A 54,908-nucleotide genomic window follows, 5' to 3' on the forward strand; every position below is an offset into this window, starting at 1 on the left:
CTGCCGCACCCCGAGCGGGGACTCACCGGCCGGATAACTGCCCGCGGGCGCCGGGCGCAGGTGCCGCTGACCGAGGTTGGCGTGCTCCGGGCCCGGGTCGGCGTCGCCCCACGGATAGCGCATGGAGCGGTCACCGGCCGGATCGTGCCGGGCGGCCTTCTCCCACTCGGCCTCGGTGGGCAGCCGCCGCCCGGCCCAGCGGGCCCACGCGTCGGCCTCGTACCAGCACACGTGCACCACCGGCTCGTCGGGCGGCACCACCTCGGTGACGCCGAAGCGCCGCCGCAGCCACTGCCCGCCGTCCCGGCGCCAGAACAGCGGGGCGGTGACGGAGTGCCGGCGGATGTGGTCCCAGCCCTCCGGGGCCCACCAGCGCGGGTCGTCGTAGCCCCCGTCCTCGATGAACGCCTGGTACGCGGCGTTCGTCACCGGAGTGGTGTCGATGAAGAACGGGGCCACCTCGCGACGGTGCGCGGGCCGTTCGTTGTCCAGCGCCCACGGCTCGGCCGAGGTGCCCATCGTGAACGGGCCGCCGGGCACCAGGACCTCCGCCGGTCCGGTGAACAGCGGCACGGGGGCCGGGTCCGGGGCGGTCAGGACCTGCGGGCCCCTGCGGAGCTGGTGGGTGATCAGCATGGTCTCGTCGTGCTGCTGCTCGTGCTGGGCGATCATCCCGAAGGCGAAGCCCGCCTCGGTCAGCCGCGTCCCGTGGAACGCGGCGCGCTCCAGCACGTCCAGGGCCCGGCCGCGCACGTCCGCCACGTACCGGCGGGCCTCGTCCGGCGGCAGCAGCGGCAGCGAGGGGCGTTCGGCGCGCGGATGCTCGAAGGCGTCGTACAGGCTGTCGATCTCGGGCCGTATCGCCTCCTGCCCGCCGACGGCGCGCAGCAGCCACTGCTCCTCCTGGTTGCCGATGTGCGCGAGGTCCCACACCAGCGGGGACATCAGCGGCGACACCTGGGCGGTCAGGTCGGGGCCCTCCACGCAGCCGGTCAGCAGCGTGGTGCGCTCACGCGCCGTGACGAGCGTGGTCAGGGCCCGCTCGCGGAACGCCTCGGGGTCCACGCGGGGGGCGGCGGGCCCGGCGGTGCGGCCGGCGGTCGGGCGGCCGGCGGTGTCCGTGACGGAGTCGGTCATGGGCGGGTCTCCCTCCCGTGCGGGCCGCGGCCCGCGCCGTCGTACGTGTCCAGCAGGTCGTCGGCGGGGCAGCGGCCCCGGGCGACGTAGCGGTCCAGGAACGCCGCGACGGCGTCCGTCACCTCGGTGGTGGCGCCGAGCCGGGGCAGCGCGGCGAGCGCCGCCGCGAAGCACACGCCGGCCGTGTCGCGCAGCTCCGGATCGGTGAGGGCGTCGCGGGCCGCGTCCCGGTACAGCGGGTTGTGCGGGGCGGGCAGGCCCGCGGTGCGCTCCGCGAGGGGCTTCACGGCCCGGTAGGCGGTCTCGGAGGCCTCCTGGTCGTCGAACAGCGCCGCCGTCACGGCGAGCGGCACGATCCAGCCGTCGTCCCCCGGCTGGGCGTCGATCATGCGCAGCTCCAGGTGCCCGCGCGGCCGGACCGGCGGGAACAGGGTGGTGAGGTGGTAGTCGAGGTCCTCCCTGGTCGGCGGCCTCGGCGACCGGGTCCTGGTCCACTCCCGGAAGGTCATGCCCGCCGGCACGTCCCAGCGGTCGCCGTCCCGGCGCACGCACATCACCGGGGCGTCCAGCACATGACGGGCCCAGGCGCGGCGCGGGTCGGCGTCCAGCGGGGGACCGCCCGCCCGGCCGGCGCCGATCTGCGTCCACCGCAGCTGCCGCGTGGACCGCCAGCCGGTGGGCCGGCCGCCGGACAGCGGGGAGTTGGCGAACGCGGCCACCAGCACCGCGCCCAGCTGGTGGGCGAGCCACCAGCGGCGTACGTGGCCGAGCGGGCCGGGCTCCTCGTGCCCGGCGTCCAGGCACACCTGCACGGAGGCGGAGGCGCACATCATGAAGCGGCCCGCGGGGCCGGTGCGGTCGAGACAGGCCTCCATGGCGTCGTAGCGCGGCCGGCGCAGGAACCGGCGGGGAGGGCGCCAGGGGTCGTGGCCCAGGCCGGCGAGGACGAGACCGTCCTTTCGCAGGACCGCCCGGACGGCGTCCAGATCGGCACGGACGGCGTCGACGCACTCCATCAGGGAGGCGGCGGGCAGCGAGCTCAGTTCCAGCTGGCCGCCGGGTTCGACGGTGAGCGGCGAGTTCAGGGGCACGGTCTGCAGTGCGGCGTAGACCGCGTCGAGCCTTTCGTCCGTCACGGGGAGCCACGGCGCGCGCGGCTCGTGGATCAGCCACTCCACCTCGACGCCGAGGCGCGCGGGCGGACCGGTCTTGAAGCAGATGCCGCGGACCAGCGCCTCGACCTCGGCTTCGGTGATGGTGGTGGGCGGCCGCGTACAGCCGCCTGTCGCATCGGACATGTAGGGATCCTCCTGAGATTCCACCATGTCGCCGACCCTCTTCACGGTGGGCCGGGTCGGCACACCCGTCCTACCCAAGACCCTCGCGCCGCTCCGCACAAGGGTGCATACCGGGATGTCTCCTCTCGGCGTCCTCCACGTTCCGACCGTTTCCGGGGGCTTCTCCCGTCGTTTCCCGGGCCGGGAAACACCGTTGCGCCGCATCACCAGCATCACCCAGGATTCCCGCATGAGCACGACGGGGGAGGCCGCGCGGCGCGCGGTCACGGCGTCCACGGGGGTGGCGCCATGAGCGCGCGCCTGCGGGGCATCGCGCAGCAGACCGAGCAGATCGTCATGGCGGGGGCCTATCGCACGCCCGGCGGGCGAGAGGTGCGGATCGCGGCGGCGGTCGAGGCGGCCCGCGAGGGCACCCGGACGCACGGTCCGGGGCCGGTCGGGGTACCGCCGTCCGCCCCGGTGACCACGGTCCTCGAGGTCACGGGCGAGAGCAGCCTGGAGGCCGCCCGCCGACTCGGCGACGGGGCCGCCGTGCTGAACTTCGCCTCCGCCCGCAACCCCGGCGGCGGGTACCTGAACGGCGCCCAGGCCCAGGAGGAGGCCCTGTGCCGGGCCTCCGCCCTCCACACCTGCCTGCTGCGGGCCCGCGCGTTCTACGACCACCACCGCTCCCACCGCGACCCGTTCTACACGGACCGCGTCGTCCACTCACCCGCCGTACCGGTCTTCCGCGACGACCGCGGGCGGCTGCTGGAGTCGCCGTACACGGCCGGCTTCCTCACCGCCGCCGCACCGAACGCGGGCGTGGTGCTGCGCACCGCGCCCGAACGCGCCGGCGAGCTGGGCGCCGCGCTGGCCGTGCGCGCCGAACGGGTGCTGGAGACGGCCGCGGCCCACGGGTACCGTCGGCTGGTGCTCGGCGCCTGGGGCTGCGGCGTGTTCCGCAACGATCCGGCCCGGGTCGCGGGTGCCTTCCGCACACTGCTCGGACCCGGCGGACGGTTCGCCGCGACGTTCGAACGGGTGACGTTCGGCATCCTGGACCGCACCCCGGGCGGCACGGTCCGCGCGGCGTTCGAGCGGACCTTCCCGGAGGCAGTCGCAGGCGTGCGTCAGCTCCGGCCGTAGCGCTCCCGCAGCCGCCGCCGCACGGGATCGAACCGCATCCGGTCCAGCGCGCGCCTTGCGCCGCACCCCGGCCTCGCGCAGCCGCAGCACCCGGCCCACGTCCCGCGGGCCCACCCGAGTGGGCGCGGAGGGGCCGTGGCGGCCGGGCGAGGGCGCGTCGCCGTCATCGCCGTCGCGGGCAGGGGCGTCCACGGCCGTACCGCACGGGACGCCGCCGTGCGCCCGGTCGGCACGGGCCCCGGCCGGATGGCAGGCTGATCCCCGGCACTCCCGTCCGACCACGAGAACAGGAAGCCGACGTCATGACCGACCAGCTCACCGTGAGCGTCCTGGGCACCGGCATCATGGGCGCCGCGATGGCACGCAACCTCGCCCGCGCCGGCCTCTCCGTCCGCGCCTGGAACCGCAGCCGGGACAAGGCCGAGCCGCTGGCCGCCGACGGCGTGCGCGTCGCCGGCGACCCGGAGGAGGCGGTGCGGGACGCCGACGTCGTCCTCACCGTGCTCCACGACGGCCCGGCCGCCCTGGACGTCATGCGCCGCGCCGCCCCCGGCCTGCGCGCCGGCGCCGCGTGGGTGCAGTCGACCACCGTCGGCCTCGACGCGGTCGGTGAGCTCGCCGCCTTCGCCCGCGAGCACGGCCTGGTCTTCTTCGACGCCCCCGTGCTCGGCACCCGGCAGCCCGCCGAGGCCGGCCGGTTGCTCGTCCTGGCCGCCGGCCCGGCCGGCGCGCGCGACGTGGTGGCGCCGGTCCTCGACGCGGTCGGCTCCCGCACGGTGTGGACCGGCGAGGACGGCGCGGCCGGCAGCGCGACCCGGCTCAAGCTCGTGGCCAACAGCTGGGTCCTCGCCGCCACCAACGCGGTCGGCGAGGTCCTGGCGCTGTCCGGGGCGCTGGGCGTGGACCCCGACGCCTTCTTCGACGCCATCGCCGGCGGCCCCCTCGACATGGGCTACCTGCGCGCCAAGGCCGGCCTGATCCGCGACGGCGCACTCATCCCGCCCCAGTTCGCCGTCACCACCGCCGCGAAGGACGCCCGCCTGATCGTCGAGGCGGGCGAGCGCAGCGGCGTACGCCTGGACCTCGCCGCCGCGAGCGCGGAGCGCCTGGAGCGCGCCGCGGCCCAGGGACACGGCGGCGAGGACATGGCCGCCGCCTACTACGCCAGCTTCGACGAGAACCCGTCCGGCTGAGCGCGTCCGGGGTACCGGACGAGCGGAAGGAACGGAACGCCGCCGAAGCAGCCTCCGGACGATCACGACACGAAGGAGTCCCCATGTCCAAGCCCCCGCTGCCGCCCGAGGCCGTCGCCCTGCTGCGCCGCCCCAACCCGTGCGTGATGGCCACCCTCCGCTCGGACGGCGGCCCCGTCTCCACGCCCACCTGGTACCTGTGGGAGGACGACGGCCGCGTCCTGATCAGCCTCGACGAGGGCCGCGTACGCCTCCAGCACCTGCGCCGCGATCCGCGCGTGACCCTCACCGTCCTGGACGGCGACGACTGGTACACGCACGTCACCCTCATCGGCCGCGTCACCGGGATGCGCGACGACGAGGGGCTGGCCGACATCGACCGGCTCTCCACGCACTACACCGGCGATTCCTACCCGGACCGGGTCCGGGCCCGGGTGAGCGCGTGGATCGAGGTCGAGCGCTGGCACGGCTGGGGCGCGATGAAGGACAGCGACCAGGCGTCGACCTGAGGCCCGGCCCGGCCGGTTCCGCGCCGGCCGGGCTCAGCCCGCGAGGACCGGCCGCGCCGCCCGCGCCGCAGGGGCCGCAGGGGCCGCGGCCGGCCCGTCGGACGGGTGCCGCCACAGGCCCCGCGCGGCCAGCCTCGGCAGGACGCCCTCGCCGAACCAGTACGCCTCCTCCAGGTGCGGGTAGCCGGAGAGCACGAACTCCTCGATGCCCAGCGACGCGTACTCCTCGATCCGTTCGGCGACCTCCTCGTGGCCGCCGACCAGGGCGGTGCCCGCGCCGCCGCGCACCAGGCCGATGCCGGCCCACAGGTTGGGGTGGATCTCCAGGCCGTCGCGGGCGCCGCCGTGCAGGGCGAGCATGCGCCGCTGCCCCTCCGACTCGCTGCGGGCCAGCCCCTCCTGCACGGCCCGTACCGTGTCCGGGTCGAAGCCGGACAGCAGCCGTTCCGCCTCCTCCCAGGCCTGCGCCGGGGCGTCGCGGGTGATGACGTGCAGCCGGATGCCGAAGCGCGGGGAGCGGCCCTCCCTCGCGGCGAGTTCCCGGACCCGGGCGATCTTCTCGGCGACCTGTGCGGGCGGCTCGCCCCAGGTGAGGTAGACGTCGGCGTGCCGCGCGGCGACCTCGATCGCGGCGGGCGAGGAGCCGCCGAAGTAGACCTCGGGCACCGGATCGGGCACGCGGGCCAGCCTCGCGTCCTCCACCCGGAGGTGCTCGCCGTGCAGATCGACGCTTCTGCCGTCCCACAACTTCCGCACGACGTGCAGGAACTCGCCGGTACGGCGATAGCGGGCGTCCTTGTCGAGGAAGTCGCCGTAGGCCCGCTGTTCCCGGCTCTCGCCGCCGGTGACCACGTTCAGCAGCAGCCGTCCGCCGGTCTGCCGCTGGAAGGTGGAGGCCATCTGCGCGGCCAGGGTCGGCGACAGGAGCCCGGGCCGGAACGCCACCAGGAACTTCAGGCGCTCGGTGTGCCGGCTGACCATGGCGGTGGTCAGCCAGGCGTCCTCGCACCAGGCGCCGGCGGGGGTGAGCGCGCCGGTGAAGCCGAGGTCCTCGGCGGCACGGGCGATCTGGCCCAGGTACGCCACCGTCGGCGGCCGGTCCCGGCCGGACGTCGTGACCGGTGTGCCGTGGCCGCCGCCGACGACGTCGCGGCTGTCGCCGTTGGTGGGCAGGAACCAGTGGAAGGTCAGGGACATGCCGTCTCCGATCGGGTGAGGTCTCCGGGGGCCGGATCAGCTCGCCGCGGCGAGCAGCGGGGCGTGCCCGAGGGCGGCCGAGAACTGGTCGACGACCTGGGCGAGCGCCTCGGCGGCGGCCGGGGCGACCGACACGGAGCCGTCGTCGTGCCGGGTGATGTCCCGGTCGAGGGTGAACCAGCCCTGGACGACGTGCCGCGCGCCCATCGAGGTGAGGACCGGGCGCAGGGCGTAGTCGATGGCCAGCACATGGGCGGCGCTGCCACCCGTCGCGAGCGGGAGCACGGCCTTGCCGGCGAGCGCGTACTGCGGGAGCAGGTCCAGCAGTGCCTTCAGCACGCCGGAGTACGCGGCCTTGTAGACCGGGGTGCCGACGACCACGCCGTCCGCAGCGGCGAACAGCTCGGTGGCCTCGACGACGGCCGGGTGCGTGAAGTCGGCGCCCAGCAACGCCTCGGCGGGGACGGTGCGGACGTCGAGCGGGACCACCCGGTGGCCCTGGGCGACGAGCCGCTCGTCCAGGTGGCGCAGCAGGCGGTTGGTGCGGGAGGAGGCGGAGGGGCTGCCGGAGACGGACAGGACGGTGGCCATGGGGACCTCTTTCGGGAACACCCGGGCGCCTTCGCGTGCCGGGGCACACGGGGGCCGGGCAGGGGACACGAGGGCCGTCGCGCGGGGGCCGGAGCCCGGGGGAAGCCGGCCCACCGGACTCCCGCTTCGGGCGCGTCGGCGTACGGGGGTGAGGGACCGCTCACGCGGGGAGGCGGGGCTCGCCGCGGGGCTCGCGGCGCTGCGAGGGGACGGCGGCCGCGGTGGAAGCGTCAGACCGGGCGGCGACAGCAGGCGCTGGAGACGCGCGCCAGGTCGACGTGGCGTCGCCGCGTGAGATCCGGTCGCGTCTGCTCCATGACGGCGATCGTGGCAGCGGGCCCGTGCGGCCGTCAAGGAACGGCGGGCCGTCCCCGTGCGTCTTCCGCGGGATTTCACACGGGCGTGACAGACACCGGCACTGTACGGCAAATACGCTCTTTTCCGGGGTACTTGGGGCTCCATGACGTTGCCCAAGCCGCTCAAGAACGCGCTCGTCGTCGTCCTCGCCTATGTCTGCATCGCGTTGCTCCTGAGATACCGGCGCGACGGAATGGATTGGGGCCCCGCCCTGCTGATCGCCCTGCTCGCCACCCCGCTCGCCCTGCTGCTGTCCGCCGGACGGGACCGGCTCATGAACTCGGCCCGGCGGGCGGGTGAGCGGGCACGGGAGCGCCGGCGGGGACACGCCTCCGAGTAGCGCGGAGCCTGTCCCGGGCGCGTGGCGTGCCGGGGAGCCGACGGGGCCGCGCGCAAGTCGGTGCGGTCCAGAGGCGGGCTTTCGGGCCACATTCCCTCCGACGGTTTTCGGCCCGTGAGGCCCGGGTCGCGGACGTCCCTTCCGTCCCTCCCCTCCCCGCCCGCTCCGTTCGCGGAGCGGAGCGCCTGGTTGCGGGCGGTCGCCCGGCCCGCCCGCACCGCGGGCCCGTCGCCGGCCCCCTGTGCCGGCGACGATATCCGGCCTGCTCGCCCGTCACGGCCGTGGCGTCGGACACCGCGCAGAACGGCGGATTGACGTCGCTTTCCGGCGGTCCGCCCGTACCCGGTGCTTCTCTGACGGAACCCCGGGGCAGACGGCTGGGGACATTGGGGGACGAGCCCGGTGGTCCGCGACGACGGCCGGGAGACCTTGGGGGTCGTACATGGTCCGTGTTCTCGTGGTGCACGACGCGTTGCTGCTGCGTTCGGCACTGGAGCAACTGCTGCTGTCCGCCGACGGACTCGAGGTCCTGTCCATGCCCTCCCGGGGAGAGGGGCCCGACGAGGACGACTTACCGGTGGACGTGTGCGTTGTGGACGGGGACTGTCTGGAGGGGACGGAGGACCTCTGCCGCGCCCCCTACTGGGACCGGAGCGGGGCCCGGCTGGTCGTCCTCGCGGCGCCGGAACGGCCGGGAGTGCTGCGCAGGGCGTTCGACGCGGGAGCGCTCGGCTTCGTCGCCAAGGACGCCCCGTCGCACCGGCTGATCGACGCCGTGCACACCGTCGCCAAGGGCGAACGGTTCCTCGACGAGAGACTCACCGTCCCCCTGCTCAAGGCGTCCCAGACGCCCCTGACGGTCCGTGAGCTCCACGTGGTGGCACAGGCGGCGCAGGGCTCCTCCATAGCCGAGATAGCCGGTGTCCTCCACCTGTCGCGGGGAACGGTCCGCAACTACATGGCCAGCGCGATACGCAAGGTCGGCGCGCGCAACCGGGTGGACGCCATACGCATAGTCCAGAGCGCCGGCTGGATGTGAGGGGGCGGGGCACGGGGACGCCGGGGTCACCCCCGGCTCTCGTCCCAGTGCCCCACCAGATCGCGGTAGAGCGGTGAACGGACGAGGAGTTCACGGTGCGTTCCGCACGTCGCACCGGTCCCGTCCAGTACGAGGATCCGGTCGGCCCGCAACGCCGAGGACATGCGGTGGGCCACCACGACCAGCGCGCCCGGACGCCGGGCGAGGGCCTCCTCGGCCCGTGCCTCGGCGGCCGGGTCGAGGTGGCAGGTCGCCTCGTCGAGCAGGAGCAGGCGCGCCGTGGACAGGTGCGCCCGCACCAGCACCAGCAGTTGACGCTCGCCCTGCGAGAGGTCGCCCGGGTCGAGCGGCGCGTCCAGTCCGCCCAGGCGCTCGACGAGCGCGTCGGCACCGAGCTCGCGCACGGCGGCCCGGACGCGGGCCGCGGGGGCGTCCGGCCGCAGATAGGTGAGGTTCTCCCGCACCGACGCGGTGAAGACGTACGCCTGCTGGGGCAACAGCACCCGCAGGGCGGAGAGTTCGGCCGGGGCGCGGCCGGTGACCGCGTGGCCGGCCACCTCGACCGCACCACCGCTCGGCGCCAGCGTCCCGGCCACCAGGCGGGTGAGGGTCGACTTGCCGATGCCGCTGGGGCCGACGACGGCCAGGTGCTCGCAGTCCTCGACCCGCAGGTCGAGCGCGTCGAGGACCGGCTCCGCCCGCGCGCCGTAGGACAGCGTCACCGACCGCAGCTCCACGGCGGGCGCCGGTGCCCCCGTCCGCCGGCCCGCGTCCGCGGCGTCCGCGGCCGGCGACGTGCCGGTCAGGGGCGGACGCGGCCCCGTGCCGGTGAAGCGGTCCAGGACCACGAGCAGCCGCGTCCCCGCGGCGCCGATCGCCGACATGAGGGTGTGCAGGGCGGGCAGCAGGGCCTGGGCGAGGTAGGTGAAGGCGCCCAGCAGCGCACCGGTGGTGACCCCCTTGCCGCGCAGCCACGGCACGGTCACCAGCAGGAGCAGGACCGGCAGCTGGCCCGCGACACCGAGGGCCAGCGTGCGCACCGCGGCCCAGCGGGCGAGGACGCGCGCGGTGGCGGCGGCGTCCGCGACGAGCCGTTCACCGTCGCGCTCCACCTCCTCCTGGGTGCCGCAGGCGGTGATGTCGCGCAGCGCCCCCCGGGTCCGCGCCGCGTGATCGCCCAGCGCCTCGTCGGCGGCGAGGGCCCGCCGCTGCGCCGCCGCCATGGGCCGCAGCGTGACCAGGAACAGGGCGAGGCCCCCGGCGAGGGGCGGCACGACCACCACGAGCAGCGCCGGGTCCAGCGAGAACAGACCGAGCAGCGCGCCCGCGGCGGTGAAGACGAACGAGCGCAGGGTCAGCACGAGCCCGGCGAAGCTGTCCCGCACGATCTCGACCTGGTTGGTGAGCCGCGAGACGGCGGCACGGTCCCGGCCGCCGGGGCGGGCCTGCGCGTCCGCCATGGACCGCACGACCGCCCGCCGCACCAGACGGTCCCGCAACGGCTCCGTCAGACCGGCCAGTTGGGCGAAGACACCCCTGACCACGGGCGCCCCGAGCACCACGGCGACGGCGGCGACCGCGAGCCAGCCGAGCCCCGCGGCCGTGTCACCGGCCAGGAAGCCCCGGTCGACGGCCTGGGCGACGCCGTAACCGACCAGGAAGGTCTGCGCCGACTCGGCCACCGACCACGCCCCGAGCCGTGCGAGGACGCCCTTGCGCCCGGCCAGGAAACGCCGGGCGTGCGGCCGGACCCGGCGCAGCGGACCGGGCTCCCGGCCGGACCGCGCCGCAGGGCCGCCGCCGACGGCGGTCACGGCCGCGCCTCGCCGTGCAGGGAGACGGCCCGGACGCCCGCGGGCCCGGTGTCCGCCTCGTCGGCGCCGGGGCCGGAGCCGGTGGCGAACACCGCCCGGTAGGCGGCGCGTTCCCACAGCCGCCGATGGGGGCCGACCTCCCGTACCCGCCCGTCCTCCAGCCAGATCACCAGGTCCGCCCGCGCCGCGACCGACGGGCGGTGCGCCACGACCAGGCGGGTGGTGCCCTCGAGCGCGTGGCGCACCGCCCGGTCCACGGCGTGCTCGGTGGCGGTGTCGAGACTGGACGTCGCGTCGTCCATCACGAGCAGCCGGCCCGCGTGGGCGAACGCCCGGGCCAGACCCAGACGCTGGTACTCCCCGCCGGACAGCGGGACGTCGGCGAGCGGGGTGTCGTACGTCCGCGGCAGACGGCGTACGAAGGCGTCGGCGCCCGCGAGGCGGACCGCCTCCCGCACCCGGCGCTCCGTCACGGGAGGCGTTCCGGCCGCGACCGCCTCGGCCACGGTGCCGTCACCGAGCACCGGGCGCGCGAAGGCGAAACCGACCTCGGCGCGCAGGCTCGCACGGGTCAGGGAGTCCAGCGGGGCGCCGTCCAGCAGGACCTCCCCCTCGTCGGGATCGATCAGCCGGCCCGCCACGGCGGCCAGGACGGACTTGCCGGCACCGCTGCGGCCCACGACCGCGGCCGTCGCCCCGCCGGGCACCACCACGTCGTCCGCCCGCAGCACCTCCGTCCCCTCCCGCAGGACGCGCACACCGCGCAACGCGAGGACGCCCGGGCCGCCCGGGGGCAGGGTCCGGTCGCCGTGGCGCAGGGCGGGCAGCCGCTCCAGGGCCGTGGTGCGCTCCCGCGCCGTCCGGCCCCGGACCAGCGCGCCGAGCAGCGTGGCCGCGCTGCCGAACCCGGCGGCCAGCTGCGCGTAGCGGCACACCGCCAGCAGCTCGCCGACGCTCAGGGCGCCCGCGCCGAGCCGGAGCCCGCCGACGGCCGTGGCCGCCACCGTCAGCAGCGGGACGAGGACACCGCCGGTGGCCAGCGCCCGCCCGTGCAGGACCCACATGCGCTCGCCCAGCGCGCCGAGCTCCGTCAACGGCCGGAGCACCCGCTCGCGTTCACGGTCCGCCGTCCCGGCGGCGGCGATGGTCTCCGCGCCCTCCAGGGCTTCCAGCAGGCGGCCCGCGATGTCCGACTGCACGCGCTGGTAGGCACGCACCGACGCCCCCGTGTCGCGCGCGAAGGCCCGCAGCACCAGTGCCAGGGCGGGCAGTCCGGCCAGGACGCACCCGGCGACCCACACGTCGACGAAGGCCAGCGCGACGAGCGCGCCGGCCGGGGTGATCAGCGAGGCGGCCAGCGCGGCCCGGGCCGCCGGGGCGCCGCCCGCGTCGGAGGCGTTGAGCGTCAGCCGCGTCCCGACGTCCCCCGCGGAGTACGGACGTGTCGCGTCCGGTACCGCGCGCAACAGGCCGGCGAGGGCCCGGGAGCGGATCGACGCGGTCCAGGCGGCGGTGCACCGGCCGGTGAGCAGCGCGGTCAGGCCGTCGAGGAGAACCTCGCCGGCGAGCAGGGCCACGCTCACCGCGAGCCAGGGCCCGGCGCCGCCGTCGTACAGCAGCAGGTCCAGTGCCCGGCCGAGGACCAGGGGCTGCGCGACCGCGGCGGCGGCCGCGGCCACCGAGCACACCAGCACCAGCAGTTCGGGCACACGGCCGGGATCCGCGCCGGGCGAGCCGGACACGCGCTTGTGCCGTCGCCGGACCGGGGTCGTGTCCACCAGCCGCCCCTCCTCGTGGTCGGCGCCGCACGCGGCGGCGTGACACGGCACCGGCGCCCCGGCGGTGAGGCCGGGACGCCGGTACCGAACCGCGCGGCCCGCCGCGGTCACCGCGGCGGGCCGCCTCGGACGTCAGTTACAGGTCGTGACGGAGAGGCTGCTGTCACCGCAGAGCAGGAGGCTGGCGCGGCTGCCGGTCTCGACGTCCCCCATGGCCTCTTCCTTCGGGGTCTCCATCGACTGCAGGTCGAACAGGTTCATGTTGCTCATCCCTTCGTACGGACAACGGGTTGGTCACGGCCCCTCGTGGGACCGGCTCGTGGGCCGCGGCTCGGGCCGCGGCGGGGGGAGGAACGGCAGACCGGCGGGCCGGTCGCCGCGTACGGACGCGAGGGCCAGCAGACAGCCGGCCGTCCCCGTGGACAGGTCCATCGACAGGCGCATCATCTGCTCGCCGGGGAAGGCGAGCCGTCCGCGGTAGGACATGGCGTGCCAGGCCAGCGCGTCGATCTGGCGCCGGACGGCCTCCGGCCCGGTGCCCGGGCCGGGCGCCGTCGTCCGGCCGAGGTACAGCACCATGCCGGCGACGCCCCGGTAGAGCCCGGGCTGGGCGTAGAACATGGCCTGCGCCGCGCGCACGATCTCGCTCCGCGCCCGCTCGAACTCCTCGTCGGCGCGGTGCGCCAGGTAGTCGTCGAGCACCATGCCGATGCCCACGCTGCCGGCTCCCAGGTACGGCATGGTGCGCCAGCCCTCGTCCACCTGGAGGGCGCCGCCCGCGCCGCGGACGCAGCACGCGAGGTCCCGGCGCAGCGCGTCGCCGGCGAGGTCCAGCAGGGCGGTGTCCCCGGTGCGTTCGTACAGGCGCAGGAACAGCAGCGCGCCGCCCGTCGCGCCGTGCAGCAGGCCGGCGCGGGGCCGGCGGCCGGGCCCCCGCCCCGGCGGACCGGCCGGTGCGCCCCGGGCGCTCAGCTCGGCACACCGCAGGGCGGCGGCGCGCAGGGCGGTGTCCCCGGTGGAGGCGGCCAGGGCGTCCAGCGCCAGACCGATGCCGGCCGTGCCGCCGTGCAGGTCCGGCGAGAGCCCGTCGAGGGGGTGTTCGAGGAGGATCCCGGTCAGGTCGAGCGCCCGGGCCCGGTGCCCGAGGCGGTCCAGCGTCCAGGCGGTCCCCGCGATCCCGTCGTGGAAGCCCAGCGGCATGCCCGACGGCGGCTCCTTCGTCCGCTCCAGCAGCCACTGCTCCCCGTCCTCGTCGCGTCCCGCACCGCTCTCGGCGAGGGCGTAGAGCACGCCGGCCGCTCCGTACCCGAACGTCAGGCCCCCGCCCGCCGTGGCGAACTGGGCGACGTCGCCCGGGAACAGACGGTCGTCACGGGACGGGGTCGCCGAGGCGCGGATGGCCGCCGCCATCGAGTCCCGGCTGCGGGGCCAGTCACCCGGCTCGACCGGGATGAAACCGCTCCCGCCCCGGCGCGCCGCCGGCGGACGGGCCGGCTCACCGGTGATCTCGGCGACCGCCGCGTCCAGGAACTCCCGCGGAACCGGGAACTGCCGCGCCACCACCTCGGCGAGGTGCTCCGCCTTGCCCCGGTCCAGCGCCAGCAGGCTGGTCAGGGGCAGGAACAGGGCCAGCCGCAGACAGGCCAGTGCGTACCGGTCCACGGCCGGTCCCCGCCGGCCGGGCGGTGCCACGAACCCGGGGTGGGCGACGGTCTGCCGGCCCGGCTCGTCGACGTGGTGGGCGGCCTCGAAGTCCAGCAGGGCCACCCGCCCGTCGTCACGGATCATGATGTTGAACAGGTGCAGGTCGTTGAAGACCACGCCCCGCTCGTGCACCTGGGCGACGGCCCGCTCGACCTGGGCGTGGACGTCGAGCGCCCACGCGGTGTACTCGGCGAGCCGTCCCTCGTCGGGGTCGGCCTCGATGAGCGGGTGGCGCCGGGCGAAGAAGGTGTTGAGCGGCTTGCCGTCGAGGTGCTCGAGGACCAGGAAGTGGTGCTCCCCGACGGTGAACGCGTCCCGCACCTCGGGGGTGCAGTCCAGCCCGGACAGTCTCTCCAGGGCCCGGCGCTCGCGCTCCAGCCGGGCCACCGCGTCCGCCCCGTCGGCGGCCAGGCCCGCGTGCGGGCGGGCCTCCTTGAGGACCACCGTCTCACCGGTGCGGGTGTCCCGCGCCCGGTAGACGCCGCCGCCGTTGGAGAAGTGGAGCGCCGCCTCGACGGCGTAGGGGATGCCGGTCAGCGTCACCGTCGCCCGCGCTTCGAGGTGGGGCTTGAGGAACTCCGGCACGCTCACCCAGTCGGGCACCCGGAACACCGGGCCGCGCGGGTCCGGGACGAGCACCCCGTCGGGGTCCGCGATCGCCGGCCGCAGCTCGCCGTCCTCGTCGTAGCAGTTGCGGCGGGTGAAGCTGCCGTAGCGCACGTGCACCGGGCCGTCGCCGAGTCTGAGGTCGCTCAGGATGTGCGGTCCCGGCTCGCCGGCCAAGAGGTCGGCCAGCTCGCCCGCGAGGCGCTCGAACCGTTCCTCGTCCGCCGGGTACACGGTGATGAACTTGCCGCTGCCCGCCCGGTCGGCGTACTTGGCGTTGCGCTGGTGGAGCAGGTAACGGCTCGGCACGAACTTGAAGGCGACACCCTGGTCCAGGCAGAGCCGCCGTACGCGCTCCAGGACGGACTCGGCGTTGTCCAGGCAGGCGGAGACGTGGATCTTCCAGCCCTGCGCGGGCAGTTCGGCGTCCAGCGGCCGCAGGGCCAGCCAGTCGCCGCTCTCGCCGCGCTGCCACCCGGCCGGGACGGGCTCGGTGGCCGCCGCGTACCGGGTGCCGGCCGCCGCGGTGCCGGGCGCCGTGCGGTGCGGCGCGTCGTAGAACTGCGGGTCTGCGTCGCAGTACACGGCGTAGCCCTTGTTCACGCCTTCTCCCTTCACCGGTCGGTGCCGAGGAAGACGCTGTCACGTGCCGCCGTGCCCGGGACAGTCACCGCTGTCACCTCTCGGACGTGAGGAACGCACGGGTAACTTCGGGTGCGGCGGCGTTCCGGACGCCGGCGTCAGTCCTCGCGCCCGCTCACCGCCACCGTGACACCGAGGCCGATCATGGCCAGGCCGCCGGCCCCGCCGACCGCGGACAGCCGGCGCGGGGAGCGCGCGAACCAGTCGCGCGCCGTGGCCGCGAGCAGTCCCCAGGCGCTGTCGCAGACCACCGCGATGACGTTGAACACCAGGCCGAGCAGCAGCATCTGCCCCGCGGCACCGCCCTGGTCGCGGTCGACGAACTGCGGCAGCACCGCGGCGAAGAAGACGAGGGTCTTCGGGTTGGTCACACCGACCGCGAACCCCTCCCAGAACGTGCGCCGGTCTCCGCGCGGCTCCGCGGCGCCGCCGAACGCCGCCCGCAGGCCACGGCGTTCGCGCCACGCCTTCACCCCGAGGTGCACGAGGTAGGCGGCGCCCGCCAGCTTGAGCACGGTGAAGACCAGGAGCGAGCGTTCCACCACCGACCCGACCCCCAGGGCGACGGCGACGACCAGCACGTACGCGCCGAGGGTGTTCCCCACGACCGTGGTGAGCGCGGCCCGGCGCCCCCGCGCGAGCGCCCGGCCGATCACGAACAGCACGCTGGGGCCCGGCACCACCACGAGCAGCAGCGACAGGGCCGCGAAGGCGAGCAGACGGTCGGAGGACACCATGGCGCCATGCAAGCACGGAGCGGGCCCGGCGCTCCACGGCATTTCGCGGCCGCCCGGCCCGCCGGCAGGGCCGGCACGATCGGCACGGCCCGTCCGCTCGCCCAGGATCCTCCGCGCGGCATCGCGTGCCGGTCACCGGCCGGGTGCGGCACGGAGGCACCGGCCGGGTGCGGCACGGAGGCGCCGCGGAGGTTCCCGTGGAGGCATCGACCCGTGTCGGTCGAGTCCGACCACACCCTCGTCCTCTCCCGCGACCGGGAGGGGGCCGTCGTCTCCCCGCCGGGACGTTCCCGCCCGTGACGACCGCCGACGGCGTCACCCCGGACCTCGCCACCGTCGGCACCGACATCCCGGTGCGGCACCTACGCGTTCCCCGTCTCCGAGGACGGGATCGACGCGGCCCTCGCCCGGCTCGTCGGGGGCGGTGCCCCCCTCCGGGCCGGCCCGCACGGACGGCACCCGCGCCGCACCGACCGCGACGACGGGGGACGCGGCATGTGCCTCACCGGCCCGTCCTCACCGCTGAACGGCGTCACGGAGGACGCCCCGGGAGCACGCCGATCGCCGGTGCCGGCCGCCCCGCGCGGTGCCGCTAGCGGGCCAGCAGGTCCCGCAGGGCCCCGGCGACCTCCCCGGGCGCCTCCTCCGCCATGAAGTGGCCGCAGCCGACCGTGACGTGCCGCAGATCGGGGGCCCAGGCCCGCCACAGCGCGGTCGCGTCGTAGCCGAGGGCCGTGCCCCAGTCCTGCTGGAGCACGGTCACCGGCATCCGCAGCCGGTTGCCGCGCTCGCGGTCGGCCCGGTCGTGGTCGACGTCGACGCCCGCCGAGGCCCGGTAGTCGGCCACGATGGACGGCACCGCCTCGCGCGACGCCTTCAGGTAGGCGGCGCGGACGTCGGCGGGCAGGGCGCCCGGGTCCCGGGTCCACACGTCGAGGAAGTGGCCGAAGAACGCGTCCGGCGCGGCGCCGATGAGCTGTTCCGGCAGACCGGGCGGCTGCGCCATCAGATACAGGTGGAAGCCCACGGCCGCCGTCGTCCCGCGCAGGACGTCCCACATGTCCAGGGTCGGCAGCACGTCCAGCGCGGCCAGGTGCGTCACCGTCCCCGGGTGGTCGAGCCCGGCTCGGACCGCGACCAGGGCGCCCCGGTCGTGTCCGGCCAGCGCGAACCTGTCGTGCCCGAGCGCCCGGGCCAGGGCGACGACGTCGGCCGCCATGGTCCGCTTGGCGTACGCGGTGCCGTCCGCGTCGGCGGGCTTGTCGCTGTCGCCGTAACCGCGCAGGTCGGGGCAGATGACCGTGTGCTCGGCGGCGAGGTCGGCGGCGACGTGCCGCCACATCAGGTGGGTCTGCGGGAAACCGTGCAGCAGCACGAGCGGGCTGCCGGAGCCGCCGACGGCGACGTTCAGCGCGACGCCGTCGGCGACGGGGACCCGGTCGTAGGTGAAGCCGGGGATGGTCGGTGCCATGACTGGTCGGTGCCTTTCGGTGTTCTTCGACGCGTCCGGACCCGGACGCCCTCTCAGGCTGCCGGGCGCGGATCAGCAACCGATCAGCGCGCGTACCGTGGAGATCACGGACCACGGGCGCGACGGCGCGGAGCAGGGCGGACGGAACATGGAAGCGGTCACCTTCGGGGTGCTCGGCCCTGTCACGGCCGGACGGGACTCGGGCGCGCTCGACCTGCGCGGGCCCCGGCACCGGGCCCTGCTGGCCCGGCTGCTCCTGTCCCGGCGGCGCGTGGTCCCCGTCGCGCGCCTGGTCGAGGACCTGTGGGACGTGCCGCCCGCCCGGGCCGTGGGAACGGTGCGCACCTTCGTCGGCGATCTGCGCCGGGTCCTGGAACCCGAACGTCCACGCCGCGCGCCGGCCCGGCTGCTGGTCACCGAGGGCCCCGGCTACGCGCTGCGCCCGGCACCGGACGCGGTGGACGCCTGGCGTTTCGAGGAGGCCGTCGCCCTCGCCGGCCGGCTGCCGGCCGACCGGGCGCCGGCCCGGCTCGACGCGGCCCTGGGGGAGTGGCGGGGTCCCGCCTACGCCGAGTTCGGCGGCGAGGGCTGGGCCCGGGGCGAACGCGCCCGGCTGACCGAGCTCAGGCTCCACGCGGTCGAGCGGCGGGCGGAGCTGCTCGTCGGCCTGGGCCGGGCCGCCGAGGCGGTCCCCGACCTGGACGCACACCTGGCCGAGCACCCCTGGCGCGAGGAGGCCTGGCGGCTGCTCGCCCTGGCCCTGTACCGGGCGGGCCGCCAGGCGGACGCCCTCGCGGTGCTGCGCCGGGCCCGCGCCCTGCTCGCCGGGGAACTGGGCATCGACCCGGGGCCCCGACTGCGCCGGCTGGAGGCCGGCATCCTCACCCAGGACCCGTCCCTCGATCCGCCCGCCGAACCCGCGGACGCGGCGGCCCGCCTGTGGTCCCGCACGACCGAGGCGTACGACCGCGTGGTCGCCGCCGGGGCCCGCTCCCGCCTGGAGTCGGCCGTCGGCCTGCTGCGCGACCTCGCGGTCACCGGCGGCGGTGGTCTGGAGGCGGCCCGGGAGCACCGCGCGGCGGCGGTCGTCGCGGCCGAGGAGACCGGCGACGCGGAACTCGCGGCCCGGGTGATCGGCGCCTACGACGTCCCCGCGGTCTGGACCCGCAGCGACGACCCCGAGGCGGCCCGGCGGATCGTCACGGCGGCCGAACACACCCTCGCCGCCCTGCCGGACGACGCCGGGGCCGACCCGGCCCGCTGCAGGCTGCTCGCCACCGTCGCCCTGGAGTCCCGGGGCGTCCGCTCCCCGCGCGGACCCCAGGCCGCCGCCGAGGCCGAGCGGATCGCCCGTCGCCTGGACGACCCCGGACTGCTGGCGTTCGCCCTCAACGGCACCTTCATGCAGTCCTGCACCACCGCAGGGCTCGCCCCGCGCCGCGACGCGATCGGCGCCGAACTCGTCGCTCTCGCCCGCCGGCACGGGCTGGACAGCCACGAGGTGCTCGGCCACCTCGTCCGCGTCCAGGCGCGGTCCGCCCTGGCCGACTTCGCCGCAGCCGACGAGCACGCCGACGCCGTGGACCGCCTGGCCGAACGGTACGAACGGCCCCTGGTGGCGGTGTTCACCACCTGGTACCGGGCCCTGCGGCAGGCCGCCACCGGCAGCCCGTACGACCGGGCCGAGGCCGGCTACCGGGCCGCCGCCGCACGCCTCGACGGCGCGGGGATGCCCGGCCTGGAGAGCGGACTGCTGCCCCTGGCGCTGCTCGGCCTGCGTCTGGCCCACGGGCGGCCCGCCGAGGTGGACCGGCGGGAGGACTGGGGCCCGTACCGCCCGTGGGCCGAACCGTTCGCCCTGCTGCGCGAGGGCCGCGAGACCGAGGCCCGGTCGGCGCTGCGCGCCCTCCCCGAACCGCCGCCCGACCTCCTCCACGAGGCCCTGTGCTGTGCCGAGGCCGCCCTCGCCCTCGCCCTCGGCGACCGGACGGCGCTGCGACGGGCGTACCGCCGGCTGCTCCCCGCGGCCGGTGAACTCGCGGGCGCGGGCAGCGGGCTGCTCACCTTCGGGCCCGTCGACGACTGGCTCGCCGCGATCCGCAGCGCACTCGGTCCGGCCGGCACCCCGCCGGACGCTCCCGCGGCACCGCGCGAGTGACGCCGCGCGCGCCCGCACTCGTCGGCGGCGGACCGTGTCACCCGCCGGAGGAGGCCCGGCGTGGCAGGGGGCGCCCGGCGGCGGTTGCCCCCTGCCGCGCCGGGTACCCGACGGTGCGTGAGGCGACGACAGGCGCGGGGCGGCCCGTCGGCGAGCAGTGCGAGGTGCCGTCGCCGACCGGGGACGTCGTCGGCGCCGGACCCGTCCCGCGCGCAGTGCCGGGCCCGTCCGACGGTTCCACCCGCGGTGGTCACCCGCTCTCCGGCAGGGTCCGGCCGGCACCGGAGGCCGCCGTCCGCGTCGGCCCGGCCGGGACGCACCGGCCGGACATCGGCCCGGCCCCGACCGCCCCGGGCCGAGCCGGCCGCCGGAAGACGGTTTACCGGCCCCCGCGCGGGCTACGCGACCCGCACGGGGCCCGTACCGACGCCCAGGGAGGCGCGACCATGACCCAGCGTGTCCGAGACGTGATGTCACCCGCCGCGGTGGCCGTCGAGCCCATGACGACGGTGACGCGGGCGGCGCGGCTGATGCGCGAGGAGAACGTCGGCGACGTCCTGGTGACCTACGACTGCGACCTGTTCGGTCTGCTCACCGACCGCGACATCGTGGTCCGCGGCGTCGCCGCCGGCCGTGACCCCGACGACACCACGGTCGGCTCGGTGTGCACGCCCCCGCCCGTCGTGACGGTCGTGCCGGGGGACTCCACCGAGTACGCGGTCGGCCTGATGCGGCGCCACGCCGTCCGGCGGCTCCCCGTCGTCGAGCACGGCGGCGTCCCCGTGGGCGTGGTCAGCCTCGGCGACCTCGCCGCCACCGAGGACCCGCACTCCGCCCTGGCGGACATCAGCACGTCGGCCCCCGGCCACTGACCGGGGAACGGAGGAAGCGACATGACCCCCCCGGCACGAACCCCCGCGGCAGACACCCGGGAGGACCGCCGTGCCCCCACCCGCACCGCGCGGCTGCGCAGCCGCATCCCCGAACCCGACGAGGAACCCGATCTCCTCGGCCAGTACCTGGCCCAGATCGGCGCCACCCCCCTGCTGACCGCCGAGGACGAGGTACGGCTCGCCCAGCGCATGCAGGCCGGGATCCGGGCCGCCGAGGAGCTGACGGCGGCCGACACCGGCGAACCCGCCCCGGAGCCCGGGCGGCGCCGCGCGCTCGAGGAGACCGTCCACGACGGCCAGGCGGCCAAGGACCACATGGTCCGCGCCAACCTGCGGCTCGTCGTGTCGATGGCCAAGCGCCACGCCCACCGGGGCCTGCCCCTGCTGGACGTCATCCAGGAGGGCAACCTCGGCCTGATCCGCGCGGTCGAGAAGTTCGACCACACCAAGGGCTTCAAGTTCTCCACGTACGCCACCTGGTGGATCCGCCAGGCCATCGAACGGGGTCTGGCGACCCACGCGCGCACCGTGCGGCTGCCGGTGCACGTCGTGGAGCAGCTGCAGAAGCTCGCCAGGGTGGAGCGCAAGCTCCGCGGCAGCCTCGACCGCGAGCCGACCGCGGAGGAGGTGGCCGCCGAGAGCGGCGTCGACACGGAGAAGGTCGTCTGGCTGCGCCGCGTCGGACGCGACGCCGTCAGCCTGGACACGCCGGTGGACGAGGCGGGGGAGACCGTCGTCGGCGACCTCATCCCCGACACCGAGGTGCTCAGGGCCCCGGAGGTCGCCGAGTTCCGGGCCCTGGCGGAGGAACTGCGGGAGGCCGTCGGCACCCTGGCCCCCCGCGAGGCCCTCATCCTCAGCCTGCGCTACGGGCTGCACGACGGCCGGCCCCGCACCCTGAAGGAGGTCGCCGAGCACGTGGGCCTGACCCGCGAGCGCGTCCGCCAGCTGGAGAAGGCCTCCCTCACCCACCTCCGCGCCCCCGAGAACCGGGACCGCCTGCTGGACTGGGCGAGCTGAGCCCCGGGCGGTCCGGCCCTCAGCCGCCGTCCCCCGGCACCCGCAGCCGCGCCCCCTGCCGCAGCAGCTCCCGCTGCACCAGCCGGTAGGGCAGCCCGCGCGGTCCGCGCCCGTGCCGGACGGTCAGCGCCGCGCTCACGCCGGCCGCCTGGCCGGTCGCCATGGCGATGGGCATGACCCGGTACGACGAGTGCGCCACGTGCGTCCCGGAGATGCAGCGCCCGGCCACCAGCAGCCGCTCGGTGTCCCGGGGGACCAGGCAGCGCAGCGGGATGTCGTAGAAGCTGCCCCGCGGCACCCGCTTCAGGACGGTTCCGGAGCCGCGCGGATTGTGGATGTCGACCGGATAGGCGCCGTGCGCGACGACGTCCCGGAAGGTGCGCGCCGCCAGGATGTCGTGACCGGTCAGCTGGTAGTCGCCGAGGACGCGCCGGCTCTCCCGCACGCCGATGTGGGTGCCGCTCTGCACCACGTACGACTCCTCGAACCCGGGCACGCGGGTGCGCAGGAAGCGGTCGATCTGCGCGAGCTGGCGCCGCGCGGTGTACTCGGCGCGGGTGAGGTCCCACACGTTGGTGCCCAGGACCCGGTTGACGCGGGTGCTGTTGACGGCGACCTCGCGCGGGTGCGGGGTCGCGAAGAACAGGATGTCCTCGCGCGCCAGCCTCAGTTCCCCCGCCGCCCTGGCCTCCTCGATCAGGTCCCACAGACCGTGCACGCCGCGCCACTGGTCGGGGTGCGCGCGCACGTAGTCGGCGAAGTCGGGCCGCGCGAAGTCGGCGACGCGGAACATCAGCGTCATCGGCTGCACCAGCCCGTCCTCGGGCCGGCCGATCTCGTACGGCGCCCCGCAGGCGGTCGCGACGTCGCCGTCCCCGGTGGCGTCCACGACCACCCCGGCGTCGATCACCACCGGCCCCGACTTGGTCTCGAACACCACGCGCCAGCCGGAACCGCCGTCCAGCGGCAGCGCGCCGGAGGCGAAGGAGTGGAACAGCATCCGCACCCCCGACTCGTCCATCATCTCCAGCAGGGCCAGCTTGAACAGCTCCGGGTCGAAGGGGACCGTGTACCCGGTCTTCGGGGACGGCGCGAGACAGCCGCCGCGTCCCATGAGCCGGTCGAGCAGCTGCCACAGCACACCGGCGACCACCGGCTCGCCCTCCCCGTGGTCGGTGGGCAGCAGCCGTGAGGTGTCCCCGGACTCGGTGAACGCGGCCTGCTCGTGCTCGTTGTGGAACGACATCAGCGGCATCACCAGCGCCACGGTCGCGTTCCCGCCGAGGAACCCGTACCGCTCGACCAGCACCACGTCGGCCCCCGCGTCGGCCGCGCCGACCGCCGCGGCGAACCCGGCGGGACCGCCGCCCACCACCAGGACGTCGCACCGGCCCCCGTGCCGTGCGGGCCGCGGGGGCAGGGTGACGGTGCGGGGCTCGCGGGGCTCTTCCAGGACCGGCATCGCTCCCCCCCCGGGTCAGGCGTGCAGCGGGCGCGGTTCGGACACGCGCGGGCCGGCCCCCGCCGCCCCCGCCGCCGGGCGGGCGTCGATCCCGTCGAGCAGCGAGCCGCAGCGCACACAGGTCTCCCGGGCCGCCGCGGACAGCTCCCGCACACGGTCCCGCAGGTCCTCGCGGCGCTGCGGATACTCGTCCCACAGCCGGTCCACCTCCGCCAGCAGCAGCCCCGCCTGCTCGCGCGCCACCCCCACCAGGGCCGGTGCGCCGAGCCGGCGCGCGAAGTCGAAGACCTTGCCGGAGTAGGGCAGCGGCAGCACCGGCACCCCGGTGAGCGCCGCGAAGATCACGAAGTGCAGCCGCATGCCCACGGCCAGGTCCAGATGGCGCATGAAGCCGAGGATCTGCCCCGGGCTGTAGTCGCCGTGCAGGATCCGGCCCTTGTCCGGCGCGGTCATGTGGGACAGCACGGCGTGCGCGTGCCGTACGTCGTGCCGCTCCATCGGCAGGAACACCACGCGCGCGTCCAGCCGGCGCACCAGGAAGTCCGCCACGTCGGCGAGCAGCGCGTGGTAGTCGCCCTCGTCGAGCTTCTCGGCGGCCCGGCCCGGTTCCCGCACCGACATCCCCACCAGCCGGGCGCCCGTGGGGATGCCCTCCTCGCGCATCATCGCCTCGGTGAACGGCTCCGGACACAGCAGCAGCGCCGGGTCCGCGGTGACGGTGACCTCGCGCTCCAGGCCGACCTCCTCCAGGACCAGCCGGGACTCCTCGTCCCGCACCACGACGTCGTCCATGTCCCCCAGCACGGTGCGCACCGCCTCCCGGTCCTCGGCGTCCGTCAGCGGCCCCGCGCCCACGGCGTAGGCGAAGGTGGGCACGCCCCGGGTCTGCGCGGCGCGCACGAGCCGCAGGTAGCGGCGGGCCTCGCCGTTGTAGAGGATGCCGCCGCCGCCGAGCACCAGCAGGTCCAGACCGGGCAGCACGTCCAGGACGTGATTGCGGCTGACGCCCTCCCAGGGCACCACCTCGTCGGCGTCCCGGTGGTGGCCGCGGGTGTGCTCGGGGTCCCGGCTGAGCACCACGAGGTGCGCGTCGGGCCGCTGGGCGCGCAGACAGGCCAGTACGCAGGTCAGGATCGCCTCGTCGCCGGTGTTGAACCCCCCGTACGAGCCGAGCACGCCGATGCGCGGGCCCGGTCGGGCGGAGTGCGGATGGGAGGGGGCAGTGGTCATCCGAGGGCTCCCGTCAGGTCGGAGTCGGCCGGCCGCCGGCCCTGGCGTGCGGGCGGTCGTCACCCGCGTGCCGTGCCGAGTTGCCTGCCACATGTCCTGGAAACACCCCTTTGGTCCCTTCCTGCCCGAAACGGTCCCGGTGGGCGTGCCGGTCCCTCAGACCACGGCGTCCGCGCGCAGCGCCGCGATGTCGGCGGGGGAGCGGCCGAGCTCCGCGAGGATCGCGTCGGTGTGCTCGCCGACCGCGGGCACGGGGTCCATGCGCGCGGGCAGTCCCGCGAGGTCGGCCGGCGGCAGCAGTGCCCGTACCGTGGCGCCGCCGGGCACCGGCACCCGGCGCCAGCGGTCGCGGGCCGCCAGGACCGGGTGGTCGAGGAACGCGGCGATGTCGTTGACCCCGGCGCAGGCGATGCCGACGTCCCGCAGGTCCTTCAGGACGGCGTCGCTGTCCGAGCGGGCGATCCGGGCGGCGACGACGGCGTCCAGTTCCTCCCGGTGGGCGACGCGGTCGGAGCCGGTGGCGAACCGGGGGTCGTCCGTCAGCTCGGGCCGCCCGAGGAAGCCGGCGCACAGGGCGGCCCACTCGCGCTCGTTCTGCACGGAGAACAGCACCTCCTTGCCGTCGGCGGCCCGGTAGGCGCCGTACGGCGCGATGGTGGCGTGCCGGGTGCCCAGGCGCGGGGGCTGGCCGCCGCCGTGCTCGGTGTAGTAGGCGGGCTGGCCCATCCACTCCGCCAGGGCCTCGAACAGGGAGACCTCCACCGGGTGCGCCCGGCCGGTGGTGGCGCGGGTGTACAGGGCGGTGAGGATGCCGCTGTACGCGTACATCCCGGCGGCGATGTCGGCGACGGAGATGCCGACGCGCGCGGTCTCCTCGGCGGTCCCGGTGAGCGAGACGAGCCCGGTCTGGCACTGGACCAGCAGGTCGTAGGCCTTGCGGTCGGCCCACGGGCCGCTGGTGCCGTAGCCGGAGACGGTGCACGGGATCAGCCGCGGGAAGCGCTCCGCGAGGGCCGCGGCGTCCAGGCCCAGGCGGCCGGCGGCGCCGGGTGCGAGGTTCTGCACGAAGACGTCGGCGTCGCCGAGGAGAAGGTGCAGGATCTCGCGGCCCCTCGGGTCCTTGAGGTCGAGGGTGAGCGACTCCTTGGACCGGTTGAGCCACACGAAGTAGCTGGAGTGGCCGTGCACGGTCGTGTCGTAGCGGCGGGCGAAGTCGCCGTCGCCCGGCCGTTCCACCTTGATCACCCGGGCGCCGAGGTCGGCGAGCTGCCGGGTGGCGTAGGGAGCCGCCACGGCCTGTTCGAGGCTGACCACCGTGACCCCGGTCAGGGGAAGCCGCTGCACGCTCATGTCTCCTGCCGCCGGACCGGGCGCCCGCGGGCAGTGCGCCCGGCGGGCCTTGTGCGCTGATTTCTACGGCCCCCGTCCGGCGTGTGTCAACGGTGACCGGCACCGGCACGGGCGTCCTCACCTGTGCCTTCGCCGGCCGGCCCGCGGACCTCCGTCAGCGGCCCGCCGGACCCGAGGGCGCGGGCGAGGGCCCGCCGCGGGAGACGACGCGCATGCCGCGGTCGTCGACGACCCGGGCCTGCAGGGAACCGCAGGCGCACCGGGTCCACACCGTGCCGCCCGCCGCGGTGGTGTGCGTGGACACCACCTGGAAGGGCTCGGCACCGTCCGGCCACCCGCAGTGCGGGCAGAGGGCGCCGGTCGTGCCGGTCAGGGCGGCTCCTTCGGGCATCGGTGGTGCGCGGGGGAGGGCTGGTGCGCGGGTGCTGATCGACCGCGGCGCCACGGACAGGGTGCGGCCACGGGGCCGTTCGCGTCCAGGCCGGCTCCGCGGGCCCCGCCGTGAAGCGTGATCTTCACGATCGATCCGCGCAGGCCGCACGTCCTGAGGGCGGTCGCCCACCACGGCACGGCCACCGCGGCGGCCCGCGCCCTGCGCTTCCCCCCGCCCGCCGCGGGCCGGCGGATCCGGCAGCCCGTCCGCGACCCGGACGTCGTCCTGCCGGAGCCGTGGGACAGGGGCGTACGGCTCACCCCGTCCGCCGAGAGCCCGCTCGCGCACGCCGACGCCGTCCGGGTCCGCTGGGACGGGGCGGGACTCGGTCTGCGCGCGGGGGAAGAGGCTCCCGCCGGGCCGTTGCGGGTCACGGGGTCCCCCCCGGTGGCCGTGCCGGTGCTGCCGGCGACGACGGCCGCGCGGCTGCGGGAGCGGCATCCGCGGCTGTCCCCACGGACCCGGGAGACCGGTGCGACGGAGGGCTTCGGCCTGCTTTCGAGGGGAAGGGCGGTCCGGCGGTGGGGGAGGCCACGCCGTACGGCCCGCCGCCGGCCGACGCCCGCCTCGGCCGGCGGCCGCGCTGGACGACCCGTTCGGCCACCGCGCGTCCAGGCGTCGGCGCGGTGGCCCGACGCACGACAGGACCGGAGCTCGGCGAGCTCCGGTCCTGTGAGCGGTCGCGGGGCCGGTCAGGCGGCGGCGCCGTCCGCGTGGCCGTGCAGGCGGGCGACGACCTCGGTCAGCTGCGCGGCGACCTCGGCGTCGTCGGCCGGGTGGGTCTCCGCGAAGCGGGTGACGGAGCCCGGGATGGACAGCTTGATGTCCTCGATCACCTTGCCGCCGGCGATGCCCACGGCCTTGCGGGTGTCGTCCTGGGCCCACACGCCGCCGTACTGGCCGAAGGCGGTGCCGACCACGGCGACGGGCTTGCCGTTGAAGGCGCCGGCGCCGAAGGGGCGGGACAGCCAGTCGATGGCGTTCTTCAGCACGGCCGGAATGGTGCCGTTGTACTCGGGCGAGAAGAACAGGAAGGCGTCGGCGGCCTGGGCGGCCTCCCGCAGCTTGACCGCGGAGGCCGGGACGCCGCCCTCGACGTCGACGTCCTCGTTGTAGAACGGGATCTCGGCCAGACCCTCGAAGATCTCCACCTCGGCGCCCTCGGGGGCGAACCTGACGGCCGCCTCGGCGAGCTGGCGGTTGTGCGAACCGGCGCGAAGGCTGCCGACGAGGGCGAGGATGCGGACAGACATGAGTACTCCCACTGCTGGTGTGACGTGAACGGTCGGTGCCCGAAACACCGCCGGAGCTATCCGGACCGAGGTCCGTTTAATGTCTAACATCCTAAGCGGACCGCGGTCCAGTTTTGTTCCCGATGCTTTACGCTGTTTTCATGTCCGCCGTCCTGCCGCCCTTCCCCAAGCCCGAGGAGACCGACGGTCCGCCCGAGTTGCTCCAGCTCGGTACGAGAGCCGGCGAGGACGGACCCTGCCTGCGCGCCGACGCCGCCCGCAACCGGGCCCGGCTGCTGGAGGCCGCCGCGCGGCTGGTGGCCGAGCACGGCGCGGCGGGCCTCACCATGGAGGCGGTGGCCGCGGCGGCCTCGGTGGGCAAGGGCACGGTCTTCCGGCGCTTCGGTGACCGCACGGGCCTGCTGATGGCACTGCTCGACCACTCCGAGAAGAAGTTCCAGGCCGCCCTCCTCGGCGGACCGCCGCCCCTGGGGCCCGGTGCGCCGGCCGTGGAGCGGCTGCGGGCCTTCGGCTGCGCGATGCTGCACCGCAGCGGCGACGAACTGGCCCTGCAACTGGCCGCCGAGCCGAGCGCGGAACGCCGCTACACCGCCGCCCCGCGCCGCTTCCTGCGCGGCCACGTGGCCCTGCTGCTGCGCCAGGCCGCCCCGGACGCGGACAGCGAACTGCTCTCCCACACGCTGATGGCCTACCTCGACGCGGCCCTGATCCACCACCTCACCGAACAGTGCGGGGTGCCCCTGGCACGGCTGGAGGCGGGCTGGCTGGACCTGGTGGCACGGGTGACCCGCAGCGGGCCGACGGGCTGAACTCCCGCGTCCGGCCGGGCGCGACGTCGTCCGGTCCGCACGACGATCCCCCGCCCACGGGCGGCACCCGGCGCTCTGCCAAGATGCCGTACGTCATGGTGCAGATACCGAAAACGCCCGCCCCCGCGTCCCCGGCACCGTACTCCGTCCCCACGAGTGCCGATGTGGCCCGCCTGGCCGGCGTCTCGCGCGCGACCGTCTCCTACGTCCTGAACGACACCGGTGCCGTCCGGATCAGCGAAGCCACCCGCCGCCGCGTCCGCGAGGCCGCCCGGGAACTCGGCTACGTCCCCCACGCGGCGGCCCGTTCCCTGCGCGCCGGACACAGCCGCATGGTCCTGATGCCCGCCCCGGCCTTCCCCGTCGGCCCGCTCTACAGCCGGTTCCTCGCCGGACTCCAGCGGGCGCTCGGCCGCCTCGACTACACCGTCGTGCAGTACGGCACCGCGGGCCCGTACGACGACGACGCGGCCCGCGCCTGGGCCGAACTGCGCCCGGTCGCCGTCCTGGTGCCCGGCTCGGGCCTCGGCCCGCGCGGTGTGGAACTGCTCAGGCGCTCCGGCGTCCGCGCCGTCGTCACCCTCGCGCCCGAGGCCGTCGAGGGCGCGCACGCCCTGCTCATGGACCACGAGGCCGTCGGCCACTGCGCCGGACGCCACCTCCACGACCGCGGACGCCGCCGGATCGGCGTCGTCGTCCCCGCGGAAGACGGTCTCGAGGTCTTCTCGGCACCCCGCCTGCGCGGGGCGCGCCGCGCCGTCGAGGGCACCGGCGCCACCGTGACCGGACTCCCGCTCGCCTACGACGAGCGGGACGCCGCCCGGCTGGCCGCCCGTTGGCCCTCCCTCGGTCTCGACGCGGTGTTCGCGTACAACGACGAGTACGCGATGCTGCTGATGCGGGCCCTGCAGGACGCGGGCCTGGACATTCCCCGGGACGTGGCCGTGATCGGCGCCGACGACCTCGTGCTCGGCCGACTGCTGAGGCCCCGGCTCAGCACCGTCCACCTCGAACTGCCCTCCGGCCGCGACCTGGCCGCGCTGGTCGACCGAGCGGTCCACGACCCCGGCGCCGCGCCCGAGCTGCACACCGTGCTCGGCGCGAGGGCGGTGCACCGCGAATCGAGCTGAGCCGTCCGGCCGCTACCGGCCGCCCTGCCCGGTCTGGCCGTCCTGCCCGCCCTGCTGCCGGGCCTGCTGCTCGGCGACCGCCTTGCGGACCTCGTCCATGTCCAGGTTGCGGGCCTGTCCGATGACGTCCGTCAGCGCGGCCTCCGGCAGCGCGCCCGGCTGCGCGTACACGGCCACCTGGTCCCGGACGATCATCAGCGTCGGGATCGACTGGATCTGGAAGGCCTGCGCGAGCTCCGGCTGGGCCTCGGTGTCCACCTTGCCGAACACCAGGTCGGGGTTCTCCTGCGCGGCCTTCTCGTAGACCGGGGCGAACTGACGGCACGGCCCGCACCAGGACGCCCAGAAGTCGATCAGGACGAACTCGTTGTCCGTGACCGTCTGGTCGAAGTTCTCCTTGGTGAGCTCCACGGTGCTGCTCATGACGTGATCCCTCTTCCTGGTGTCGGCGACGAGCCGTCCGCACAAACACGGCCGAGGGGACGGCTATTCCGCGCACTTACCCATGTGGCCACGCCGCACACCACCCACCACACTGGCCCCATGACGGAATCGGAATCCAACGCGTACGACGTCGTGGTGATCGGCGCGGGCCCCGTGGGGGAGAACGTCGCCGACCGCACCCGGGCGGCGGGACTGTCCACCGCGATCGTGGAGAGCGAACTGGTCGGCGGCGAGTGCTCCTACTGGGCGTGCATGCCCAGCAAGGCCCTGCTGCGCCCGGTCATCGCCCGAGCGGACGCCCGCCGCACCCCGGGACTGAGCAGGGCGGCGCAGGGCCCGCTCGACGCCGCCGCGGTCCTCGCCCACCGCGACGACTACACCTCGCACTGGAAGGACGACGGCCAGGTCCGGTGGGTCGAGAGTATCGGCGCGGACCTGTACCGCGGACAGGGGCGCCTCGCCGGACCGCGCACGGTGGAGGTGACCGGCCCCGACGGCACCCGCCGCGTCCTGACCGCCCGCCACGCCGTCGCCGTCTGCACCGGCTCCCGGGCCGCCCTGCCGGACCTGCCGGGCCTCGACGACGTACGTCCCTGGACCAGCCGCGAGGCCACCAGCGCGAAGAGCGTGCCGGGACGGCTGATCGTGGTCGGCGGCGGAGTCGTCGCCGTCGAGATGGCCACGGCCTGGCAGGCCCTCGGCGCCCGGGTCACCCTCCTCGTCCGCGGCAAGGGCCTGCTCGCCCGCATGGAGCCGTTCGCCGGCGAACTGGTCGCCGAGGCGCTCACCGAGGCCGGCGCCGACATCCGCACCGGCACCTCCGTCGAGTCCGTCACCCGCGAGAACGGCACCGTCGTCGCCGTCACCGGCACCGGCGACCGCATCGAGGCCGACGAGATCCTCTTCGCCACCGGCCGCGCCCCGCGCACCGACGACATCGGACTGGAGACCGTCGGCCTCCGGCCCGGCTCCTGGCTCCCGGTCGACGACAGCCTCCGCGTCGACGGCCACGACTGGCTGTACGCCGTCGGCGACGTCAACCACCGCGCGCTCCTCACCCACCAGGGCAAGTACCAGGCCCGGATCGCGGGCGCCGCCATCGCCGCGCGCGCCTCCGGCGAGCCCGAGGAGTCCGCCCTGGAGTCCGGCCCGTGGGGCGCGCACGCCGCGACCGCCGACCACGACGCCGTACCCCAGGTGGTCTTCACCGACCCGGAGGCCGCCGCCGTCGGCCTCTCCCTGGCCGAGGCCGAAGAGGCCGGCCACCGCGTCCGCGCCGTCGACGTCGACCTGTCGACCGTGGCCGGCGCGGGACTGTACCGCGACGGCTACGAGGGCCGCGCCCGCATGGTCGTCGACCTGGAGGACGAGATCGTCCGCGGCGTCACCTTCGTCGGCCCGGGCGTCGGCGAGCTGATCCACTCCGCGACGATCGCCGTCGCCGGGCAGGTGCCCGTCAGCCGGCTGTGGCACGCCGTGCCGTCCTACCCGACGATCAGCGAGGTGTGGCTGCGGCTGCTGGAGGCGTACCGGGACAACTGACCGGTCCGGCCGCGTCGTGCCGGGGCGAGCGGGACACGTCCGCCCCGAACGCGCCCGCGACCGGCGGCGGGCGTGCCGTCAGGGGAGGTCGAACCCCAGGGCCGCCGCGGCCCGTTCCGGCGTCGGCTGGGCCCACAGCCTCGCCACCGCCTCCCCGGACGCCAGGGACCGCGGCTCGGCCCGGTCCAGGTACAGGGTGCCGTCGAGGTGGTCCGTCTCGTGCTGCACGATCCGGGCCGGCCAGCCGGTGAACACCTCGTCCACCGCACGCCCGTGCTCGTCCCGCGCGATCAGCCGCACCGCGGCGTGCCGGGCCACCACCGCCTGCCAGCCCGGCACGCTCAGACAGCCCTCGTAGAACGCGGCCCGGCCCGTGCCGACGGGCTCGTAGCGCGGATCGACCAGCACCCGGAAGGGCTGCGGCACCCGCCCGCGGGCCGTGCGCACCTCGTCCGGCACCGGCGCCGGATCCTCGATCACCGCGATCCTCAGCCCCACCCCGACCTGCGGCGCCGCCAGACCGACCCCCGGCGCCGCGTGCATGGTGAGGCGCAGCGCCTCCACGAACCGCGTCAGCAGCGCGGGCTCCAGTTGTCCGTCGAAGGGCTCGGCGACCCGCCGCAGCACCGGGTCACCGGCCGAGACGATCGGCAACGGGCCGCCGGCGGCGAGCAGTTCCTCGACCCGCTCGGCGAGAGGCGTGTGCTCGCTCGGGGCTCCCATCGCGCCAGCATGACACGGGGCGCGGCGACGGCGCACCGTCATGCTCCGGGCGCACGACGGTGCCCGGTCCCGCGGGGACCGGGCACCGTGGGCGTCACCGGCGGGGAGTCCCGCTCAGACCCCCTCGGCGAAGTCGCCCGCGAAGGCGGAGGCGATCCGCAGGTGCGAGTCGGCCTCCTCCTGCCGCCCCTGCCGTTCGAGGGTGCGGCCCAGCATCAGCCGGGCGTAGTGCTCCACCGGATCGCGCTCGACGATGACCCGCAGCTCGGCCTCCGCGCGCCGCAGCTGGGCGGAGTGGTAGTAGGCACGCGCCAGCAGCAGCCGCGGTCCGGTCTGCTCGGGCACCTCCTCGACCAGCGTGCCCAGGACGCGCGCGGCTGCGGCGTAGTCCTTGGCGTCGAAGAACATCCGCGCGCGCTCCCAGCGCTCCGCCGGCGTTCCGTGGTCGTAGTACGTCGTGTCCACTCGTGACCTCCTTCTGCGCCCGCTGCAACCGCACTCGTTGGTTGAATATTCCACCACCCTTTCCGCAGGTGCGCGGGTGCGGACGCGGGCCGGGACCCGCCGGTCCACGTGCCTGTCCGGCGGGGTGAAAAGGGGCGGCGGAGGATTGCCGCGGTGGGCCGTGCGGGGACTAGGTTGGGCGCCATGAGCAACCTTGACCGCGAGGCGGTTCCCTCCGTGTGCGGCGGCCGCGGCTTCGTGGTGGCGGAGCCCGTGCGAGAACTCCTCAGCCCCCGTCGGGTCAAGCTCGGCGAGTCCACCGAGGTCCGCAGGCTGCTGCCCAACCTGGGGCGGCGCATGGTCGGAGCCTGGTGCTTCGTCGATCACTACGGCCCCGACGACATCGCCGGCGAACCCGGCATGCAGGTGCCGCCGCATCCGCACATGGGCCTGCAGACGGTCAGCTGGCTCCACGAGGGCGAGGTCCTGCACCGCGACTCCACCGGCAGCCTCCAGACCATCCGCCCGCGCCAGCTGGGCCTGATGACGTCCGGCCGCGCCATCAGCCACTCCGAGGAGAGCCCGCGCTCGCACGCCCGCCACCTGCACGGCGCACAGCTGTGGGTGGCCCTCCCGGACGCCCACCGCCACACCGACCCGCACTTCGAGTTCCACGGCGACCTGCCGCACGTCACGGCCCCCGGCCTGACCGCCACCCTGCTCCTCGGCGAACTCGACGGCGCGGCCTCGCCGGGAACGACGTACACCCCCCTCGTCGGCGCCGACCTGACCCTCGCCCGGGGCGCGGACGTACGCCTGCCGCTGGAGCCGGACTTCGAGTACGCGGTCCTGGCCATGTCCGGAGAGGCCCACGTCGACGGCGTGCCCCTGGTGCCGGGCTCGATGCTCTACCTCGGCTGCGGCCGCCGCGAACTGCCCCTGCGGGCCGAGTCGGACGCGGGCCTGATGCTCCTGGGCGGCGAGCCGTTCGAGGAGGAGCTGATCATGTTCTGGAACTGGATCGGGCGGACGCAGGAGGAGATCGAACAGGCCCGCCGGGACTGGACGGAAGGGACGCGGTTCGGCGAGGTGAAGGGGTACGACGGGGCCCCGCTGCCCGCCCCGGAGCTGCCGGCGACGCCACTGAAACCGCGGGGAAGGTCCCGCTGATCCGCGGAAACGGCTGACGGGCCGGTGACGTCCACGTCAGCGCGGACCCGACGGGCGGCGTCCTCGCGGTACGCGTTCGATGCCGCGTGCCGCCTCCCCCGCCCGGGTTGTGATCGTCTGGCGCCCAGCGGTCCCGGCCGGTCCGTTCCGCGGGCACGGGCCGGTCGTGCCGTGCGGTGGCGTACCGTTCGCGACGCGCTGGGCGCGGCGCCGTTCCGAGGAGAGGGCGGCGATCACGCGGGCTCACCACCTCGGCGGCCGTCCCCTCGTCGGAAGGTGACGTTCGCGTTCCTCTGTGGCCTCGCCCCGCGGGGGCCGCGCGGTCGCTCTTCCGTAGGGTCAACGGACGGACTCGGGCCCGCCCCGGCCCGCCGACTCGCCTGTGAGCTGTGGCTCGACGTCCACGACGCCCTCCACGGCACGCACGAGCCGCACCGCGACCGATATGAGCGAGGTGTCGTGGATGTGACCGCGGAGGGTGACGACTCCCTCGTGGACATCGACGTGGACGGCGTGGCTGAAGGCGGGGAAGAGGCAGGACACCACGGTGCGGCGGACCTCCTCCTCGATCTCCTCGTCCGATCGGAGGAACACCTTCAGCAGGTCGGCGCGGCTGACCACGCCCTGGAGCATGCCGACGTCGTCGACCACGGGCAGCCGCTTGACGTGCCGGACGGCCATGGTCCTGGCCGCCTGCGCCAGGGTGGCGTCGGGGTGGACCGTGATCGCGGGGGTGCTCATGAGCTCTTCCGCCGTCACCGCCCCGGCCTTGGCGACGTCCGACAGCCGCCGGCGCTGCTCGAGGAGGCCTGGGTCGCTGTCGCGGAACTCTTCCTTGGGCAGCAGGTCGGCCTCGGAGACGACGCCGACGACACGCCCTCCTCCTTCCAGGACCGGCACCGCACCGACCTTCCACCGCTCCATGGTCTGCACGATCTCCTTGAAGAGCGCGTCGCGCCCGACGGCCACGACCGTCCGGGTCATCACATCGCTGACTATGTGCGGTGTCTCGGGCACCGGGTTCTCCTCGTCTCGCCTCGTCAGGGCACCTCACCGGCGCCGGGGCCTCCGGGCCGGCGGCCTGGGCCCCCGGCGCCGGTGACGGGAAGGGGCAGGCCCAGCAGTTCTCCGGCTCCGACGGCCTCGACGACCGCTGCGGGGCGGCCGGGCGTGCGTGGGACGAGGGCGACGGTGCCCGGGTGGATGATCCAGGAGCGGTCGGCTTTTCCGCCCTTCTCGAACATGAGCTCGTCGATCGTGAACGACGCCTCACGGGCGAGAGGCACGAGCCGTTCGCGGTGGTCCTCGGTCAGGGCGCCGCAGACGCCCCTTGTGGCAATCGCGATCGCCTTCCCTCCACCAGGGCCCGGAAGCGGGAGCGGGCCCAGGCCGACGGGGCGGCCGCGGCGGTGATGCGGGGAACCGAACCTTCTCCGTCCACCGGCCGTACGACTCCACGATCGTCGCAAAACGGCGCGGTGCAACTCGACCGGACGGGCAGGCGGGACCTGGTGCCCCCGCGACCGCCCTCCCACCCCGCGACGAGCGCGGTCCCTTCCCCGCGCGAGGCGGTGCGCCCAGCGCAGCGGCACCCGGCTCACGCCCCACTTCCGCAAGGTGACCTCCGCCGCCCGAGGCGAAGCACGCCCTCGCGGCGCACACCCGCGCATGACGGTCGCCGCGCGGTTCTCCCGGTCACCCTCCTCCCGGACCCGGACGGCGCCGTGCTGGTGCGGACGCCGGCGGCCTCGGAGCCGGTGCACGGACCGCCTACGCGACCGCGTCGAGGCCCGGTGCGGAACCGTCCGCCCCCACGACCGTGAAGCCGCTCGTCGCCTCTCCTCGGCCGGCGGGCGCCCACCGCCGGGAGCCGGCTGCCGGACCGTGCCCCGTGTCCGCGGTGCCGGCCCGGCTCAGCCGGCCGCCCGCCCCCACCGGGAGTCGATCTCCTGCCACGCGTTCTCCCAGGCGGCCCGGCGCCGCCGGTCGAGTACCGCCCGGGCGCCGTAGTACCCGGCGGTCGCCGCCGCGACGACGGTGAAGGACGAGGCGGTGCCCGTGAGGACGGCGTCCACCCCGGCCTGAGCCGCAGTGGGCGGCGCAGCCGCCAGGCGCTCCTGCCGGTCCGTCCACAGCGTCACCCGCGAGCCGGCTTTCAGCCCCGGGCCGACCGAGGCCCTGCCCGAGTGCCGGGTCCCGTCGGGCGCCGTCCAGCGCACAGGGGTGTCGGTACGGTCCATCACCGTCCCGTCGGTCACAGCACTGCCTCTGGAGTCCCTCACGAGCGTGGCCGTGATCGCATGACGCTCGGCGCGCCGCTGTGCCGCGTCGCGCGCGCCGGCCTGCGCTCCGAGCACTCCGGCCACGGGACCCGCCACCGCGACCACCAGCCACGTGATCAGCAGGATCCACGCCTCGAGCACGTCCTCACGACGGCGCAACGGATTGCGGCGCCAACGCCACAGAGACCGCCGGGTGGCTCCGGTTCCACGCATCGTGCTCACCTCCGGCAGCGGCCCCGTCTCCAGTCTGACGCCGGGCCTCGCCGGGGTGCAGGGGCCGGTTCGGCACGGCCACGGGGACCGTCAGCCGTCTGGTGGGCGCGGCACCGGCGCGTGACCCTGGAGGAAGGGACCCGTCGACGGAGAGGTCACGGTCATGTACGCACACCTGGGCGACCGGCTGATCGTCGAGACGCCGGCCAACGGTGTCAACCGGCGGGACGGGGAGATCGTCGGTCTCCGTCACGACGACGGAACGCCGCCGTACGACGTCCGCTGGTCCGACACGGGTGAGGTCACGCTCGTGTTCCCGGGCCCGGACGCGCGCGTGCAGCACGGTGGTGGAGAGCGGTCCGCACCTGATGCGGGAGCGCGGCCGGACCCGTCTCGTGGTGAACCGGTGGAACCTGCCGTCCGCACCGGGCAGGTCGGCGACGTCGGGCGGCGCCTTGCCGCCGCTCGCCGACGGAAGGGGCTCAGCCGGGAGGAGGTGGCCCGCCGTGCCCATATGGCGCCGCAGTACCTCGCCTACCTGGAGACGCACACGGCCGACCCGGGCTCCGGTTCACTGGTGCGGCTGGCCGACGCCCTGGGGACGACGTACGTCGAACTCCAGGGCGGCGGCGCGGACCAGCCGTCCGGTCAGGGGCGGGCGCTTCGCGACCCGGTCCTGCGGGACCTCGACGCGGAGGAGTGCCGCGCCCTGCTGTCGACGCACGGAGTGGGACGCCTCGCGCTGACCACGCAGAACGGGCCCGCGGTGCTCCCCGTCAACTACGAGGTGACGGACGGGACGATCGCCTTCCGCACGGCTCCCGGCTCGACCGCCGCCGAGGCCGCGGGCAACGAGGTGGCCTTCGAGGTCGACCGCATCGACGACGCCATGAGCCAGGGCTGGAGCGTCCTGATCGTGGGCCGGGGACGGGCCGTGACGGATCCGGAGACGGTGCGCAGGCTGGACGCGGCGGCACACACCGAGCCCTGGGCCGGGGGAGGGCGCTCGATGTGGCTGGTCGTGGACACGGAACGCCTGACCGGGCGGCGCATCGTCCCGGCCGACGGCGCATGAGCGCTCACGGCAGCGCTTCCCCTCCACGAGGGACGGCGCCCGGCGGACGGAGGCCGAGGGGGGAGACGAGGCGAGACCGCAAACACGCTGTGGCCGCGCGATCGACGTCACCCGGCACGGCGGGATCGGGGCCGGCGGGCCGACGTCTCGGCGACGTGCCGCTGCCCGAGGCCACCCTGGCGGCCACAGCGGTACGGGACGGGGAGCCCACCGTCCTTCACCCCGGACTTCCTCTGCGGCCCGGGGACGAACTCCTGCTCGTTTCGCACGACGCCGACGAGCAGGAGATCCACGCGGCCTTCCCGCGGCAGGGATCAGTGAACCGGGTCCCTCTCCTGCCGGACGACGACGACGGGACAGGCCGCGTGCTGGGCGCAGCGCTGGCTCACCGACCCCAGCATCGCCCTGGCGAAGGCTCCTCGCCCCCGGCGCCCCACGACGAGGACGTCGGCCCCCTCCGAAGCGCGGATCAACGCCTCCGAGGGGTCACCCTCGACGAGCACCTCCTAGAACCCCGGCGGCCGCTCGTCCGGGAAGACGGCGCCCAGTTCCTCCGCGAAACGCTCGCGCGCCTGCTGCAGGTCGAAGTCCGGGTCGACGGCCGGTCCGCTGAAGCCCGTGGCGGACGGGGTGTCCCAGACGTGGATCGCCTCCACCACGCCGCCGACGGTCCGCGCGTAACGGTCCGCCCAGCGCAGCGCCGCATGGGAGGACGGGGACCCGTCCACCCCCACGACCACCCGTGGTACCGCCTCGGAGGGTTGCATGGTCACCTCACAGGAGTGTTGTCCGCTGGGTCCACGCTGCCCGGTACCGTGCCGCCGCGCCAGCCGACGGACAGTCCGGCCAGGTCCGCGGGTGCGGCGTCGAAATCGTTCAGGCAGCCGGGGGCCGGTTCCGCGCCGGTGCTCACCAGGAAGTCCTGTTCGGGGGCAGGGCCCGTACGAAGAGGCTGCATGACGCCCACCTCGCCCGTATCGGCGTGCGGCCGGGCCGGTTCCCGGCGTCGCCCGTCCCCGGGGCCGGTGGGAAGGGCCGGCCGGCTGCCGCCACCGGGACCCCCGGCCCATGCCGTCGGCGCCGACGGGCGGCCGTCCGGCCCTCCCGCGAACAGCGCGCCCGGCGAACAATGGGGGTGGCGGGAGTCCTTGGCGAGGACAGGACCCGTGACGACCACGACCGCGACGGTCCGACGGGGCCGGAGCATGCGGACCAGCCCCTCGCCCGGTGAGCCGGGTCGCAAGGAGGACTCCATGTTCCAGATTCGACTCGACGAGGAGACGGTGACCACGTTGGTGGCCGAAGCCACCACCGCCCCGTCCATGCACAACGCGCAGCCGTGGCGCTTCCGTCACGTGGCCGGGGAGCGCCTCCTGCAGCTGCGCGCCGACCCGGACCGGTCCATGCCCCGGTCCGATCCCGGGAACCGGGCGCTGCACATCGGCTGCGGGGCGGCCCTCTTCAACCTGCGCGTCTCCGCCGTGCACGCGTCCTTGGCGCTACGGATCCGATTGCTTCCCGACCCGCGGGACCCCTTGCTCCTCGCGGCCGTGCGGCTGGCCGATCCGACGGAGACTCCGCAGGAGAAGGACCTGTGGCGGCTGCATCCGGCGATCCCGCAGCGACGCACGAGCCGTCACCCGTTCTCCGAGAGGGACGTCCCCGAGGGCGTCCGGGCCGCTTTGCAGGAGGCCGCGGCACGGGAGGAGGCGGTCCTGCTCTTCCCCGGCCGCTGGCACGTCGAGACCTTGCTCGGCCTGGTCCGCGACGCCGAGAGCCGCGACCTGCTGCACCCGGAGGTCAACGAGGACGTGGTGCGCTGGACGAGGCTCGGCGGTGCGGCGGACACGGCCGCCGACGGTGTCCCCGAGTACGCCTTCGGCCCGCGCAAGAGGGACGGCAAGGCTCCCGTGCGCGACTTCTCCGGACGCAGGCCGGTGGCGGACCGGGGAAGCACGGCCTTCGAGCGCACTCCGCACCTGGCCCTGCTCAGCACCCGGGGTGACGGTCCCACCGACTGGCTGAGGGCCGGCCAGGCACTGGAGCGCGTCCTGCTGGAGGGCACTCTGGCCGGTCTGTCCACGTCCTTGACCTCGCACCCCCTGGAGGACCGAGAGCTGCGCCTGCTGGCCCGCGACCCGGCGTCGGGGGTCGGCCACGTACAGATGGTGCTCCGTCTGGGGTACGGGCCGAAGGGCCCGGCCACGCCCCGACGGCCCGTACGGGATGTGCTGAGGATCATCTGACGGGGGCTCTCCCGTCCGGGCCGCCGGTATCTGTGCGGGTGGGATCACGGAGCTCGCGATGCCGGACGGACACCGGCTGCCGTCTGCCGAGGCCGGCGTCTTCCTGATCACCTCCCGCGCAGGGGCGGGTCCTTCCTGCCATCGGCGGCGCCCGCATGCGCCACGAAGGCGTATGAGGTACTCCTCGGCGGAGAACGCACGACGTCGGCACAGCGGAGGCTGTCTGTGATGCCATCAGTCGTCACGGCGGGCCTCGACGGTCCGCCCGAGTGTCTCGCCGTGGTGCCCCGTGACTGAGCCGGGGCGCCACGAGGATCCGGGAGCGGCGAAGCGCGCGGACGTCCGCGAGACGCACACCGCGGTGCTCTTCTTCGCGGGGGACCGCGTGTACAAGCGCAAGAAGCCGGTGGCTCCGGGGTTCTTGGACCACACCACGTCGACGTCGCGCCGTGCCGCGTGCGAGCGCGAGATCGAGCTCAACCGGCGGTTCGCGCCGGACGTGTACCTGGGCCTGGGTGAGCTCTGTGCTCCGTGCTCCGTGCTCCGGGCGAGGAAGAGGCCGGAGATGACGGGGCTCTCCGCGGCCCGGGCCGCGGCCGCCGACTACGGCGAGGGCTTGTACACGCCCGAGTGGACGGCCAGAACCTACGCCGAGCTGCTCGACCGGGCAGCGGCTCTCCTGGCCAAGGGCGAGTCCGTGGTTCTGGACGCCACGTGGATCGACTCGGCCCAGCGCGAAGCGGCTCGGCGTACGGCCGAACGCACCAGCGCCGATCTCGTGGCCCTGCACTGCCGTGTGCCCGGGGACGTGGCAGCGGCCCGTCTGAGGACCCGTGCCCCGGGCGCGTCCGACGCCGACGCCGACGCCGACGTCGCCGACGCCAAGGCGGCCAGGGAGGAGCCGTGGCCGGAGGCGGTCGCGGTCGACACCAGCGGTCCCCTGGGGTCCGCGGTGGCACGGGCCCTGGCAGCTGTCCGGCCGTGGGGCGCGGATCAGGCGAAGGTGTTCCGGCGTCCCTGCACGGAGCCGGACTGAGACCCGTCTTCACGTCCGCCGGCAGCCCTTCCCGCGGCACGACGACGCCCGGCCGGCCCTGTCGGAGGGCGAACAGCCGGACGACCTTCGCTCCCGCCTCTACGGCCTCGGCACCGTGCTGCGCCCGCACTTCGCCCAGGAGGAAGAGAACCACTTCTCCCCGGCTCCGTGACGTGGGAACCACCGCGCCGGGGACGGTCCGTCCTGCGGCGGTGCGGCCGCCGCCCTACGCTCGGAGAGCGTGGGTTCAGCCACTGCGGTAACGGTCGTGGGAGACGCGGAATGGAGTGGTTCGTCTCGCTGGTGGGCGCCGGGCTCGTCATGGTCACGCTGCGGGACCTGTTCCACACGATCTGGCATCCGACCCGCCACGGCGGTCTGAGCCGTCTGGTGATGACGGCGTTGTGGCGGCTGGCCCGGCGCTTCCGTGCCCGAAGGCGTGTGGTCGGGCTGGTCGGACCACTCGCCATGGTGACGACCGTCTGCATGTGGGCCGGCACGGTCGTCCTCGGCTGGGCGGTCGTCTACTGGCCGCACATGCCCGGGGCGTTCGCCTTCGCGTCCGGTTCCCGGGCCGCGCAGGAGCCTGCCCTGCTCGACTCCGTGTATCTGTCACTCGTCATGGTCGCGCCCCTGGGACTGGGGGACATCGCGCCTGACGCGGGCTGGCTCCGACTGGTCTCCCCGCTGGAGGCCCTGATCGGCTTCGCCCTCCTGACGGCCACCGTCTCGTGGGTGCTCGAGATCTACCCGGCGCTGACCCGCAGGAGGGTGCTCGCGATCCGCCTGGCCCTGCTGCGGGACTCCGGCACGACGACGCGCCAGATCGACGGCACGGCGGGGGCGCTGCTCCTGCATGACCTGGCCGCCGAGGTCGTACGCGTCCGGATCGACTTCACCCAGTACGCGGAGGCGTACTACTTCCACGACGGCGAGGACCACTCGTCGCTGGCCGCGGTGATCGGCTACGCCGGAGCACTCGCCCGCAGCGGGCAGGCGGCGGAGCGGCTCGACGTGCGCCTGGCGGGTGACCTGCTCGTCGGCGCGCTGGACGATCTCGCGACCCTTCTCGACCAGCGCTTCCTCCATACCGGCGGAACGCCGGCGGACGTCTTCGCGGCATACGCCGCCGACCACGGCCGGCACGCATGACCACGGTCGGACGGCTGCCGGTGGCCGGCAGGGGGGGTGCGCTCCAGGGGACGTCGGCCGGACCGGCCTGCTTCAGCGAAGAGACGGGGGAGAAGGCGATGAGCAGGAAGGTACTGGTCGCCTACGGAACGGCGAACGGCTCGACCGCCCGGATCGCGGAGGCCGTCGCCGACGTGCTTCGTGAGAAGGGGGCGTCCCTCGACACCGCACCCGCCGGATCGGTCGACGACCTCGCTCCCTACGACGCCGTGATCGTCGGCGGAGTCCCGTATGCGGGCCGTCGGCACGAGGACGCCCGGCGCTTCGTCCGACGGCACCGACGCGCGTTGTCCAAGCGTCCGGTGTGGTTGTTCAGCAGCGGTCCGCTGGATCCGTCGGCCTCGGAAAGGGACGCCCCCCGGTGCCCGGGGTCCGGCGCGTCATGGCCGGCCGGCACGGGCGTCTCTGCGCTGGCGGATCGGCGGAGGGTCTGCTCCCCTGAAAGGAAGCGGACGAAGTGGGGTGAACGGCCGTGCACGAAGACCGGGACCGGCCGGAGCCCGCGGCCGACGCCTCCTCGGCGGAGGAGAGTGTCGCCACCCGCATAGCGCTGCGGCGGGGACAACGGGGGATGTCCCGCGAGGAAGTGGCCGTGCGAGCAGGGATGTCGACGACGTATCTGCGCCAGGTCGAGGAGCTGGGAGCCGGCTTCGACCCCGGTGCGCTCATGCGGCTCGCCGCCGTGCTGGACATGTCGTACGAGGAGCTGACGACGGGGCGGCGCGACGTGCCGCCGGGCCGGGGCGGGCCCGCGGCCCACCCGGTCCTGGCGCGGCTGTCGGAGCAGGAGTGCTGGCAGCGGCTGGGCACACACGGCATCGGCCGTCTCTCCTACACGGCCGACGCGGTCGGCGAGGCTCCGGTGGTGCTGCCGGTCAACTTCCTGGTGGACGGGCGGAGCGTCGTCTACCGTACCGACCCGGCCGGCGCCGCGGCGGTCCGCTCCGGGGTGCAGGTCGCCTTCGAGGCCGATCACATCGACGAGGCGACCGGCCGGGGCTGGAGCGTCCTGGTGACGGGGACCGTCGAGCACCCAGCCGATCCGGACGCGCTCGAAGCCCTCGCGGTGCGGTACGGGTCGGCGCCGTGGGCCGGGGGCAGGCGTGATCTGTGGATCCGCATCGTGCCGCACAAACTGAGCGGACGCGTCATCCGGCCACTGCAGGAGGAACAGCGGCCCCGGTGACCCCTGCCGACTCCTTGGGGACCGATGCTCGCAGTTCGCTCACCGTCGGCGGTCCGGAACGCCGCTGACCTGTGTGAGGGCCCGCGGAAACGGTCGAGGGCGCACCGTCGGGAACCTGGCCGGGGCAGCGGCCGCCCCCCCCGTCCCGGCGGACGTGCCCGTCAGGACCCGGGCGATGGCGTCCCTGCCGGACCCGACGGCGGGCCGCGCCCACGCGCGTTCCGCGGCACCGTGATCCGATTCGCCACCCGACGCGCAGGGTACCCGGTGCGCTCTCGTCCGCGAGCCGGTCCGACGCCGGCTTGCGGACGGGACCCGTGCACGGGAACGGAACGGAGGAGGGAAGATGACGAAGGAGTTTTCCGTGGGGGACCACGTGCGCTGGAACTCCGAAGCCGGACACGTCGAAGGCACCATCGTCAAGAAGCACACACGCGACGTCGAATTCAAGGGCCGTACCCGTCACTGTTCGGAGGACGACCCGCAGTACGAGATCAAGAGCGACAGGACCGACCACATCGCCATGCACAAAGGAGCGGCCCTGACGAAGGCCTAGAGAGCGACTTCCGTGTCCTCCGGCATCCTGCCCGTCAGCGGGTGCGACCGGCTCGGCGCGTCAGCCGGAACATCGTCCGGCCTGCTCGGCGGATGCGGACGACGACGAGGAACCGCGTCGGCCCGCGACGGCCGCCCCACCTGCCCGGAGGTGCCATGACCTTCGTCGACGACGTACGGGAGGCGGTCCTCACGATCCCCGCGGGCGCCGTGGCCTCCTACGGGGACGTCGGCCGGAGGGCCGGTGTCGGTGCACGGCAGGCGGGGCGGGCCATGAGTCTGCTCGACGACAACGTGCCGTGGTGGCGTGTCGTGTACGCGGACGGGACGCCTGCCTCCTGTCACGGTGGGCAGGCGCCGGCCCTGCTCGCCGACGAGGGAACACCGATGCGCGGTGCGCGAGTGGACATGGCGCGTGCGCGGCACCACTGGACGTGACGCACACCGGTGTCCCGCCGTCCGTCGTGCTTCCACGGCGTGCGGCAGGTTCGTTCCGGGCCGATCGGCCCGCCCGGCCCGGCCGGGCGGCGGTGATGTCCTGGACATGGAGGCGTGCGCCCGCGGACTTCTCGTGACGCGAGGAGTGCCCGGATATGACGTTCCGGGCCGGTCGGAGGGGTCCAGGTCCCAGTGGGTGTGGCCGGAGAAGAAGGAGACGTCGGGGTGGCGGCCGTGCCGGACCGGGGGAGCGGGCCGCGCGGGAGAGCCCGGTCGTCCCCGGAGTCCGCCGTCCCACCCCCGGACCCGGCATTGAGGACGAGCGGGTCCCGGCGAGCCGGTGCCGCGGATCACGTACGTCGTGAGGGCCGGGCCGCCGGTGTGCCGGCACCCGGGGTCAGGCAGGCGAGGAGGAGCGCGGCGTCGTCGCGCGAGCCCGGGTGACGCATCTGGTCCAGGAGCAGGTCGCAGGTGTCCTCCAGGCCCTGCGGAGCCTTGGCGAGCAGCCTCAGGAGGAGCCGGAGCCGGTCGTCGATGGCATCGGTCCGGGTCTCGACGAGGCCGTCGGTGTACAGCAGGAGCCTGCTGCCGGCGGTGAGGGCGAGGCGATGGGTGGTGAACGCGCTGTCCCCGATGCCGAGCGGGGGGCCGGGCGGCGACTGGATCAGTTCGGCGGTCCCGTCGGGACGGACCACGGCGGGCGGCAGGTGACCGGCGGAGGCGAACTCACAGGTGCCGGAGGCCGGCCGCCAGGTGAGGTAGGTGCAGGTGGCGAAAGGAGACTCCAGGTCCTCGGCGAGGCGGTCCAGCCCGTGCAGGACGTCGGCCGGGGGCAGGCCGAGGTGGGACAGCGTGCGGGTGGCGGTGCGCAACTGCCCCATCGCGGCCGCGGCCGTCACGCCGCTTCCCATGACGTCCCCGATGACGAGGGCGGTGCCGCCGTCCGCGAGGGGAAGCACGTCGTACCAGTCGCCCCCGATCTCGGAGGTGTCGTCGGCCGGCCGGTACCGGGTGGCGATCTCGAGCCCGGTACGGCCGGGGGCCCGGCGCGGCAGAAGGCTGCGTTGCAGCGCGAGGGCGGTGTCGCGTTCGTGCCGGTACCAGCGTGCGTTGTCGATGCAGATGGCTGCCCGGTCGGCGAGTTCGACGGCGAAGTCGCGGTCGTCCTCGTCGAAGGGGCGCGGGTCGTGGACCCGCAGAAGGGACAGGGCCCCCAGGACGCAGCCGTGCGCGCCCAGGGGGACGGCCAGGTAGGAGTGGGCACCGGCGCGACCGAGGATGTCCGAATCGGGCCGGTGGCCCAGACGTCTGAGGGTCTCGGCGGTCAGACGCGGCACCAGCACCGGCCGGCCCGTCGTGACGCACTGCGTGACCAGGCGGTCCGCGGCGTAGACGGCCACCTCACCGACGGGATCGGCGGCCAGGGCGGCCTCCGTCGGCGGACGGGCGGCGACGGCCAGCGGGCGGAAGGCCGCGCTCTGCCCGATGTCCGGCAGGGCGGGGTCGGCGGCGGTGAAGACGACGTCGAGGACGTCGACCGCGGCCACGTCGGCGAGGTCGTCCACCGCGATGTCGGCGAGCTCGTGCGCGGTGCGCTCCAGGTCGAGGGTGGAGCCGATGCGTACCCCCGCCTCGGCGAGCGTGGCCAGGCGTCCGCGTGCCCGGTTCGCCTCGGACGCGGCCCGGTGCCGCTCGGTGTCGTCGAACACGGTGACGGCGGCCCCGAGGGTCCGGCCGCGCTGGTCCTGGAGCCGGTAGTAGGACGCGGACCAGACGTGTTCGCGGTGGGGGCCGGGACCGGCCGGGGTGGTGCTGAAGCTGAGCTGGTCCCGCAGCGGTTCGCCCGTGGCGAGCACACGGTGCAGGGCCGCTTCGACCGGGGCGCTGTCCGGGACCGGGATCACCTCGGACACGTGCCGGCCCACGATCTCATGGGCCGTCCTGCCGTGGATCTTCTCCAGCACCGGATTGACGAGCAGGTAGCGGAGGCCGGGATCGAGTACCGCGAGGCCGAACGGCGCGTGGTGGAACAGGCGTGACGTCAGCGCCAGCCCGGTCTCCAGTTCGCGCAACTGCGTCTGGTCGGTGGCGATGCCGAGGGCGTAGGTGTGGTGCCGGTCGTCCTGGAGCGGCACGTTGCGGAACTCCGTCCAGCGCACGGTGCCGTCCTTGCAGAGGATGGGGAAGCCCCCCGCCCACGACTCCCCGGCCAGCACGCGGCCGAACAGCTCGAACACCCGGGGCCTGTGCAGCGGATCGATCAGGAGGTCCGCCGCGTACCGCCCCAGCGCCTCGGCGGAGCCGTAGCCGAAGAGGCGCTCCGCCTCCGGGCTCCACAGGACGATCCGCCCCCTGTCGTCGAGCACCGTCGCCGCGACGCCCAGCAGGTCCAGCAGACCACCGGGCGGGGAGGCGAACTCGTCGTTCTCGGCGCTCTCGGCGCTCTCGGCGCTCTTGGGGTTCTCGGGACCGGCCGAGCCGGCCGCGGCGTCGTACCGGTCCATGTCGACCCTCCTGCTCCCACCGCGGGGACCGGGGTGCCACATCGGCACAGTGCCATCCTCTCCCCTCGCCCCGTACGGCGCATGCCGCCGGCCGAGAGGGCCCCCGGCCCCGCCGGCGCGGCGGTCCCGGCGCGCCTCAGCGGTGCCGGCGGGTGCGGCGGGAAGAGCAGCCGGCTGAGCACGAGCGCCGCCCCGGCCCCGGGCGGGGCGTCCCGCACGCGGTCGACGCCCGCCCGCTGACCGGGCGCGACGGAGACCACCGCCCCACGGCGTCCTTCACCGCCCTCGGGTGACCGCACGGCCTGCCGCACGACGAGGGGAGGGCGGGAGACCGATGGCCTGCCCGCCGTTCCGTCCGCTGTCCGTGCCCGGCCGCCGCGGTCCTCAGGACTGCGGACGCTTCCCGTGGTTCGCGGCGTGGTTGCGGCGCGCCTTCTTCTTCCGGCGTCGCTTCGAGGACATGGTCACCCTCCTCTTCGTGCGGGTGGGAGCGGAGCGCGTGCTGACCGTTCCACGGTTCCACACGGCACCGGGTGCCGCGACCCGAGGCCTCGCCGCGCACGAACCCGCCCGAGACGACACACGGGGCGTGCGCCGCGGGGGAGGATCCTCGCGACCGGACGGATGGCCACCTGTCGCGGGGTGGGCGGGGAGGCGGCACACCTGGACGCGTGGCCGGAGGACGTCGCGCCCTCGGCCGGCCCGCGCCGCCGGCACCACCACGGTCCCGGACGCTTCGCCGGATCCCGCCGCCGTGCCGGGCCGGGTGGCTGCGCGACGGCGGGACCTCACGCCGACGCGGGCGGCGGATAGGTGAGGCGCCCGTCCCGGACGCGCGCGTGGGGGCTCAGGGAGGCGGGCTTCGTCATCGTGGCCGACATGATGTGCGCGACCTCCACGCCCGCGACGATCAACGCGTCGGTGATCAGCCTGCGATGGCAGCGCCAGGGCACCGCCTCGCTGCACATGATCGCCGGCCGTCCTCGCGCGGCGAGACCGAGCAACTCGTCCAGCCCCTCCGCGAACGCGTCGCTCGCCATGTAGTCGGCGTAGTCACGGAACGCCTTGACCTGCCACGCGCCGTTCTCGCTCGGCACCCCCTTGGGGGTGTGCCGTCGGCCGCCCAACTGCGGAATCCGCCGGTACGCGAGGTCGGGAGGGAGCGCGTCGACGATCGCGGACTCGTTCCACTGCGGGAACTTCCGTGAGGAGGGGAAGGAGCGGACGTCGACCAGGTGGGTCACCTCGTTGTTCCGCAGCATCGTCAGCACCTCGTCGAAGCCGCGGGTCGAATGCCCCACCGTGCAGACCCGGTTCGTCATGGAGTCGCGGGCTCGGAGCCGCCGCCCTTCCTGACCGTGCAGTGCAGTGAGTCGTCGCGCACGTCGGCGACGACGGTGTCGCCGGGTCCGGCCTCGCCGCCGAGCAGCAGGTCGGCGATGCGGTTGTCGAGTTCGGTCTGGATGGTGCGCCGCAACGGGCGCGCGCCGAACTCCGGCTGGTGCCCGTGGGCGATCAGCAGCTTCTTGGCGGCCTCCGTGACCTCCAGCTCCAGGCCCTGTGCGCGCACCCGGCGCTCGCTCCGGCCCAGCAGGTGGTCGACGATCTCGCTCAGGTCCTCCTCGGTGAGGCCGTGGAAGACGATGATGTCGTCGATGCGGTTGAGGAACTCCGGCAGGAACCGGCTCCGCAGTTCCCCCATCAGCTCGTCCTTGAGGTCGGACACGTCGCCCTTGTGGTCGAGGATCCGGTGGGCCCCGATGTTGGACGTCATGATGACGACGCAGTGCCGGAAGTCGACGGTGCGGCCCTGGCCGTCGGTGAGGCGTCCGTCGTCGAGGATCTGCAGCAGCGTGTCGAACACGTCGGGGTGCGCCTTCTCCACCTCGTCGAAGAGGACCACGCTGGAGGGCTGCCGGCGGACCTTCTCGGTGAGCTGGCCCGCCTCCTCGTACCCGACGTAGCCGGGAGGGGCTCCGACGAGACGGGCGACGGTGTGCTTCTCCTGGAACTCGCTCATGTCGAACCGGATCATGCGGTCCTCCTCGCCGAACAGCAGCTCGGCGAGGGTCTTGGCCAGTTCCGTCTTGCCCACACCGGTGGGACCGAGGAAGAGGAAGGAGCCCACGGGACGGTCGGGATCGCCCATGCCGGCCCGGTCGCGGCGCACGGCCCGCGAGACGGCGGTGACCGCCTCGTCCTGGCCGACGATCCGGGAGTGCATCTCCTCCTCCAGCCTCAGCAGCCTCTCCTTCTCGCTCGCGGTGAGCTGGGAGACCGGGATGCCCGTACGGCGGGAGATCACGTCCGCGATGTCGGCGGCGGTGACGGAGACGACGCCCTCGCGACGCTCCTCGATGCCCGCGAGCTCGCCCTCCGCCTCGGCGGTGTCCCGCTTCGGCCGCGCGGCCTTCTCGAAGTCCTGGGCGGCGACGGCCCGGGCGAGCGGCCCGCGCGCGGGGTCGGCCTTCGTGGCCGCCCACAGCAGGTGCTCGGTGTCGAGGTCGGTCGTCCCGTCCTCCAGCGCCCGCCGCGCCGCCAGGTTGACGAACTCCTGCGAGGACCCGGTCAGCAGCCGCCCGATCGGCACCCGCTGCACCGCCGGGGGCGAGGAGGTGGGCGACATGCCGGAGAACCGGTTCAACAGGTCACTGAACGGGGTGGACGAGCCGAGACCGAAGGACGACATCGACATGACAGCTCCTGGTCCGGTGGCAGGGGGGTCCTTCAACCGAAGCGCGTCGCCGAGGGCCCCGCAACCCGGAGCGGAGTCCTTGCCGATCACCCCGGCGGGGCGCCCCGGCCTCGCCCGCTACGCCATGCCGGGCCCCTTCACCACCGCCTTCGGCCGCGATCCGCCCCGCCGGCGCCGTGCCCCCGTCCTCGCTGTGGTGGCCGCCGCCGTGACGGCGCTCGCCGTCTGCGGCACGGTCCTCGCCGTGGGGGCAGGGCGCGGGCCCGGTCGGCTTCGTCGCGGCGACCGCCCTGGTCGCGGCAGCGGCGAAGTCCGCGTGCGGCGCCGCGCGGCTGGGCGGGCACGCCGCGGCCGGAGCGGCCTGGGCCCGGCTGCCGGCCGTGCCGGGATCCGGGCGGAACGCGCGCGGGCCGCGTACGAGGAGGCCGCGGACCGTGCCGAACGGATGCCCGTGGACCCGGCCTGGCCGCCGTCCGCCTTCGTCCTGGTCCGTGCGGCCGGAGGGGGCTTTTCGCCGGACAGGGCGCCCACGCGCCGGGCCGGGCGGGAGCGCCGGGACGTGGGGGGCGCCGCGCCTCACACGGGCTCGGGTCGCGCTTCCACGGGGGTCGGTCCCGGTTCCGGTGCCGGCGCGGCCTCCGGGTCCCACTGCCGGGTCGTCCACAGGTAGCCGCGGACCACCGAGGCCGTCACCAGGACGAGCAGCGGCCCGGACAGCCACGGGTGTGCGGCCATCTCCCTCGGCAGGAAGCGGTACGACACCAGCAGCAGGGCGAAGACCGTCGTGCCGTGGGCGACCAGCCACGTGGCCGGCCGGTCCCAGCCGCGTGCGAGCGCGCGCATCGCCGCCTCGATCGTCAGCGCGAACACCACGCCGGCGAGGAGGTCGGCGCCGTAGTGGTAGCCGAAGCCCAGCGTCGCGGTGAGGGTGGCGACCAGCCAGAACGCGCCCGCCCAGCGCATCGTCCGTGAGCCCTCACGGGTGTGGATGAACAGCGTGGTGGCCCACGCCGTGTGCAGGCTGGGCATGCAGTTGCGCGGGGTGACCGCGTCGAACGGCATCGAGTGCGGGACACCGACCGGGGGCACCGTGCCCGGCCACAGGTCGGCCGCCACCCAGGAGCCGCCCTCGGCGCCGTAGGCGAAGACCGGCCCGACGACGGGGAAGATCATGTACACGGCCGGCCCCAGCAGGCCGATCACCAGGAAGGTGCGCACCAGGTGGTGGCGAGGGAAACGGCGCTCGACCGCCACACGGCGCAGCTGGTAGAGCCCGACGACGGCCGCCGCCAGCGGCAGCTGACCGTAGACGAGGTGCAGGGCGTGGCCGCTGACCGGCTGGGTGGCCTCGACGATCCGGCCGATCAGCCACGACGGGTTGCCCAGCGCGTGATCCGCGGTCGCCACGTACTGGTCGAGCACCGTCGGCCGGGTCTTCGAGGTGATGAGCAGCCAGGTGTCGCCCGTCTTGTGGCCGGCCACCAGCAGCAGGCCCAGCCCGACGCCCTTCAGGAGCAGCACGCGCTCCCGGCCGGTCCGGCGTGTGACCGCGACGACCGCGCAGCCCAGGACCACCCACAGGGCGCCGTTGCCGAACTCCATCTCGGCACCGACCGCCCACCGCACCAGCGCGAAGACGACGTCGACGGCGACCGCGACGGAGAACGCGACGAGCCGTTGCCGCCAGGTGAGCACCACCATCGTCAACGCCAGTCCGCCGTACAGCAGCGGCCCGGACGCCGGGGTGAACACCACCTCCCGGGCCTGATGGGTGATCGGCCCCGGCAGGCCGTAGTGACGCGCGGCGCATTCCAGCGCGACGAGGAATCCGAGGGTCACCGCGCCCGCCGCGGTCCACAGCACCGCCCGGGGGCGGCGCCACGCGGCGAACACGGAAGCGCGGTCTGTCCGCCCCGGTATTCGTGGGGGAGTAGTTTTCAATGGTCTGGCTCGTTCATCGGATGTGGGCGGAATGGGTCACTCATCGCGCTGTTCGGCGGGGTTCTCCGGTGAAGAGCGGACGATCAGCGGATCGTCGTGAGCTCGAACATGCTAACGGCACGGTGCGGGGCCCCAGCCGCCATGGCCGGCGCGGTCCTCCCTCCTCCCCCACGAGCCGGTCGTGGGCGAAGCACGAGCGGTACGCGCCGGCCGGGGCGCCTTCACGGCGCGTCCGCGCGCAGGGCGTCGGAGACGGACTTGACGCCGCCGTGCGCGGTGAGCCCGCCGTCGACGGGGATCTCGGCTCCCGTGATGAAGGAGGACTCGTCCGACAGCAGGAAGACGACCAGCGGGGCGACCTCGTCGACGGTGCCGGTGCGGCCCAGCGGTGTCTCGCGGACGTTGGCCTCGCGGAACGCGGGGGCCGCGGAGGCGGTCATCCCGGTCTCGATGTGACCGGGGTGGATCGTGTTGACCCGGATCCCGCGTGGTCCCAGTTCCAGGGCGGCGGTCTTCGACAGGCCCCGCAGCGCCCACTTGCTGGTGGTGTAGGCGACCGGGTAGTGGGCGGTGAGGGCCGCCGAGGAGCCGACGTTGACGATGGAGGAACCGGCCGGCATCAGCGGGGCCAGGTGCTGGATGCCGAGCAGGGGACCGGTGACGTTGACCGCGTGGACGCGGGCCATGTCCTCGGGGCGTACGTCGCCGAGGCGGGCGCGCCAGGTGGTGCCGGCGTTGTTGACCAGGCCGTGCACCTGCCCGTACGACTCGCGCAGCCCGGCGGCCAGTTCCGCCCAGTCCTCCTCGTCGGTGACGTCGAGCCGGCGGCAGCCGGGCGCCCCGGTGACGTCGGTGGCGATGACACGGGCGCCCTCCCGGGCGAGCAACTCGGCCTCGGCGGCGCCCTGGCCGCGGGCGGCGCCGGTGACGACGACGACCTTGCCGAGCAGCCTCTTGGGGTGCGGGTCGCTCACGGCCGCTCCCGGGTACGGCGCCGGCCCGCGGGCAGGGGGACGGGCTCCGCGCCGGGGACCACGGTGTTGGTCAGCGTGCCGATGCCCTCGACCGTGAGGGAGACCGAGTCGCCCGGCTTCAGCGGCGGCGGGTCCTGCTCGCCGCGCCGGCCCCACAGCTCGGCGAGGCAGCCGCCGTTGCCGCAGGTGCCCGAGCCGAGGACGTCACCCGGGACGACGCGGGTGCCGCGGGAGGCGTAGGCGGTCATCTCCTCGAAGGTCCAGCTCATGTTGGACAGCAGGTCCTCGCCGACGACCCGGCCGTTGACCTCGGCGGTCAGGGCCAGGCGCAGGAAGCCGTCGGCGTCCCGGCGGGGTTCCAGTTCGTCGGCGGTGACGAGGTACGGGCCGAGGGTGATGGCGGTGTCCTTGCCCTTGCAGGGGCCGAGGCCGACCTTCATCTCCGCCGACTGCAGGTCGCGCGCGGACCAGTCGTTGAAGACGGTGTAGCCGACGATGTGGTCGCGGGCCTGTCCGGGGGTGAGGTCGCGGCCCTCGCGGCCGATGACGGCGCCCACCTCGAGTTCGAAGTCGAGGACGGACGAGCCGGGCGGCACGGGGACGCCGTCCTCGGGGCCGTGGACCGCGTGCGGGTTCGTGAAGTAGAAGGTCGGCGCCGCGTACCACTGCTCGGGCACGCCGGCCGCGCCGTCGACGGAGCGGCGTACGCCTTCGACGTGCTCCTCGAAGGTGACGAAGTCCCGTACGGACGCGGGCCGGAGCGGGGGGAGCAGCCGCACCCGGGAGACGTGCGGACCGGGCGGGACGTCGAGTGCCCGCCGGCCGGCGGCGAGCAGCCCGGGCAGGCCGTCCGTCTCGGCGAGCAGCGTGGACAGGGAGGAGACGCCCGGCAGCGGGAGGAGCGTGCCGTCCTCCTCCACGACGGCCACACGCCGGCGGTGGTGTTGTTCGTAAGCGGCGAAACGCATGGTGACGCTCCTGGCGGAGAGGGAGGGGCGGGAAGCGGACCGGGGACGCGACGGGGGGAGTCAGGGCGTGGACGCCGCCGTCGCGTCCCCGGGGACGGGGCGCGGGATCAGACCGGCGGGGCCACGAACACGCCGCGGTCGGGGTCGTTGAAGGACTCCTTGGCGACCAGTTCGTTCATGGGGTTGGCGGTGCCCCACTGGTCGGTGACCTCGGGCCGGGAGAAGTCGTAGACGTGGGGGTGCCAGGTGTCCTCGTCCAGGCACTCCAGTTCGGTGGTGTACTCGACGGTGTTGCCGTGCGGGTCGAGGAAGTACGTGAACGTGTTGTCCCCGGCCATGTGCCGGCCCGGCCCCCAGATCTTCTTGAAGCCGGCCCGCATGACCCGGCCCGAGCCGCGCATGTACTCGTCGATGCCGCGCATCTCGAAGGAGACGTGGTGCAGCGAGGTGTGCGGGCCCTGTGCGATGGCCATGGAGTGGTGCTGGTTGCTGATCCGCATGAAGTGCATGACCTCGCCCATGTGCGGCGAGCCGAGCGTGTCGGAGAGGGCGAAGCCGAGGTGGCGCTCGTACCACTCGCGGGTGCGGTTCAGGTCCGGGGAGTTGAGGACGACGTGGGAGAGCTTGACCGGGATGGACTCCTTCTCCTCGATCTTCCGGTGCCGCCTGACCTCGACGTCGGCGGAGACCTCGATGGTGCGGCCGTCGACGTCGAAGAAGCGGAAACCGTAGCCGCCGCCCGGGGTGTCGACCTTGCCCGGCCGGGAGATCAGCTGCACGCCGCCCGCGAGCAGCCGCTCGGCGAGGGTGTCGACGTCCGCGGGGGACGCGGCGCCGTAGGAGACGAGGTCGAGGCGCTTCTCCTGGGCCTTGCGCAGCCGCACGACGTACTGCTCGGGGGAGCCCTCGGCGGCCAGGAAGGAGATGCCGGAGTCCTCGGCGACCTTGGTCAGGCCCCAGACGCCGGCGTAGAAGTCGAGCTGCTTGTCGTAGTCGGGCACGGCGAGGTCGACGTGCCGCAGGTGGGTGAGCAGACGCATGAGAGTCACTCCTTGGAGAGGAGGGCGGAGGCGTTGCCGCCGCGGACGGCGTGGAAGTCGGACTCGGGGAGCCCGGCGGCACGCAGGGCGCCGACGGGGTCCTCGGCGCCCATGTCGAAGGGGAAGTCGGAGCCGAGGAGCACCCGGTCGGCCCCGGCGGCCCGGACCAGTTCCCGCAGCACGTGCGGGTCGTGGACCAGGGAGTCGAAGTACAGGCGCTTGAGGTAGCTGCTGGGCAGGTGGGCGCAGGCGGCCCCGGCGTCGGAGCGGACCGACCAGGCGTGGTCGGAGCGGCCGATGTGGGTGGGCAGGTAGCCGCCGCCGTGCGCCGCGATCAGCTTCAGGTCCGGGTGCCGGTCCAGGACGCCGGAGAAGATCAGGTGGGAGAGCGCGACGGCGTTCTCGGTGGGCTGGCCGACGGTGTTGGACAGGTACCACCGGTCGAGCCGTTCGTCGAGGGTGCAGCCGAAGGGGTGCAGGAAGACGAGCGCGCCGGTTTCCTCGGCCCGGCTCCAGAAGGGCTCGTAGGCCGGGTCGGACAGCTCCCGCCCCGGGGCGTGGCTGGAGACCTCGACGCCCAGCAACCCCTGGCCCAGCGCGTGCTCGAGGGCGCGCACCAGGTGCTCCGGGTGCTGCAGCGGCACGAGGCCGAGTCCGCGCAGCCGGTCGGGTGCGGCCGAACAGTGCGCGGCCGTCGCCTCGTTGGCCAGGCGGTACACCTTCTCGGCCGTCCCCTCGTCCGCCCAGTAGTGGTAGTGGGAGGGAGAGGGGCTGACCAGTTGCACGTCGACGCCCTGCGCGTCCATCGCGGCCAGGCGCACGGCGGCGTCGGTCAGCCGCGGGACGCGCTCGCGCACCATGGGCCCGCTGACGGCCAGGGCGGCGGGGCCGTTGCGCCGGGCGTCCAGTTCCCGGGCCTCGGCGTGACCGGGCAGGCCCGTGACGAGCGCGTCGACCTCGGG

At 74.9% G+C, this 54,908-nt stretch carries 50 protein-coding genes and 3 pseudogenes (1 of these 53 only partly in view); 20 read left to right on the forward strand and 33 right to left on the reverse strand.

From position 1 onward, the window contains the following. Positions 1 to 1,137: the 5' portion of an ergothioneine biosynthesis protein EgtB gene (gene egtB, locus ACZ4V6_RS24485; RefSeq protein WP_467831061.1), read on the reverse strand. 240 nt of this gene lie to the left of the window's left edge; only the first 1,137 of its 1,377 coding nucleotides appear in the window; it begins with the start codon at positions 1,135 to 1,137; its stop codon lies off the left edge, out of view. Continuing rightward, complete coding sequence (gene egtA / locus ACZ4V6_RS24490; RefSeq protein WP_467831063.1) at positions 1,134 to 2,435, reverse strand: ergothioneine biosynthesis glutamate--cysteine ligase EgtA; 1,302 nt, start codon at positions 2,433 to 2,435, stop codon at positions 1,134 to 1,136. Before egtA ends, egtB begins: the two co-directional genes overlap by 4 nt. A 288-nt stretch (positions 2,436 to 2,723) precedes the next feature. Between egtA and ACZ4V6_RS24495 the strand changes: the two genes are divergently transcribed. The 3 genes from ACZ4V6_RS24495 to ACZ4V6_RS24505 all read left to right on the forward strand — a co-directional run bounded on the left by ACZ4V6_RS24495 (position 2,724) and on the right by ACZ4V6_RS24505 (position 5,265). After that, complete coding sequence (locus ACZ4V6_RS24495) at positions 2,724 to 3,563, forward strand: TIGR02452 family protein (protein WP_467831066.1); 840 nt, start codon at positions 2,724 to 2,726, stop codon at positions 3,561 to 3,563. A 302-nt stretch (positions 3,564 to 3,865) separates the two neighbouring features. After that, the gene (locus ACZ4V6_RS24500) at positions 3,866 to 4,756 is read left to right on the forward strand and encodes an NAD(P)-dependent oxidoreductase (RefSeq protein WP_467831069.1); all 891 of its coding nucleotides are present in this window, start codon (positions 3,866 to 3,868) and stop codon (positions 4,754 to 4,756) included. 83 nt (positions 4,757 to 4,839) lie between these two features. After that, positions 4,840 to 5,265 carry a PPOX class F420-dependent oxidoreductase gene (locus tag ACZ4V6_RS24505; RefSeq protein WP_467831072.1) on the forward strand — a complete coding sequence of 142 codons (426 nt, stop codon included), beginning with the start codon at positions 4,840 to 4,842 and terminating at the stop codon, positions 5,263 to 5,265. Positions 5,266 to 5,298: 33 nt separating this feature from the next. On the opposite strand, the gene ACZ4V6_RS24510 is transcribed toward ACZ4V6_RS24505, so the two are convergent. The 3 genes from ACZ4V6_RS24510 to ACZ4V6_RS24520 form a co-directional block, all read right to left on the reverse strand. Beyond that, the gene (locus ACZ4V6_RS24510) at positions 5,299 to 6,462 is read right to left on the reverse strand and encodes an LLM class flavin-dependent oxidoreductase (RefSeq protein WP_467831075.1); all 1,164 of its coding nucleotides are present in this window, start codon (positions 6,460 to 6,462) and stop codon (positions 5,299 to 5,301) included. Positions 6,463 to 6,498: 36 nt separating this feature from the next. Then, complete coding sequence (ssuE, locus tag ACZ4V6_RS24515) at positions 6,499 to 7,053, reverse strand: NADPH-dependent FMN reductase (protein WP_467831078.1); 555 nt, start codon at positions 7,051 to 7,053, stop codon at positions 6,499 to 6,501. 230 nt (positions 7,054 to 7,283) lie between these two features. Next, complete coding sequence (locus ACZ4V6_RS24520; RefSeq protein ID WP_467831581.1) at positions 7,284 to 7,370, reverse strand: putative leader peptide; 87 nt, start codon at positions 7,368 to 7,370, stop codon at positions 7,284 to 7,286. Between the two features lie 143 nt (positions 7,371 to 7,513). On the opposite strand from ACZ4V6_RS24520, the gene ACZ4V6_RS24525 reads away from it, so the two are divergent. Next, positions 7,514 to 7,750 carry a hypothetical protein gene (locus ACZ4V6_RS24525; protein ID WP_467831081.1) on the forward strand — a complete coding sequence of 79 codons (237 nt, stop codon included), beginning with the start codon at positions 7,514 to 7,516 and terminating at the stop codon, positions 7,748 to 7,750. Positions 7,751 to 8,192: 442 nt separating this feature from the next. Beyond that, complete coding sequence (locus tag ACZ4V6_RS24530) at positions 8,193 to 8,789, forward strand: LuxR C-terminal-related transcriptional regulator (RefSeq protein WP_467831084.1); 597 nt, start codon at positions 8,193 to 8,195, stop codon at positions 8,787 to 8,789. 26 nt (positions 8,790 to 8,815) lie between these two features. On the opposite strand, the gene ACZ4V6_RS24535 is transcribed toward ACZ4V6_RS24530, so the two are convergent. From ACZ4V6_RS24535 to ACZ4V6_RS24560, 6 genes are all read right to left on the reverse strand, one after another. Beyond that, complete coding sequence (locus tag ACZ4V6_RS24535; RefSeq protein WP_467831086.1) at positions 8,816 to 10,603, reverse strand: ATP-binding cassette domain-containing protein; 1,788 nt, start codon at positions 10,601 to 10,603, stop codon at positions 8,816 to 8,818. After that, on the reverse strand, positions 10,600 to 12,381 hold the full coding sequence (locus ACZ4V6_RS24540; RefSeq protein WP_467831089.1) for an ABC transporter ATP-binding protein: 1,782 nt from the start codon (positions 12,379 to 12,381) through the stop codon (positions 10,600 to 10,602). The genes ACZ4V6_RS24535 and ACZ4V6_RS24540 overlap by 4 nt, the downstream gene beginning before the upstream one ends. A gap of 132 nt (positions 12,382 to 12,513) precedes the next feature. Beyond that, positions 12,514 to 12,642 carry a mycelium formation morphogenetic lantipeptide SapB gene (ramS, locus tag ACZ4V6_RS24545; RefSeq protein ID WP_006130296.1) on the reverse strand — a complete coding sequence of 43 codons (129 nt, stop codon included), beginning with the start codon at positions 12,640 to 12,642 and terminating at the stop codon, positions 12,514 to 12,516. A 33-nt stretch (positions 12,643 to 12,675) separates the two neighbouring features. Further along, a complete protein-coding gene (gene lanKC / locus ACZ4V6_RS24550) occupies positions 12,676 to 15,294 on the reverse strand; it encodes a class III lanthionine synthetase LanKC (protein ID WP_467831092.1) in 2,619 nt (872 codons plus the stop codon). Between the two features lie 137 nt (positions 15,295 to 15,431). Next, positions 15,432 to 16,070 (reverse strand): LysE family translocator, encoded by a 639-nt coding sequence (locus ACZ4V6_RS24555; protein WP_467831095.1) that lies wholly within the window; start codon positions 16,068 to 16,070, stop codon positions 15,432 to 15,434. A gap of 592 nt (positions 16,071 to 16,662) precedes the next feature. After that, entirely contained in the window at positions 16,663 to 17,541 is an 879-nt protein-coding gene (locus ACZ4V6_RS24560; RefSeq protein ID WP_467831098.1) for an alpha/beta fold hydrolase, read from the reverse strand. A gap of 148 nt (positions 17,542 to 17,689) precedes the next feature. Between ACZ4V6_RS24560 and ACZ4V6_RS24565 the strand changes: the two genes are divergently transcribed. The 3 genes from ACZ4V6_RS24565 to ACZ4V6_RS24575 all read left to right on the forward strand — a co-directional run bounded on the left by ACZ4V6_RS24565 (position 17,690) and on the right by ACZ4V6_RS24575 (position 21,612). Further along, positions 17,690 to 19,699 (forward strand): AfsR/SARP family transcriptional regulator, encoded by a 2,010-nt coding sequence (locus ACZ4V6_RS24565; RefSeq protein WP_467831584.1) that lies wholly within the window; start codon positions 17,690 to 17,692, stop codon positions 19,697 to 19,699. A gap of 446 nt (positions 19,700 to 20,145) precedes the next feature. Continuing rightward, positions 20,146 to 20,571 carry a CBS domain-containing protein gene (locus ACZ4V6_RS24570; protein WP_467831101.1) on the forward strand — a complete coding sequence of 142 codons (426 nt, stop codon included), beginning with the start codon at positions 20,146 to 20,148 and terminating at the stop codon, positions 20,569 to 20,571. Between the two features lie 21 nt (positions 20,572 to 20,592). Further along, entirely contained in the window at positions 20,593 to 21,612 is a 1,020-nt protein-coding gene (locus ACZ4V6_RS24575) for a sigma-70 family RNA polymerase sigma factor (protein WP_467831103.1), read from the forward strand. Between the two features lie 19 nt (positions 21,613 to 21,631). Here ACZ4V6_RS24575 and ACZ4V6_RS24580 read toward each other — a convergent pair whose 3' ends face one another. The 5 genes from ACZ4V6_RS24580 to ACZ4V6_RS24600 form a co-directional block, all read right to left on the reverse strand. Beyond that, on the reverse strand, positions 21,632 to 23,074 hold the full coding sequence (locus ACZ4V6_RS24580) for an FAD-dependent oxidoreductase (protein ID WP_467831106.1): 1,443 nt from the start codon (positions 23,072 to 23,074) through the stop codon (positions 21,632 to 21,634). A gap of 15 nt (positions 23,075 to 23,089) precedes the next feature. Next, entirely contained in the window at positions 23,090 to 24,304 is a 1,215-nt protein-coding gene (locus ACZ4V6_RS24585) for a polysaccharide pyruvyl transferase family protein (RefSeq protein WP_467831107.1), read from the reverse strand. Between the two features lie 156 nt (positions 24,305 to 24,460). After that, positions 24,461 to 25,654 (reverse strand): CaiB/BaiF CoA transferase family protein, encoded by a 1,194-nt coding sequence (locus tag ACZ4V6_RS24590; RefSeq protein ID WP_467831109.1) that lies wholly within the window; start codon positions 25,652 to 25,654, stop codon positions 24,461 to 24,463. A 154-nt stretch (positions 25,655 to 25,808) separates the two neighbouring features. Beyond that, positions 25,809 to 26,045 carry a hypothetical protein gene (locus ACZ4V6_RS24595; protein ID WP_467831111.1) on the reverse strand — a complete coding sequence of 79 codons (237 nt, stop codon included), beginning with the start codon at positions 26,043 to 26,045 and terminating at the stop codon, positions 25,809 to 25,811. Positions 26,046 to 26,779: 734 nt separating this feature from the next. Next, entirely contained in the window at positions 26,780 to 27,340 is a 561-nt protein-coding gene (locus tag ACZ4V6_RS24600) for an NADPH-dependent FMN reductase (protein WP_467831113.1), read from the reverse strand. A 140-nt stretch (positions 27,341 to 27,480) separates the two neighbouring features. On the opposite strand from ACZ4V6_RS24600, the gene ACZ4V6_RS24605 reads away from it, so the two are divergent. Then, positions 27,481 to 28,149 (forward strand): TetR/AcrR family transcriptional regulator, encoded by a 669-nt coding sequence (locus ACZ4V6_RS24605; protein ID WP_467831116.1) that lies wholly within the window; start codon positions 27,481 to 27,483, stop codon positions 28,147 to 28,149. Between the two features lie 95 nt (positions 28,150 to 28,244). After that, on the forward strand, positions 28,245 to 29,279 hold the full coding sequence (locus tag ACZ4V6_RS24610) for a LacI family DNA-binding transcriptional regulator (protein WP_467831119.1): 1,035 nt from the start codon (positions 28,245 to 28,247) through the stop codon (positions 29,277 to 29,279). Between the two features lie 12 nt (positions 29,280 to 29,291). On the opposite strand, the gene trxA is transcribed toward ACZ4V6_RS24610, so the two are convergent. Next, positions 29,292 to 29,702 carry a thioredoxin gene (trxA, locus tag ACZ4V6_RS24615; RefSeq protein ID WP_467831122.1) on the reverse strand — a complete coding sequence of 137 codons (411 nt, stop codon included), beginning with the start codon at positions 29,700 to 29,702 and terminating at the stop codon, positions 29,292 to 29,294. A gap of 120 nt (positions 29,703 to 29,822) precedes the next feature. Between trxA and ACZ4V6_RS24620 the strand changes: the two genes are divergently transcribed. Beyond that, complete coding sequence (locus ACZ4V6_RS24620; RefSeq protein WP_467831125.1) at positions 29,823 to 31,265, forward strand: dihydrolipoyl dehydrogenase family protein; 1,443 nt, start codon at positions 29,823 to 29,825, stop codon at positions 31,263 to 31,265. Between the two features lie 78 nt (positions 31,266 to 31,343). Here ACZ4V6_RS24620 and ACZ4V6_RS24625 read toward each other — a convergent pair whose 3' ends face one another. Continuing rightward, complete coding sequence (locus ACZ4V6_RS24625) at positions 31,344 to 31,988, reverse strand: peptide deformylase (protein WP_467831128.1); 645 nt, start codon at positions 31,986 to 31,988, stop codon at positions 31,344 to 31,346. A gap of 114 nt (positions 31,989 to 32,102) precedes the next feature. After that, the gene (locus ACZ4V6_RS24630) at positions 32,103 to 32,453 is read right to left on the reverse strand and encodes a tetratricopeptide repeat protein (protein WP_467831131.1); all 351 of its coding nucleotides are present in this window, start codon (positions 32,451 to 32,453) and stop codon (positions 32,103 to 32,105) included. A 183-nt stretch (positions 32,454 to 32,636) separates the two neighbouring features. On the opposite strand from ACZ4V6_RS24630, the gene ACZ4V6_RS24635 reads away from it, so the two are divergent. Next, on the forward strand, positions 32,637 to 33,602 hold the full coding sequence (locus tag ACZ4V6_RS24635) for a pirin family protein (RefSeq protein WP_467831133.1): 966 nt from the start codon (positions 32,637 to 32,639) through the stop codon (positions 33,600 to 33,602). A 339-nt stretch (positions 33,603 to 33,941) separates the two neighbouring features. Here ACZ4V6_RS24635 and ACZ4V6_RS24640 read toward each other — a convergent pair whose 3' ends face one another. From ACZ4V6_RS24640 to ACZ4V6_RS24650, 3 genes are all read right to left on the reverse strand, one after another. Next, positions 33,942 to 34,619 carry a CBS domain-containing protein gene (locus tag ACZ4V6_RS24640; RefSeq protein WP_467831136.1) on the reverse strand — a complete coding sequence of 226 codons (678 nt, stop codon included), beginning with the start codon at positions 34,617 to 34,619 and terminating at the stop codon, positions 33,942 to 33,944. Between the two features lie 23 nt (positions 34,620 to 34,642). Further along, positions 34,643 to 34,888: a hypothetical protein gene (locus ACZ4V6_RS24645; protein ID WP_467831138.1), complete on the reverse strand. Its 246-nt coding sequence runs from the start codon at positions 34,886 to 34,888 to the stop codon at positions 34,643 to 34,645. 627 nt (positions 34,889 to 35,515) lie between these two features. Next, positions 35,516 to 36,097, reverse strand: a complete 582-nt coding sequence (locus ACZ4V6_RS24650) for an Rv1733c family protein (RefSeq protein ID WP_467831141.1) — start codon at positions 36,095 to 36,097, stop codon at positions 35,516 to 35,518. A 163-nt stretch (positions 36,098 to 36,260) separates the two neighbouring features. On the opposite strand from ACZ4V6_RS24650, the gene ACZ4V6_RS24655 reads away from it, so the two are divergent. Beyond that, entirely contained in the window at positions 36,261 to 37,172 is a 912-nt protein-coding gene (locus ACZ4V6_RS24655) for a pyridoxamine 5'-phosphate oxidase family protein (RefSeq protein ID WP_467831143.1), read from the forward strand. A 314-nt stretch (positions 37,173 to 37,486) separates the two neighbouring features. On the opposite strand, the pseudogene ACZ4V6_RS24660 reads toward ACZ4V6_RS24655, so the two are convergent. After that, positions 37,487 to 37,939 (reverse strand): annotated as a pseudogene (locus ACZ4V6_RS24660) (universal stress protein). Between the two features lie 2 nt (positions 37,940 to 37,941). Continuing rightward, entirely contained in the window at positions 37,942 to 38,130 is a 189-nt protein-coding gene (locus ACZ4V6_RS24665; RefSeq protein WP_467831146.1) for a hypothetical protein, read from the reverse strand. 295 nt (positions 38,131 to 38,425) lie between these two features. Here ACZ4V6_RS24665 and ACZ4V6_RS24670 point away from each other — a divergent pair, with 295 nt between their 5' ends. From ACZ4V6_RS24670 to ACZ4V6_RS24700, 7 genes and pseudogenes are all read left to right on the forward strand, one after another. Further along, positions 38,426 to 39,418, forward strand: a complete 993-nt coding sequence (locus ACZ4V6_RS24670; protein WP_467831149.1) for an Acg family FMN-binding oxidoreductase — start codon at positions 38,426 to 38,428, stop codon at positions 39,416 to 39,418. 586 nt (positions 39,419 to 40,004) lie between these two features. Continuing rightward, positions 40,005 to 40,454 (forward strand): annotated as a pseudogene (locus tag ACZ4V6_RS24675) (P-loop nucleotide/nucleoside kinase family protein); the annotation flags it as partial. Between the two features lie 282 nt (positions 40,455 to 40,736). Further along, complete coding sequence (locus tag ACZ4V6_RS24680; RefSeq protein ID WP_467831152.1) at positions 40,737 to 41,606, forward strand: ion channel; 870 nt, start codon at positions 40,737 to 40,739, stop codon at positions 41,604 to 41,606. A 98-nt stretch (positions 41,607 to 41,704) separates the two neighbouring features. Next, positions 41,705 to 42,193: a flavodoxin domain-containing protein gene (locus ACZ4V6_RS24685; RefSeq protein WP_467831154.1), complete on the forward strand. Its 489-nt coding sequence runs from the start codon at positions 41,705 to 41,707 to the stop codon at positions 42,191 to 42,193. Continuing rightward, positions 42,118 to 42,831: a helix-turn-helix domain-containing protein gene (locus ACZ4V6_RS24690; RefSeq protein ID WP_467831157.1), complete on the forward strand. Its 714-nt coding sequence runs from the start codon at positions 42,118 to 42,120 to the stop codon at positions 42,829 to 42,831. Before ACZ4V6_RS24685 ends, ACZ4V6_RS24690 begins: the two co-directional genes overlap by 76 nt. A 346-nt stretch (positions 42,832 to 43,177) precedes the next feature. Then, positions 43,178 to 43,387 carry a hypervirulence associated TUDOR domain-containing protein gene (locus ACZ4V6_RS24695; RefSeq protein ID WP_467831159.1) on the forward strand — a complete coding sequence of 70 codons (210 nt, stop codon included), beginning with the start codon at positions 43,178 to 43,180 and terminating at the stop codon, positions 43,385 to 43,387. 155 nt (positions 43,388 to 43,542) lie between these two features. Beyond that, positions 43,543 to 43,824 (forward strand): MGMT family protein, encoded by a 282-nt coding sequence (locus ACZ4V6_RS24700; protein WP_467831162.1) that lies wholly within the window; start codon positions 43,543 to 43,545, stop codon positions 43,822 to 43,824. Between the two features lie 350 nt (positions 43,825 to 44,174). Here ACZ4V6_RS24700 and ACZ4V6_RS24705 read toward each other — a convergent pair whose 3' ends face one another. The 9 genes and pseudogenes from ACZ4V6_RS24705 to ACZ4V6_RS24745 all read right to left on the reverse strand — a co-directional run. Continuing rightward, on the reverse strand, positions 44,175 to 46,328 hold the full coding sequence (locus ACZ4V6_RS24705) for a SpoIIE family protein phosphatase (protein ID WP_467831164.1): 2,154 nt from the start codon (positions 46,326 to 46,328) through the stop codon (positions 44,175 to 44,177). 384 nt (positions 46,329 to 46,712) lie between these two features. Next, the gene (locus ACZ4V6_RS24710) at positions 46,713 to 46,790 is read right to left on the reverse strand and encodes a 50S ribosomal protein bL37 (protein ID WP_466384113.1); all 78 of its coding nucleotides are present in this window, start codon (positions 46,788 to 46,790) and stop codon (positions 46,713 to 46,715) included. Positions 46,791 to 47,116: 326 nt separating this feature from the next. Further along, entirely contained in the window at positions 47,117 to 47,650 is a 534-nt protein-coding gene (locus ACZ4V6_RS24715; protein WP_467831166.1) for a DUF488 domain-containing protein, read from the reverse strand. Further along, positions 47,647 to 48,765: pseudogene (locus ACZ4V6_RS24720) on the reverse strand (AAA family ATPase); the annotation flags it as partial. The gene ACZ4V6_RS24715 and the pseudogene ACZ4V6_RS24720, both read right to left, overlap by 4 nt. Positions 48,766 to 49,599: 834 nt before the next feature. Further along, positions 49,600 to 50,916, reverse strand: coding sequence for a phosphatase PAP2 family protein (locus ACZ4V6_RS24725; protein WP_467831168.1), 1,317 nt, complete (start codon positions 50,914 to 50,916; stop codon positions 49,600 to 49,602). Positions 50,917 to 51,185: 269 nt separating this feature from the next. Continuing rightward, positions 51,186 to 51,938 (reverse strand): SDR family NAD(P)-dependent oxidoreductase, encoded by a 753-nt coding sequence (locus ACZ4V6_RS24730; RefSeq protein WP_467831171.1) that lies wholly within the window; start codon positions 51,936 to 51,938, stop codon positions 51,186 to 51,188. Next, entirely contained in the window at positions 51,935 to 52,906 is a 972-nt protein-coding gene (locus tag ACZ4V6_RS24735; protein ID WP_467831173.1) for a fumarylacetoacetate hydrolase family protein, read from the reverse strand. The genes ACZ4V6_RS24730 and ACZ4V6_RS24735 overlap by 4 nt, the downstream gene beginning before the upstream one ends. A gap of 107 nt (positions 52,907 to 53,013) precedes the next feature. Further along, positions 53,014 to 53,946, reverse strand: coding sequence for a VOC family protein (locus ACZ4V6_RS24740; protein ID WP_467831176.1), 933 nt, complete (start codon positions 53,944 to 53,946; stop codon positions 53,014 to 53,016). A 5-nt stretch (positions 53,947 to 53,951) separates the two neighbouring features. After that, positions 53,952 to 54,908, reverse strand: a 957-nt coding sequence (locus ACZ4V6_RS24745) for an amidohydrolase family protein (RefSeq protein ID WP_467831179.1), incomplete at its 5' end; no start/stop codon positions are given.

The sequence above is a fragment of the Streptomyces sp. NPDC029152 genome (genome assembly GCF_055564355.1).

Coding starts and splice junctions, on each gene's coding strand:
- egtA (WP_467831063.1), bottom strand. CDS start 2,435: ATGTCCGATGCGACAGGCGGCTGTACGCGGCCGCCCACCACCATCACC.
- ACZ4V6_RS24495 (WP_467831066.1), top strand. CDS start 2,724: ATGAGCGCGCGCCTGCGGGGCATCGCGCAGCAGACCGAGCAGATCGTC.
- ACZ4V6_RS24500 (WP_467831069.1), top strand. CDS start 3,866: ATGACCGACCAGCTCACCGTGAGCGTCCTGGGCACCGGCATCATGGGC.
- ACZ4V6_RS24505 (WP_467831072.1), top strand. CDS start 4,840: ATGTCCAAGCCCCCGCTGCCGCCCGAGGCCGTCGCCCTGCTGCGCCGC.
- ACZ4V6_RS24510 (WP_467831075.1), bottom strand. CDS start 6,462: ATGTCCCTGACCTTCCACTGGTTCCTGCCCACCAACGGCGACAGCCGC.
- ssuE (WP_467831078.1), bottom strand. CDS start 7,053: ATGGCCACCGTCCTGTCCGTCTCCGGCAGCCCCTCCGCCTCCTCCCGC.
- ACZ4V6_RS24520 (WP_467831581.1), bottom strand. CDS start 7,370: ATGGAGCAGACGCGACCGGATCTCACGCGGCGACGCCACGTCGACCTG.
- ACZ4V6_RS24525 (WP_467831081.1), top strand. CDS start 7,514: ATGACGTTGCCCAAGCCGCTCAAGAACGCGCTCGTCGTCGTCCTCGCC.
- ACZ4V6_RS24530 (WP_467831084.1), top strand. CDS start 8,193: ATGGTCCGTGTTCTCGTGGTGCACGACGCGTTGCTGCTGCGTTCGGCA.
- ramS (WP_006130296.1), bottom strand. CDS start 12,642: ATGAACCTGTTCGACCTGCAGTCGATGGAGACCCCGAAGGAAGAGGCC.
- ACZ4V6_RS24555 (WP_467831095.1), bottom strand. CDS start 16,070: ATGGTGTCCTCCGACCGTCTGCTCGCCTTCGCGGCCCTGTCGCTGCTG.
- ACZ4V6_RS24560 (WP_467831098.1), bottom strand. CDS start 17,541: ATGGCACCGACCATCCCCGGCTTCACCTACGACCGGGTCCCCGTCGCC.
- ACZ4V6_RS24565 (WP_467831584.1), top strand. CDS start 17,690: ATGGAAGCGGTCACCTTCGGGGTGCTCGGCCCTGTCACGGCCGGACGG.
- ACZ4V6_RS24570 (WP_467831101.1), top strand. CDS start 20,146: ATGACCCAGCGTGTCCGAGACGTGATGTCACCCGCCGCGGTGGCCGTC.
- ACZ4V6_RS24575 (WP_467831103.1), top strand. CDS start 20,593: ATGACCCCCCCGGCACGAACCCCCGCGGCAGACACCCGGGAGGACCGC.
- ACZ4V6_RS24580 (WP_467831106.1), bottom strand. CDS start 23,074: ATGCCGGTCCTGGAAGAGCCCCGCGAGCCCCGCACCGTCACCCTGCCC.
- ACZ4V6_RS24585 (WP_467831107.1), bottom strand. CDS start 24,304: ATGACCACTGCCCCCTCCCATCCGCACTCCGCCCGACCGGGCCCGCGC.
- ACZ4V6_RS24590 (WP_467831109.1), bottom strand. CDS start 25,654: ATGAGCGTGCAGCGGCTTCCCCTGACCGGGGTCACGGTGGTCAGCCTC.
- ACZ4V6_RS24595 (WP_467831111.1), bottom strand. CDS start 26,045: ATGCCCGAAGGAGCCGCCCTGACCGGCACGACCGGCGCCCTCTGCCCG.
- ACZ4V6_RS24600 (WP_467831113.1), bottom strand. CDS start 27,340: ATGTCTGTCCGCATCCTCGCCCTCGTCGGCAGCCTTCGCGCCGGTTCG.
- ACZ4V6_RS24605 (WP_467831116.1), top strand. CDS start 27,481: ATGTCCGCCGTCCTGCCGCCCTTCCCCAAGCCCGAGGAGACCGACGGT.
- ACZ4V6_RS24610 (WP_467831119.1), top strand. CDS start 28,245: ATGGTGCAGATACCGAAAACGCCCGCCCCCGCGTCCCCGGCACCGTAC.
- trxA (WP_467831122.1), bottom strand. CDS start 29,702: ATGAGCAGCACCGTGGAGCTCACCAAGGAGAACTTCGACCAGACGGTC.
- ACZ4V6_RS24620 (WP_467831125.1), top strand. CDS start 29,823: ATGACGGAATCGGAATCCAACGCGTACGACGTCGTGGTGATCGGCGCG.
- ACZ4V6_RS24625 (WP_467831128.1), bottom strand. CDS start 31,988: ATGGGAGCCCCGAGCGAGCACACGCCTCTCGCCGAGCGGGTCGAGGAA.
- ACZ4V6_RS24635 (WP_467831133.1), top strand. CDS start 32,637: ATGAGCAACCTTGACCGCGAGGCGGTTCCCTCCGTGTGCGGCGGCCGC.
- ACZ4V6_RS24650 (WP_467831141.1), bottom strand. CDS start 36,097: ATGCGTGGAACCGGAGCCACCCGGCGGTCTCTGTGGCGTTGGCGCCGC.
- ACZ4V6_RS24655 (WP_467831143.1), top strand. CDS start 36,261: ATGTACGCACACCTGGGCGACCGGCTGATCGTCGAGACGCCGGCCAAC.
- ACZ4V6_RS24665 (WP_467831146.1), bottom strand. CDS start 38,130: ATGCAGCCTCTTCGTACGGGCCCTGCCCCCGAACAGGACTTCCTGGTG.
- ACZ4V6_RS24670 (WP_467831149.1), top strand. CDS start 38,426: ATGTTCCAGATTCGACTCGACGAGGAGACGGTGACCACGTTGGTGGCC.
- ACZ4V6_RS24680 (WP_467831152.1), top strand. CDS start 40,737: ATGGAGTGGTTCGTCTCGCTGGTGGGCGCCGGGCTCGTCATGGTCACG.
- ACZ4V6_RS24685 (WP_467831154.1), top strand. CDS start 41,705: ATGAGCAGGAAGGTACTGGTCGCCTACGGAACGGCGAACGGCTCGACC.
- ACZ4V6_RS24695 (WP_467831159.1), top strand. CDS start 43,178: ATGACGAAGGAGTTTTCCGTGGGGGACCACGTGCGCTGGAACTCCGAA.
- ACZ4V6_RS24700 (WP_467831162.1), top strand. CDS start 43,543: ATGACCTTCGTCGACGACGTACGGGAGGCGGTCCTCACGATCCCCGCG.
- ACZ4V6_RS24705 (WP_467831164.1), bottom strand. CDS start 46,328: ATGGACCGGTACGACGCCGCGGCCGGCTCGGCCGGTCCCGAGAACCCC.
- ACZ4V6_RS24710 (WP_466384113.1), bottom strand. CDS start 46,790: ATGTCCTCGAAGCGACGCCGGAAGAAGAAGGCGCGCCGCAACCACGCC.
- ACZ4V6_RS24715 (WP_467831166.1), bottom strand. CDS start 47,650: ATGACGAACCGGGTCTGCACGGTGGGGCATTCGACCCGCGGCTTCGAC.
- ACZ4V6_RS24735 (WP_467831173.1), bottom strand. CDS start 52,906: ATGCGTTTCGCCGCTTACGAACAACACCACCGCCGGCGTGTGGCCGTC.
- ACZ4V6_RS24740 (WP_467831176.1), bottom strand. CDS start 53,946: ATGCGTCTGCTCACCCACCTGCGGCACGTCGACCTCGCCGTGCCCGAC.